The following is a 57,671-nucleotide window of genomic DNA, read 5'->3' on the forward strand; positions in this document are numbered from 1 at the left end:
TGCATCGGTGTTTCCCTGGCAATGATCGCTGCACGCGTGATGGCTGGTAAAACCCTGAAGGAAATCGGTTTCACCAAGGAAATCATTCCTAACTTCTACAGCGTGAAAGAGGCGGTGTTCCCGTTCGCCAAATTCCCTGGCGTTGACCCGATCCTCGGCCCAGAGATGAAGTCCACCGGTGAAGTGATGGGCGTGGGCGACACCTTCGGTGAAGCGTTCGCCAAGGCCCAGATGGGCGCCAGCGAAGTGCTGCCGACCGGCGGTACTGCGTTCATCAGCGTGCGTGACGACGACAAGCCGCTGGTTGCGGGCGTGGCCCGTGATCTGATCAACTTGGGCTTCGAAGTGGTCGCTACCGCCGGTACTGCCAAGCTGATCGAGGCTGCAGGCCTGAAAGTACGCCGCGTGAACAAGGTGACCGAGGGTCGTCCGCACGTGGTCGACATGATCAAGAATGACGAAGTCACCCTGATCATCAACACCACCGAAGGCCGTCAGTCGATCGCTGATTCCTATTCCATTCGTCGCAACGCCCTGCAGCACAAGATCTACTGCACCACCACCATTGCTGCTGGCGAAGCTATCTGCGAAGCGCTGAAGTTCGGTCCCGAGAAGACCGTGCGCCGCTTGCAGGATCTACACGCAGGATTGAAGGCATGAGCATAACGAAGTACCCAATGACCGTTCAGGGCGCTCGCGCCCTGGAAGAAGAGCACACTCACCTGACCAAGGTCGTACGTCCGAAGCTGAGCCAGGACATCGGTACGGCCCGCGAGTTGGGTGACTTGAAGGAAAACGCCGAATACCACGCTGCTCGCGAGCAGCAAGGTATGGTCGAGGCGCGGATCCGTGACATCGAAGGCCGGATTCAGAACCAGGTCATCATCGACGTCACGACCATTCCTCACACTGGCAAGGTTATCTTCGGCACCACCGTCGAAATCGCCAACGTCGAGACTGATGAAAGCGTCACTTACCACATCGTGGGTGAGGATGAGGCTGACTTCAAACTTGGCAAGATTTCGGTCGGCTCGCCCCTGGCTCGTGCCTTGATCGGCAAGGAAGAGGGCGATGTGGTTGCGGTGAAAACGCCAAGTGGCGTTATCGAGTACGAGATTGTCGAAGTTCGTCACATCTGAAAGCCGGCGCCCGCTTCGTGCGGGCGCCATGCTTTGGCAGCTGACCCAGATGTTGTGGGTCGGCGGCTTGTGGCTGTTGCAAATCGGTCTGTTGCCGATGCTCGGGCGAATAGGCCTGGCGCCGCTGCTGATCGATGAAGTCGCAGGCACGCTCAATGCGCTGGTAGTGGGATTCGCTACGGCGTGTGTGATTTTTCAGGCTTTGGTGCTGGTTAAGGCCGAGGGCCTTGTCAGTCTATGGCGAGATAATCGCGGACAACTGCTGTTGATGGCGCTGTATGCGTGCGCGATGTACTTCGTGGTGCGTTTCGGCTGGCCGGATGCGTTGCGTTGGCAGGCGTTCAGCTATCTTGTCCTGGGGTTTTCCGGGCTGGTGCTGGTGTTGCAGCCGGTGCCGGGATGGAGTGGCAGGGTGCGCGAAGCACACCCCTGACCCTTGCCATCACTTGAAACGATGGACGTTCGACAGCTGCTTGTTGACGCTGAAGTTCTTGCGGTAGATCAGTGCCATCTTGCCGATGACCTGGACCAGATCCGCTTTGCCGACCTTGCAGAGCTCTGCAATGGACGCCAGGCGCGATTCGCGATCAAGGATGTTGAGCTTGATCTTGATCAGTTCGTGATCCGCCAATGCGCGTTCGAGTTCGGCTAACACACCTTCAGTCAAACCATTGTCTGCCACAATCAGAACCGGTTTCAGATGGTGGCCAATGGATTTGTACTGTTTCTTCTGCTCTTGAGTGAGCGGCATAATCTGACCCTTTCGTCTGGATTCTGTAAAATGGCGGCCATTTTACCCGAGGGTTCGTGACTCCGCCCAACTAATCACGACCCTTATCATCGAGGTGCCCAATGGCGCGTTCCAAGACAAGCCTTGAGTGGCTGAAAAGACATGTCAATGATCCCTATGTGAAGCAGGCGCAGAAGGACGGCTACCGCTCGCGGGCGAGTTACAAGCTTCTGGAAATCCAGGAGAAGTACAAACTGATTCGTCCGGGCATGAGCGTTGTCGACCTGGGTGCAGCGCCCGGTGGCTGGTCGCAGGTTACCAGTCGGCTGATCGGTGGTCAGGGGCGTCTGATCGCCTCGGACATCCTGGAAATGGACAGCATTCCGGACGTAACTTTCATTCAGGGTGACTTCACCCAGGACGAAGTGCTCGCTCGGATCCTTGAGGCCGTGGGTAATTCGCAGGTGGACCTTGTGATTTCCGATATGGCCCCCAATATGAGTGGTACGCCTGAAGTGGACATGCCCAAAGCCATGTTCCTGTGTGAGCTGGCGCTTGATCTGGCGGAGCGGATACTCAAGCCTGGTGGTAATTTCGTGATCAAGATTTTTCAGGGTGAAGGTTTCGATGTTTACCTGAAGGACGCCCGTAAGAAATTCGACAAGATCCAGATGATCAAGCCGGATTCTTCTCGTGGCAGCTCTCGCGAGCAATACATGCTGGCTTGGGGCTATCGCGGTCGCAGTGAATAAAACGAGCTTTTTTGGCCGGGGCGATAGGTTTTTCGTATTTCGCCTCGCGTGCATAAGCGAATATTGTGTAGAAAGTGTTTCACAAAGGGTTACAGACGGCGCCTGCCAAGTTGTAGGTAATGTAGTAAGTTAGGCCGGTGAATATCATGCGAAGCGCGCGCCAGTAGCGGAGCTTGCTTCAGAGGGTAGTTAATTGAACGATATGGCAAAGAATCTGATCCTGTGGTTGATCATCGCGGCTGTCCTGGTGACGGTGATGAACAACTTCTCCAGCCCTAACGAGCCGCAGACCCTCAACTATTCCGACTTCATCCAGCAGGTCAAGGATGGCAAGGTCGAGCGCGTGGCGGTTGATGGCTACGTGATTACCGGCAAACGCAACGATGGCGACAGCTTCAAGACCATTCGCCCGGCGATCCAGGACAACGGCCTGATCGGCGACCTGGTGGATAACCACGTCGTGGTCGAAGGCAAGCAGCCTGAGCAGCAAAGCATCTGGACTCAACTCCTGGTCGCCAGCTTCCCGATCCTGGTGATCATTGCCGTATTCATGTTCTTCATGCGGCAGATGCAGGGCGGTGCCGGTGGCAAGGGCGGGCCGATGAGCTTCGGCAAGAGCAAGGCGCGCCTGCTCTCCGAGGATCAGGTTAAGACTACCCTGGCTGACGTTGCCGGTTGCGACGAGGCCAAGGAAGAAGTGGGTGAACTGGTCGAGTTCCTGCGCGATCCGGGCAAGTTCCAGCGCCTGGGTGGTCGCATTCCACGCGGCGTACTGATGGTCGGTCCTCCGGGTACCGGTAAAACCTTGCTGGCCAAGGCTATCGCCGGCGAAGCCAAGGTACCGTTCTTCACCATTTCCGGCTCCGACTTCGTCGAGATGTTCGTCGGCGTGGGTGCCAGCCGTGTTCGCGACATGTTCGAACAGGCCAAGAAACACGCGCCATGCATCATCTTCATCGACGAAATCGATGCGGTCGGTCGCCATCGTGGTGCCGGCATGGGTGGTGGTCACGACGAGCGCGAACAGACTCTCAACCAGTTGCTGGTCGAGATGGACGGCTTCGAAATGAACGACGGCATCATCGTGATTGCCGCGACCAACCGTCCTGACGTACTGGACCCTGCGCTGCTGCGTCCGGGTCGTTTCGACCGTCAGGTGGTGGTCGGTCTGCCGGACATCCGTGGCCGCGAACAGATTCTCAAGGTTCACATGCGTAAAGTGCCAATGGGCGACGACGTTGCCCCGGCCGTGATCGCACGTGGTACTCCTGGCTTCTCCGGTGCCGACCTGGCCAACCTGGTCAACGAAGCGTCGCTGTTCGCTGCCCGTGCCGGCAAGCGCATCGTCGAAATGAAAGAATTCGAACTGGCCAAAGACAAGATCATGATGGGCGCCGAGCGCAAATCCATGGTCATGTCCGAGAAAGAAAAGCAGAACACGGCTTATCACGAGGCGGGCCACGCCATTGTGGGGCGTGTCGTGCCTGAGCATGATCCGGTGTACAAGGTGTCGATCATTCCGCGCGGTCGAGCGCTGGGTGTGACCATGTTCCTGCCGGAAGAAGATCGTTACAGCCTGTCCAAGCGTGCGTTGATCAGCCAGATCTGCTCGCTGTACGGCGGTCGTATCGCTGAAGAAATGACCCTGGGCTTCGATGGCGTGACCACCGGTGCCTCCAACGACATCATGCGCGCCAGCCAGATTGCGCGGAACATGGTGACCAAGTGGGGTCTTTCGGAAAAACTCGGCCCGTTGATGTATGCCGAAGAAGAGGGTGAAGTGTTCCTCGGTCGCGGCGGTGGCGGTCAGAGTGCAAGCTTCTCCGGTGAGACAGCCAAGCTGATCGACTCCGAAGTGCGCAGCATCATCGATCAGTGCTACGGCACGGCGAAACAGATCCTCACGGACAACCGTGACAAGCTCGACGCCATGGCCGATGCCTTGATGAAGTACGAAACTATCGATGCCGAGCAGATCGACGACATCATGGCGGGGCGTACGCCGCGCGAGCCGCGCGACTGGTCGGGTGGCACCGGTACCTCCGGCACCCCTCCGGTGGTGCAGGACGAGCGCCCGGAAACACCGATCGGCGGTCCTGCTGCTGACGTATAAGGTTTGAAATGACTTCTGTTCAGTCCTCGACCCGGTTGCCTTGCGGCAACCGGGTTCTTGATTTGGCCCAGACGCATGTCATGGGTATTCTCAATGTCACTCCTGATTCTTTCTCCGATGGTGGCCAATACAGCCAGCTCGACGCGGCCATGCGCCACGCCGAAGCCATGGTGGCGGCCGGCGCGACGCTGATCGATGTCGGTGGCGAATCCACCCGTCCCGGTGCCAGGGTCGTATCGCCGCTGGAAGAGCTGGAACGCGTGGCGCCCATTGTCGAGCGCATCAATCGCGAGCTGGATGTGATCATATCGGTCGATACCTCCACGCCAGCGGTCATGCGTGAAACTGCGCGCCTGGGCGCCGGGTTGATCAATGACGTGCGTTCATTGCGTCGCGATGGTGCGCTGGATGCCGCAGCGGCCACCGGTCTGCCGGTTTGCCTGATGCATATGCTGGGCGAACCCGGCGATATGCAGGACAATCCGCAGTATCAGGACGTTACAAGGGAAGTCGGTGAGTTTCTCGCCGAGCGCATGGTTCAGTGTTCATTGGCGGGTATCCCGGCCGAGCGGATCATTCTTGATCCCGGCTTTGGCTTCGCCAAGACCTTGCAGCACAATCTGAGCTTGTTCAAACATATGGAAGCCCTGCATGCCCTGGGGCGGCCCCTGTTGGTCGGGGTTTCGCGAAAGAGCATGATTGGTCAGGCATTGAATCGTCCGGTGGGAGACCGGCTGTATGGCGGTTTGGCGCTCGCGGCGCTGGCTTCGGCGAAAGGTGCGCGTATATTGCGCGTCCATGATGTAGCCGAAACAGTGGATGTGGTGCGCATGATCGCCGCAGTGGAATCAGCCGAATAAGAATGATGGAGCACTTATGAGCAAAAAATATTTTGGCACCGATGGTATTCGTGGGCGTGTCGGGCAATACCCGATCACTCCTGATTTCATGCTCAAGCTCGGCTGGGCTGCCGGTATGGCGTTTCGCAAGATGGGCGCCTGCAAGGTACTGGTAGGCAAGGACACCCGGATCTCCGGCTACATGTTCGAGTCTGCGCTTGAGGCGGGGCTTACCTCCGCGGGTGCCGATGTGATGCTCCTCGGTCCGATGCCGACTCCGGCGATTGCCTACCTGACGCGTACCTTTCATGCCGAAGCAGGCATCGTCATCAGCGCCTCGCACAATCCGCACGATGACAATGGCATCAAGTTTTTCTCCGGAAAGGGCACCAAGCTTCCGGATGAGGTCGAGCTGATGATTGAAGAGTTGCTCGACACGCCAATGACTGTGGTGGAGTCGAGCAAGATCGGCAAAGTGTCGCGTATCAACGACGCCTCGGGCCGCTATATCGAATTCTGCAAGAGCAGCGTACCGACCGGCACCAGCTTCTCGGGCCTGAAGATCGTGATCGACTGCGCTCACGGTGCGACCTACAAAGTGGCGCCGAGCGTGTTTCGTGAGTTGGGTGCTGAAGTTGTGGTGCTCTCGGCTCAGCCCAACGGTCTGAACATCAACGACAACTGCGGTTCGACCCATATGGGGCCGCTGCAGGCTGCCGTCATTGCCGAGCATGCCGACCTGGGTATCGCCTTCGATGGTGATGGTGACCGGGTTCAGATGGTCGATCACACAGGTGCGGTGGTCGATGGTGACGAATTGCTGTTCATCATTGCCCGCGATCTGCATTTGCGCGACAAGCTGCAGGGCGGCGTGGTCGGAACCCTCATGAGCAACCTGGGGCTGGAACTGGCCCTGGCTGACCTGGGTATTCCATTCGTGCGTGCCAACGTCGGTGACCGCTATGTGATTGCCGAGCTGTTGGAGCGCAGCTGGATCGTGGGTGGTGAAAACTCCGGGCACGTCGTGTGCTTCAGCCACACCACCACGGGTGATGCAATCATTGCCGCGCTGCAGGTGCTGATGGCACTGCGCACACGCGACGAAGGTCTGGCGCAATCGCGTCAGGCGCTGCGCAAATGCCCGCAGGTGCTGATCAATGTGCGTTTCGGTGGCGGTGCAAATCCCCTCGAGCATCCAGCGGTCAAAGAAGCCAGCGATCGCGTTACCAAGGCAATGGCAGGTCGTGGCCGGGTCCTGTTGCGCAAGTCCGGGACCGAGCCGCTGGTGCGTGTGATGGTCGAAGGCGAAGAGGAAACCCTGGTTCGCGGCTATGCCGAAGAGCTGGCAAAACTGGTTACTGAAGTTTCTGCCTGAATTCGGCTTGCCAGCCTTGATTGTGTTGGGTAACATCTGCGCCCACTTTGACCGACGAGGTACAGCATGCGTCGCCCTATGGTAGCTGGTAACTGGAAGATGCACGGTACCCGCGCCAGCGTCGCTGAGCTGATCAACGGCCTTCGTGACTTGGCCTTGCCGAGCGGTGTTGATGTCGCGGTATTCCCGCCTTTCCTGCATATCAATCAAGTGATTGATGGCCTGGAAGGAAAGTCGATTTCGGTCGGCGCGCAGAATTCTGCGGTGGAATCCGGACAAGGTGCGTTGACCGGTGAAGTTGCACCGAGTCAGTTGGTGGATGCAGGTTGTTCCCTGGTACTTGTCGGGCACTCCGAACGCCGCCAGATCATGGGCGAGCAGGACGCAGTGCTGATTCGCAAGTTCGCAGCGGCACAGGCATGTGGCTTGACTCCGGTGTTGTGCATAGGGGAAACCCTTGAGCAGCGCGAAGCCGGAAAAACTCTTGAGGTTGTCTCGCGTCAGCTTGGCAGTATCATTGAGGAGCTGGGTGTCGGTGCCTTTGCCAAGGCAGTGATCGCTTACGAGCCGGTCTGGGCCATTGGCACCGGGCTGACTGCAACGCCGCAACAGGCGCAGGATGTGCATGCAGCCATCCGCGCTCAGTTGGCGGCAGAGAATTCTGAAGTCGCACAAGGTGTGCGGCTTCTATACGGCGGCAGCGTGAAGGCGGCCAATGCGGTCGAACTGTTCGGCATGCCGGATATCGATGGGGGTCTCATTGGTGGGGCTTCCCTGAATGCAGATGAGTTCGGTGCGATTTGTCGCGCCGCGGGAAACTGAAAAAATGCTGGAAACAGTCGTAGTCGTTTTTCATCTGCTGGGTGCATTGGGCGTAGTTGCTCTGGTTTTGCTGCAGCAGGGTAAAGGTGCGGACGCTGGTGCGTCTTTCGGAGCAGGTGCTTCAAATACTGTGTTCGGAAGCCAAGGTTCCTCTACCTTTCTTAGTAAGTTTACTGCTATACTTGCCGCAGGTTTTTTCATAACCAGCTTGGGGTTAGGTTACTTTGCTAAAGAGAAGGCTCACCAGCTGACTCAAGTAGGTCTGCCAAACCCAGCGGTACTGGAAGTTCCAAAGCAACAACCGGCTTCTGATGATGTCCCGGTGCTTCAAGAGCAAAAGTCGGCTACTCCAGCGACTGACGTGCCTCCAGCTCAAGAGCAGAAGTAAGAAGGGTTTCAAACGTAGTATTGCCGAGGTGGTGGAATTGGTAGACACGCAACCTTGAGGTGGTTGTGCCCATAGGGTGTAGGGGTTCGAGTCCCCTTCTCGGTACCAATTAGTCAGGAGAGCCCGCTGTTGCGGGCTTTCTTGCAGGTGGAAGGTTACATTGACCCTGTAGGGGATCGGTCGTATACTTCCGCCCCAGCTTTGTCGCGGGGTGGAGCAGTCTGGTAGCTCGTCGGGCTCATAACCCGAAGGTCGTCGGTTCAAATCCGGCCCCCGCAACCAGTTTAAGGAGCCCCTTTTCAGGGGCTTTTTGTTAGCTGGACACTTTCTACGCCGCTGTTCGACGGCGTTTCAAGGATGGGCGTTTCGCCCATTTTTTTATTTTGCATAGCATGCACATACATGCACTAGGGGGTTCAGGTGTCGAGCAAGCTAGAAGAGTTGCAGGCCTTGCTGGCCCCGGTGGTCGTGGCCCTAGGCTATGAATGCTGGGGTATCGAGTTTTCGGCTCAGGGTCGTCACTCGATGTTGCGCGTTTATATCGATAAAGAGGGCGGCGTGCTGGTGGACGATTGTGCCATCGTCAGCCGTCAGATCAGCGGTGTGCTGGATGTTGAAGATCCAATCACCGTTGAGTACACCCTTGAAGTTTCCTCGCCTGGCATGGAACGCCCTCTGTTCACTCTTGAGCAGTTTGCAAAATTTGCCGGTGAACAAGTGAAGATCAAGCTGCGCTCGCCTTTTGAAGGACGACGCAACTTTCAGGGCCTTCTGCGCGGCGTAGAAGAGCAGGATGTCGTGGTGCAGGTAGAAGACCATGAGTTCCTGTTGCCGATCGATATGATCGACAAGGCCAACATTATTCCCAGTTTTGACTGAGGCGTGCCAGATACTGCGGATCCCGCGGATCCAATGGCTTGCGAAAGGCGAGGCGTACGATGAGCAAAGAAGTACTGCTGGTTGTTGAGTCGGTATCCAACGAAAAGGGTGTACCGGCAAACGTTATTTTTGAAGCGCTGGAGCTGGCCCTGGCCACTGCGACCAAAAAGCGTTTCGAAGACGAAGTTGATCTGCGTGTGGAAATCAATCGCCACACCGGTGCCTACGAGACTTTCCGTCGCTGGACGGTCGTCGAGGAAGCAGACCTGGACGATCCGGCCATCGAAACCTGGCCGAGCAAGGTTGCTGAAACGCATCCTGGCGCCAAGGTCGGTGACGTTGTCGAAGAGAAAATCGAGTCCATCGAATTCGGGCGCATTGCTGCACAGACTGCCAAGCAAGTCATCGTGCAGAAAGTTCGCGAAGCCGAGCGCGCTCAGGTTGTAGACGCTTATCGCGAGCGCCTGGGTGAAATCATCTCCGGCACCGTGAAAAAAGTAACCCGCGACAACGTGATCGTTGATCTGGGCAACAACGCTGAAGCGTTGCTGGCCCGTGAAGACATCATTTCTCGCGAAACTTTCCGGGTTGGCGTGCGTCTGCGTGCGCTGCTCAAGGAAATCCGCACCGAGAACCGCGGCCCGCAGTTGATCCTGTCGCGTACCGCGCCGGAAATGCTGATCGAGTTGTTCCGCATCGAAGTGCCGGAAATTGCCGAAGGCCTGATCGAAGTGATGGCTGCGTCCCGTGATCCGGGATCCCGCGCCAAGATCGCCGTCCGCTCCAAGGACAAACGCATCGACCCGCAGGGCGCTTGCATCGGTATGCGCGGTTCGCGCGTCCAGGCAGTGTCGGGCGAGTTGGGCGGTGAGCGTGTTGACATCGTTCTGTGGGACGACAACCCGGCTCAGTTCGTGATCAACGCCATGTCCCCGGCCGAGGTTGCGGCAATTATCGTTGACGAAGATGCCCATGCAATGGACATCGCCGTTGGCGCAGACAATCTGGCTCAGGCCATCGGTCGCGGTGGTCAGAACGTGCGTCTGGCCAGCCAGTTGACTGGCTGGACCCTGAACGTGATGACCGAATCGGACATCCAGGCTAAGCAGCAAGCAGAAACCGGCGACATCCTGCGCAACTTCATCGACGAGCTGGAAGTCGACGAAGACCTGGCGCAGGTGCTGGTAGATGAAGGCTTCACCAGCCTGGAAGAGATTGCCTACGTACCGTTGGAAGAAATGCTCAACATCGACGGCTTTGACGAGGAAACCGTCAACGAGCTTCGCGCTCGTGCCAAGGATCGTTTGTTGACCAAAGCCATCGCTACTGAGGAAAAGCTGGCAGACGCCCATCCGGCCGAAGACCTGCTCTCGCTTGAGGGTATGGACAAGGATTTGGCGATGGAACTGGCGGTGCGCGGCGTAATTACCCGCGAAGACCTGGCCGAGCAGTCTATTGACGACCTGCTCGACATCGACGGCATTGACGATGATCGTGCCGGCAAGTTGATCATGGCCGCCCGAGCCCACTGGTTCGAGTAATTAGGCGCGGCCTGAGGAGAGAAGTGCATGACGCAAGTCACGGTGAAACAACTGGCCGATGAGGTCAAAACACCGGTAGAGCGCCTGTTGCAGCAGATGCGTGAGGCAGGTCTGCCGCACACCGCCGCCGAAGAAAGTGTGACTGACAGTGAGAAGCAATCGTTGCTGACTCACTTGAAAAGCAGCCACAAGGCGAAAGTGGAAGAACCACGCAAGATTACGCTGCAGCGTAAAACCACCAGCACCCTGCGTGTTGCTGGCAGCAAAAGCATCAGCGTTGAAGTACGCAAGAAAAAAGTCTTCGTACAGCGCAGCCCGGAAGAAATCGAAGCCGAGCGCAAGCGTGAACTGGATGAACGTCGCGCAGTAGAAAATGCTGCACGTCAGAAGGCTGAAGAAGAAGCCAAGCGTCGCGCCGAAGAAGAAGCGCGTCGCCAGCCTGCTGCTGCGTCGACCGCTCCAGCCGAACCTGTTGCAGCGCCTGCTGCGGTAGCCGAGCCAGTGCGCGAAAGCGCACCGGTCGTGGCAGCCGCTCCGGCTCCAGCAGCAGACGCTCGCAAGCGCGATGAACAGCGTCGTCCGGACAAACCACGTGCCGATGACAACAATCGTCGCGGTAGCGGCGATGGCGAGCGCAAAAACGCTCCGCATCGTGCTTCGGTCAAGGAAAAGGCGCCTGCTCCACGCGTTGCCCCACGTACTACCGACGAAGAAAGCGATGGCTTCCGTCGTGGTGGTCGCGGCAAGGCCAAGCTGAAGAAGCGCAACGCCCACGGTTTCCAGAGCCCAACCGGCCCTGTCGTGCGCGAAGTGAAGATCGGCGAGACCATCACTGTGGGCGACCTCGCTCAACAGATGTCGGTCAAGGCTGCTGAAATCATCAAGTTCATGTTCAAACTGGGTACTCCAGCGACCATCAACCAGGTACTGGACCAGGAAACTGCCCAGTTGGTTGCTGAAGAACTGGGCCACAAAGTGACCCTGGTCAGCGACACCGCCCTGGAAGATTCCCTGGCCGAGTCCCTGAAGTTTGAAGGCGAGGCCGTTTCCCGTGCACCAGTCGTGACCGTAATGGGCCACGTTGACCACGGTAAGACTTCCCTGCTCGACTACATCCGTCGTGCCAAGGTTGCTGCTGGCGAAGCCGGTGGCATCACCCAGCACATCGGTGCGTACCACGTTGAAACCGACCGTGGCATGGTGACGTTCCTCGACACCCCTGGTCACGCTGCGTTTACCGCAATGCGTGCCCGTGGTGCCAAGGCGACCGACATCGTGATCCTGGTGGTTGCAGCGGACGACGGCGTAATGCCGCAGACCATTGAAGCTGTCCAGCACGCAGTAGCGGCCGGTGTTCCACTGGTTGTTGCAGTGAACAAGATCGACAAGCCGGGCGCTGATCTCGATCGCATCCGTAGCGAACTGTCGGTACACGGTGTGACCTCGGAAGAGTGGGGTGGCGACACTCCATTCGTACCGGTTTCGGCGAAGATGGGTACCGGCGTCGACGAACTGCTCGAAGCCGTACTGCTGCAAGCCGAAGTCCTGGAACTGACTGCAACGCCATCGGCTCCTGGCCGTGGTGTGGTGGTTGAGTCCCGTCTGGACAAGGGCCGTGGCCCGGTGGCTACCGTTCTGGTTCAAGACGGTACCCTGCGCCAGGGCGACATGGTCCTGGTCGGTTCGAACTATGGCCGTGTACGTGCCATGCTCGACGAGAACGGCAAGCCAATCAAGGAAGCCGGTCCGGCCATCCCTGTCGAGATCCTCGGCCTGGACGGTACCCCGGACGCTGGCGACGAGATGAGCGTGGTTGCCGACGAGAAGAAAGCCCGTGAAGTGGCTCTGTTCCGTCAAGGCAAGTTCCGCGAAGTCAAACTGGCTCGTGCTCACGCCGGCAAGCTGGAAAACATCTTCGAAAACATGGGCCAGGAAGAGAAGAAGACGCTTAACATCGTCCTCAAATCCGACGTTCGTGGTTCGTTGGAAGCGTTGAACGGTGCCTTGAACGGCCTGGGTAACGACGAAGTGCAAGTGCGTGTAGTGGGTGGCGGTGTCGGTGGTATCACCGAGTCCGACGCCAACCTGGCACTGGCCTCCAACGCTGTACTGTTCGGCTTCAACGTGCGTGCCGATGCCGGCGCGCGCAAGATCGTCGAGCAGGAAGGTCTGGATATGCGTTACTACAACGTGATCTACGACATCATCGAAGACGTCAAGAAAGCCCTGACCGGTATGCTCGGCAGCGATGTTCGCGAGAACATCCTGGGTATCGCCGAAGTGCGTGACGTGTTCCGTTCGCCGAAGTTTGGCGCGATCGCCGGTTGCATGGTTGTCGAAGGTGTCGTTCACCGTAACCGTCCGATCCGTGTACTGCGTGAAGACATCGTTATCTTCGAAGGCGAGCTGGAATCCCTGCGCCGCTTCAAGGATGACGCTTCCGAAGTACGTGCCGGCATGGAATGCGGTATCGGCGTGAAGAGCTACAACGACGTTAAAGTCGGTGACAAGATCGAAGTCTTCGAGAAGGTGCAGGTTGCTCGCAGCCTCTAATTCGCGCACTTCAAGAGCCGTGACGGCTAGCCGCATGCAAGTGCGCAACTCGTCACCAGGACTCTAAACGCAACGCCCGGTCTGGCTTTTGTCAGGCCGGGCGTTTGCCGCTTTCAGACCTTGCGGGTTTCACCGTGGGGCAGTAACAGGTAACAAGACATGGCAAAAGAATATAGCCGTACCCAACGTATCGGCGATCAGATGCAGCGCGAGCTGGCACAACTGATCCGTCGTGAAGTCAAAGACCCGCGCGTCGGCCTGGTCACCATTACCGCTGTGGAAGTCAGCCGTGACGTCGGTCACGCGAAGATCTTCATCACCGTGATGGGGCAGGACAGCGCCGAAGAAATTGCACAAAGCATCAAGGTGCTCAACTCTGCCGCCGGTTTCCTGCGCATGCAGCTGGCTCGCGAGATGAAGTTGCGCAGCGTTCCACAGCTGCACTTCCACTACGACGAAAGCGTCGTGCGTGGTGCGCATCTGTCGGCATTGATCGAGCGCGCAGTGGCTGAAGACAATCAGCATCCGGTTGCGGCAGAAGCCGAAGACACCAAGGAGTAATCGGTGGCTCAGGTCAAACGTATCCGTCGTAACGTCAGCGGCATTATCCTTCTCGACAAGCCGCTGGGGTTCACCTCCAACGCGGCCTTGCAGAAGGTTCGCTGGTTGCTGAACGCCGAGAAGGCCGGTCATACCGGCAGTCTCGACCCGCTGGCCTCCGGCGTGTTGCCGCTGTGCTTCGGCGAGGCCACCAAGTTCTCGCAATACCTGCTCGATTCCGACAAGGGTTATGAAACCCTGGCGCAACTGGGCAAGACCACCACCACGGCGGACGCCGAAGGTGAAGTTTTGCAGGAGCGTCCGGTGACCGTTGGTCGCACCGATATCGAAGCTGTGCTGCCGAAATTTCGTGGGCAAATCAGTCAGATACCGCCGATGTACTCGGCGCTCAAGCGCGATGGCCAGCCGCTGTACAAGCTGGCGCGTGCAGGCGAAGTAGTGGAGCGCGAACCGCGTTCTGTTACTATTACGCGCTTGGAATTGCTGGCCTTCGAAGGCGATACTGCGCGGCTGTCGGTGGATTGCACTAAAGGCACCTATATCCGTACCCTGGTGGAGGATATCGGTGAGCAACTCGGTTGTGGCGCTTACGTTGCAGAACTGCGACGTACCCAGGCCGGGCCATTCACCCTGGCGCAGACGGTAACCCTGGAAGAGCTGGAAGCGGTACATGCCGAAGGCGGCAACGAAGCGGTCGATCGCTTCCTGATGCCATCGGACAGCGGCCTGCTGGATTGGCCACTGTTGCAGTTCTCCGAAGCGAGCGCGTTCTACTGGCTCAACGGCCAGCCGGTACGTGCCCCGGATGCTCCGAAGTTCGGCATGGTGCGGGTACAGGATCACAATGGTCGCTTCATCGGTATCGGTGAAGTGAGCGAAGACGGGCGCATCGCGCCGCGTCGTTTGATTCGGTCAGAATGACCGGAACCGGCCTGTGTAACAGCAGGTCGGCGAGTGTGGCTGTTAACAGGCACGGTCACGACTCATTTATAGATACAGGGATTTGTCCCTGGCCTGTTGAAACTGTTTTTCTGAAACAGTTTCCTGATAAAAGGATTGCCTCATGGCTCTCGACGTTCAAGAAAAAGCTCAAATCGTTGCTGACTACCAGCAAGCCGTTGGTGACACTGGTTCGCCAGAAGTGCAAGTTGCACTGCTGACCCACAACATCAACAAGCTGCAAGGTCACTTCAAGGCCAACGGTAAAGATCACCACTCCCGTCGTGGTCTGATCCGCATGGTAAACCAGCGTCGTAAGCTGCTGGACTACCTGAAAGGCAAGGACGTGAGCCGTTACAGCGCTCTGATCGCTCGCCTGGGTCTGCGTCGCTAATAAGCGATTGCGCTAGAGGTTGGTTGTCTGTCGTGCATCAGCGGGTTTCCCGCTGGTGCATGGCAGGCTCCCAGCCTCAAGTTTTATCTGGATACCTGCTTTACCTGAGTAGCACCTGGACAATTGTGTCGGGCCGATTCCCGGCGTTGCCCAAGAATTTCGCAAGAAACCAGTTCCCCAAGAGCCACAAAGAAGGTAGGACACCGTGAACCCGGTAATCAAAAAATTCCAGTTCGGTCAGTCGACCGTTACCCTCGAGACTGGCCGTATCGCCCGTCAGGCCTCCGGCGCAGTATTGGTCACCGTTGACGACGACGTCAGCGTATTGGTGACCGTAGTCGGTGCCAAGCAAGCCGATCCAGGCAAGGGCTTCTTCCCTCTGTCTGTTCACTACCAGGAAAAGACTTACGCTGCCGGCAAGATCCCTGGTGGTTTCTTCAAGCGTGAAGGCCGTCCTTCCGAGAAAGAAACCCTGACTTCCCGACTGATCGACCGTCCGATCCGTCCGCTGTTCCCTGAAGGTTTCATGAACGAAGTGCAGGTTGTCTGCACCGTCGTTTCCACCAGCAAGAAGACCGATCCGGACATCGCTGCGATGATCGGTACCTCGGCTGCGCTGGCCATCTCCGGCATTCCTTTCGATGGCCCGATCGGTGCCGCTCGCGTTGCTTTCCACGAAAGCACCGGCTACCTGCTGAACCCGACTTACGAGCAGCAAGCTGCTTCGAGCCTGGACATGGTCGTTGCCGGTACTTCGGACGCCGTGCTGATGGTTGAATCGGAAGCCAAAGAGCTGACCGAAGACCAGATGCTGGGCGCGGTACTGTTTGCTCACGACGAGTTCCAGGTTGTGATCAACGCCGTTAAAGAACTGGCCGCTGAAGCTGCCAAGCCAACCTGGACCTGGGCTCCTGCGCCAGAAGCCACCGAACTGCTGGGCGCTATCCGTGCCGAGTTCGGCGAAGCGATCTCCCAGGCCTACACCATCACCGTCAAGGCCGACCGTTACGCTCGCCTGGGCGAGTTGAAGGATCAGGTCGTTGCCAAGCTGTCCGGTGAAGAAGGCCAGCCTTCCTCCAGCGAAGTCAAAGCAGCTTTCGGCGAAATCGAATACCGCACCGTTCGCGAAAACATCGTTAACGGCAAGCCACGTATCGACGGCCGCGACACCAAGACCGTACGTCCGTTGAACATCGAAGTCGGCGTTCTGCCAAAGACCCACGGTTCGGCTCTGTTCACCCGTGGTGAAACCCAGGCTCTGGTAGTCGCGACACTGGGCACCGCCCGTGACGCACAACTGCTGGACACCCTGGAAGGCGAGAAAAAAGACCCGTTCATGCTGCACTACAACTTCCCTCCGTTCTCGGTGGGCGAGTGTGGTCGCATGGGTGGTGCTGGTCGTCGTGAAATCGGTCACGGCCGTCTGGCCCGTCGTTCGGTTTCGGCCATGCTGCCTGCCGCCGACGTGTTCCCGTACACCATCCGCGTGGTTTCGGAAATCACCGAATCCAACGGTTCGAGCTCCATGGCTTCCGTTTGCGGCGCTTCCCTGGCCCTGATGGACGCTGGTGTGCCGATGAAGGCGCCGGTTGCCGGTATCGCCATGGGTCTGGTTAAAGAAGGCGAGAAATTCGCCGTCCTGACCGACATCCTGGGTGACGAAGACCACCTGGGCGACATGGACTTCAAGGTAGCCGGTACCGCCAAGGGCGTCACCGCGCTGCAGATGGACATCAAGATCAAGGGCATCACCGAAGAGATCATGGAAATCGCTCTGGGCCAAGCCCTGGAAGCGCGCCTGAACATCCTCGGCCAGATGAACCAGATCATCGGCCAGTCGCGTACCGAACTGTCGGCCAACGCTCCGACCATGATCGCGATGAAAATCGACACCGACAAAATCCGTGATGTCATCGGTAAAGGCGGCGCGACCATTCGTGCGATCTGTGAAGAAACCAAGGCTTCGATCGACATCGAAGACGACGGTTCGATCAAGATCTTCGGCGAAACCAAGGAAGCTGCTGAAGCTGCTCGTCAGCGCGTTCTGGGCATCACCGCTGAAGCCGAGATCGGCAAGATCTACGTCGGCAAGGTTGAGCGCATCGTCGACTTCGGCGCATTCGTCAACATCCTGCCGGGCAAGGACGGTCTGGTTCACATCTCCATGCTGAGCGACGCTCGCGTAGAGAAAGTGACCGACATCCTGAAAGAAGGCCAGGAAGTGGAAGTGCTGGTACTGGACGTGGACAACCGCGGCCGTATCAAGCTGTCCATCAAAGACGTGGCAGCAGCCAAGGCTTCGGGCGTTTAATCACGCCTCACGCCTGACCGCTTCAGCGTTGTAAAAAATGCCCTGCAGTGAAAGCTGTGGGGCATTTTTTTGTCTGCAGGAAATTGAGACGTTCCGGAAGTTGCCTGCCCCTGAAGTCAGTGCTAGGTTTAGCCCACCGCCCGTGTAGCTCAGCCGGTAGAGCAGCGCACTCGTAACGCGAAGGTCGCAGGTTCGATTCCTGTCTCGGGCACCAGCAAGACTTGTTTTCAGATGATCCCGAATGGTTCTGAAGGCCAGATAAACCGTGCTTCATACGGTTTTTTTGCGTCAGAGAGATCCTTGATGATCCAGATCCATCTTCCATTCCCCAGATCAACGAGAACGCCATGACCGTAAAAGAATTGAGCCAGCAAGCCAGACACGAAGAAGCCCTCAAGAAGTACGCGCTGGACGCGTCCGGATTGATGGACGAGATCAAGGACTTGAGTCCGGATGATCAGAAGGACCAGATTCAATGGGCCTTCGAGGATGAAGCCGAAGCCCAGGGCTTGCAGCCGTGGGAGTTGACCCTCAAGTACACGAGCACTCCAGAAGAGTACGAGGCCAAGCGCCTGGAGCTGCACCGGGAGGCCGCCGAGGTGTTGGGCGTCGAGTGGGAAGAGTACTGCGAGATGAACAATCTGGTGGTTTGACCCGAACTGTAGGAGCGAGCCTGCTCGCGATGGTCGTTAACGATTACGCGGGTTTATTGGTTAAACGTGGCGCTCTCGGGTACATCGCGAGCAGGCTCGCTCCTACAATTTGTACGTGTACTCAGATGCTCAAACGCATCGACAGATCGACCGCCTTCACATCCTTGGTCATCGCACCAATCGAAATGTAATCCACCCCGGTCTGTGCGATCGGCAGCAACGTGCTTTCGTTGATCCCGCCGCTGGCCTCCAGCTTGGCCTTGCCGGCGTTCAGGCGCACGGCTTCGCGCATGTCGTCCAGGCTCAGTTCATCGAGCATGATGATGTCGGCACCGGCCGCCAGCGCTTCCTTGAGCTCATCCAGGCTTTCCACTTCAATCTCGACCGGTTTGCCCGGCGCGATCTTGTGCGCGGCCGTGATGGCCTGCGCGATACCGCCGCTGGCCGCGATGTGGTTTTCCTTGATCAGGAAGGCGTCATACAGGCCGATGCGGTGGTTGTGGCAACCACCGCAGGTCACCGCATACTTTTGCGCCAGGCGCAGCCCCGGCAAGGTTTTACGGGTGTCGAGCAGCTTGACCTGAGTCTCGGCCACGAAGTCCGCCAGGTATTGCGCGCGGGTCGCCACGCCCGAGAGCATTTGCAGGAAGTTCAGGGCGCTGCGTTCACCGGTCAACAGTGAGCGCGCCGGGCCTTCGAGGTGGAACAGCACCTGGTTGGGCGTCACCCGCTCACCGTCGGCAACCTGCCAGTGCACCGCCACCCGTGGGTCCAGTTGCCGAAACACGTTATCCACCCAGGCGGTACCGCTGATGACGGCCGCATCGCGGGTAATGATGGTGGCTTTGGCCAGGCGTTCGGCCGGGATCAATTGCGCGGTGATGTCGCCGCTGCCGATGTCTTCACGCAACGCACGGCGCACGTTGGCTTCGATTTCGGCGGTCAGATCGGCGAGACGTAGGTTCGGCATAACGGACTCCACAAACAAAGTGGCTCGATTATAGGGCCATGGCGCGGGCCAACCCAAGGCATCAGCGTGTCCGGTTGGCGCTGGCGCCTGTATTTGATCGGATCCCGGTGTTGTCGGCGCTGATCGCGGATGCCGAGCAAACGCCTGTTTGAGAGCAAGTGCAGAGTTTTCTGGCACAGAGGTGAGCTTTTACCAGATAATTCGCCTTGTATTTGACGTCATCACTTTGACGATTCAAAGCATCACCGTTCCAGGGAGGCCGAATGCACAACGACGGGAATGTAGTGCCTCTGCACAAGGCCACTACCGACCAGGTGGCTCACTCGCCACTCGCCCGACTGCCGGCGATTCTTCTCCAGGTTCGCGACAAGGCTGCGCAACAGTTGCGACATGGCTTGCAGGCGCTGTTCGATAACGCCGATGACACTCTCTTCGAAATGGCTGACCGCGCCCGCTGTGACGTCGAGCAGTACATCTTCTTTCAAGCGATGCGCGATTTGCGCCTCAAGCACAAAAGCATCGAGCGGGTGTTTCTCGAGCATCTTTTCGGTGCCTTCATCCGTCTTGGCCAATACGACCCGGCGCTCGCGGCGTTGCCTCAGGTCCTGGCGGCCGATCCTGCGATGGCGCAAGCCGATGACGAGCGCGAGCGTACGGTCGCGGTGCAAGCGATGGTCAGCCGGGTGCTGGACCGCGACGGTTTCGCCCTGGATCAACTGACGACGCGACTGCGCGCCTTGTTGGGCAAGGAGTCGGGTGACCTGAACAACCCGCTGAGTCCGGCGATGCTCTGCGAGTACTTCTTGCAGTCTGCACGCCAGCTGGGGCTGGCGATCAAGGTCAAGCTGATTATCCTCGAGTTGTTCGAGCGTTATGTCCTCAGCGAGGCCGATCAGCTTTACGCCGAAGCCAATCAACTGCTGCTCGCCACCGGAGTGTTGCCCGACCTTGTATCGGCCCCGGTGCGCCGTACCGCCGACCGGCCTGACATCAGCGTCGCCGACGAATCGGCCGATGAGGGCGGCACCCCGGTCTGCTTGCCGATCGATGACAATGTCCAGGAGGCATTCGCCGCGTTGCAGGCGCTGCTGTTCAACGTACGCGGCAGTCTTTCGTCAACGCTGGCAGTCAGTGCCACGGCACAGCCGATTTCCACGCGCGATCTGTTGCGCTTGCTGTCGCATTTGCAGCAATACGTGCCCGCCCCGGCAGCCGTCGACGATTTCGACCTGCGCAACCAGCTCGAACAGTTACTGACCCGGGTCAGCGTCAAAAGCGGCCGGTCGCGGATTTTCGCGGAGGCCGATGAAGATGTGATCAATCTGGTCGCCATGCTTTTCGAATGCATGCTCGATGATCGCAACCTGCCGGATTCCCTCAAGGCGCTGATCGGCCGATTGCAGATCCCGTTGGTCAAGGTGGCGGTGCTCGACAAGAGTTTCTTCAGTCGCAGCAGTCATCCGGCGCGACGCCTGCTCAACGAAATCGCCAGTGCGGCCATGGGTTGGGGTGCGTGTGACGATCATCAGCGTGACAGCCTGTACGTGCGTATCGATCAGGTCGTGCAGCGTTTGTTGAATGAGTTTGTCGATGATCCGGCGATATTTTCCGAGTTGCTCGCCGACTTTCTCGCGTTTACCCAGGACGAACGCCGTCGCAGCGAACTGCTCGAGCAACGCATTCGCGACGCCGAGGAAGGCCGGGCCAGGACCGGATTGGCCCGCCAGCAGGTCGAGCAGGCGCTGAATCAGGCGTTGCTTGGCAAAGTCCTGCCGCAAGGCGTGGTGACGTTTGTCCAGCAGGCCTGGAGCAAAGTGCTGCTGCTGACGTGCCTCAAGCATGGCGCCCGATCGGCCGAGTGGCATGCCGATGTGCGTACCCTGGAGCAATTGGTCTGGAGCGTTCAGCAGCACCGCGAGCCCGACGCGGCCAGGATGCTGGCCTTGGTCCCGGGTTTGCTCAAGTCGTTGCGCGACGGACTGAACGCGTCGGCGTTCGATCCATTTGCCACCAGCGAGTTTTTCAGCGAGCTGGAAGGCTTGCACCAGCAGGCATTGCAGGGAATCGGAGGCTCACCCGCCAGCGCGTCGACGATGGTCGAGGTGCTGGCACCTGTCGTCCTTCAGATTGCCGACGAAAGCCAGGTGCACAGCGAGCCGGTACGTTTGCTGGCGGACGATGCGAGCTTGCGTCAGGTCGATAAAATGCTTGTGGGCTGCTGGGTCGAATTTCAGGAAGACGCGGAAAACAGCCTTCGCTGCAAGCTGGTTGCCGTCATTGAAAATACCGGCCAATACATCTTCGTCAATCGCACCGGCATGAAAGTGCTCGAGCGCAATCGCCTCGACCTGGCACTGGAGCTGCGCAATGGCGTGGTGCGAGTGCTGGACGACACCCTGCTGTTCGAGCGGGCACTGGAGTCGGTGATCGGCAACCTCAAGGGCCTCAAGCGTGGCAAGTGATCGCGCCTTGGGGGATTATCGCGGCATACTGTGCCAACACAGTCGACGTTGAAGGAATCGGTATGCAGTTGGACTCCGCGAGCGGTTGGATTCAGGGAGTGCATGTCTGCCCCTCACCCAACTTCAATGCGCGCCCCACAGACGAAATTTCCCTGTTGGTGATCCATAACATCAGCCTGCCACCGGCGCAGTTCGCCACCGGCAAGGTGCAGGAATTTTTCCAGAATCGTCTGGATGTCACCGAACATCCCTATTTTGAAGGGATAGCGGACTTGCGGGTGTCCGCGCACTTTCTGATCGAGCGTGACGGCACTGTCACCCAGTTTGTCTCATGCCTTGAGCGTGCGTGGCATGCGGGGGTCTCGAGCTTCGAGGGGCGGGAAACCTGTAACGATTTTTCCGTGGGCATCGAGCTCGAAGGCACGGATGATCAGCCGTTCACCGACGCGCAATATGGCGCGTTGACAGCCCTGACCCGCCAGTTGCAGCAGGCGTTCACGGCGATCACCACAGAGCGTATCTGCGGACACAGTGATATTGCACCCGGGCGCAAAACCGATCCGGGGCCGGCGTTTGACTGGGCACGTTATCGCGCCGCTCTGGCACAAGAGGAAGGGCAATGAGTTTTCTGGTGTTGCTGTTGACGGTGTGGATCGAGAAATTTTCGGCCCTGCGCCATCGGGTTCAGCGTGACAGTGGCTGGACACACGAGCTGAACAAGCTTGAGGCCAGCCCGCGCCTTTCGGGGCGGCCATGGCTGGTGTTGGCGGTCGTTGTCTTGTTGCCGGTGGCGTTGCTGGGATTGCTGCTGGTCGTCATCGAACCGGTGGCCTATGGGTTGCTGGCGTTGCCGATCCATTTGCTGGTGGTGATCTACAGTCTTGGGCGTGGTGACCTGCTGGGCGACCTCGGGCCGTTCCGCGATGCATGGCGGCGGGAAGACCTGCAAGCAGCGGCCCATGTCGCCGAACGCGATCTGGATATCTGCGCAGACAGTGGCGAGCAACTCCTGGAGCGGGTTGAAGGGCATCTATTGTGGGAGGCCTATCAGAGTTTTTTTGCGGTGATTTTCTGGTACTTCCTGTTGGGGCCGGTCGCGGCGCTGAGCTATCGGTTGCTGGCGCTGGCCGAAGAACACGGAAAAAACCCGGCACTGGTCGAGCGCGCCGGGCAGCTGCGTCACGCCTTCGACTGGGTGCCTGTGCGTTTGCTGGCGGCAAGCCTGGCGTTGGTCGGCAACTTTGTCGCGGTCAGCCGGGTCATGCTGCATGAGTTGCTGAACTGGAACATCAGCGCTGCGCAACTGATCGAGAAAGTCGGGTTGGTGGCCGGTGAAATTCCGGCACCTGTGGCCGGCGTGGAAGGTATCAACAACCTGGACCGCATCTGGGCTCTGCTGCTGCGTGCCGCAGTGCTCTGGTATGCCGGGTTTGCGTTGTGGACGGTCCTGCATTAGTTCCTTCAACAGGGCGATCACTTGTCCGGAGTGTTTCGCCCTGGCGTTAACCTTAAGTTACAAAACTTCCTGCCGATTTACGTTATACAGAGATAGCGCCGAATAGTGGCTATCTGCTGTCTGTCTGCGCCTGCCAATAAAAAAAATAAGAAACTGAAGGGAGACATCCAGTGAAGAGCTTGCTCTATCCCGCTGTCGCACTGATGAACCGCCTGAGCTTCGGCATGAAGTTCAGCCTGATCAGCGTACTGTTCCTGGTGCCGATGCTGGTGACCAACTTCTATCTGGTGCGTGACTCCTACCGCGAATTCCAGGCCACGCGCATTGAACTGCAAAGCCTCGACCTGTTGGGCAGCAGCCTGTCGCTGCGCCGCGATCTGGAAACCCTGAACAACCTGGTGCAGATCAATGTCAGCCTCGGCCAGTCCGGCAAGGCCGGCAATGTCGAATCGAAAATCAGCGCCCTTGAGCAGAATATTCTGACTCGCTTGCAAGGGCTTGCGGCGATGACCAGCGACCCGGAGCAAGTCGCGGTGTTCGATGGCAAACGCGATGAAATGATCGCCGCGTTCAAGGCCCAGCAAACGGAAAACTCCCTGCAAAGCAAAAGTGCCCTGATCGGCAAACTGGTGGGCAGTGCGCAGATTTTCAGCCAGCTCATCACCAGCCAGGCCGGCCTCAGTCGCGACAACCAGAGCGACATGCGTCAGTTGAGCGAACTCGTCACCCTCGTCACGCCACGGGTCACCCAGATTCTGGGCGAGGGGCGTGCAATGGGTTCTTATTCGTTGGGGCAGGGGTTCATCAACTCGGCTTCGAGTACCCGTTTCGATGAATTGTTGGCGCAGATTGAAAAGCTCCAGGCCGAATATGGCCTGAAGTTGCAGGATGCCCTGGGGTCCAGCAAAGCCGCGCGCGATACCCTGACCGCCCAGGCCGACAGCAGCCGGGCATCGTTGAAGAAAGCCAGCGAGCTGTTCGAAGAACAAGTGGTCATGGCCGATACCCTCGATGCGCCGTGGCAGGGCTTTTACGATCAGGTCAGCGCCCTGATGGACCAGACTTACCAACTCAACGAGGCGACCCTCAAGTATCTGGGCCCGCAGTTGCAAGAGCGCCTGGACCAGAACCGTACGCACATGGTCTTGCAGGCCGTGGCGTTATCGGTCGTGTTCGTGCTGATCTTTTATCTCTACGGCGCGTTCTATGCCTCGACCCGCACCACGCTCAAGCGCCTGGGGGCGGTGATGGACAAGGTGGCGGCCGGCGACATGACCGTGACTTTCAGCGCTCATAGCCGTGACGAACTGGGCGAATTGGGCGAGGTGTTCAACGGCACCGTGAAGAAAATCCATGACCTGATCGAGCGGGTAGGGCAGACCGTCAGCGAAGTCGAGCGTCAGGCCGGGCAAGTGGAAAACGTCTCCGCGCAAAGCAACCAGGCCGTTGCCGGGCAGCGCACGCAGATAGAGCAGGTGGCCACGGCGATGAACCAGATGTCGGCCACTTCCCAGGAAGTGGCGCGCAGTGCCGCAGCAGCAGTGAGCAGTGCCCACAGTGTCAACGACGAGACCATCAGCGGTCGCGGTCTGGTGGAGTCGCAACAAGGCAGCATTGTCGCGCTGGCCAACGAAATCGATCAGTCGGTGCTGGTGATCAATCAACTGGCCAGCGACAGCCAGTCCATCAGCCGCGTGCTCGAAGTGATCAAGAGCATCGCCGAGCAGACCAACCTGCTGGCGCTCAATGCCGCTATCGAGGCCGCACGCGCCGGTGAGCAGGGCCGTGGTTTCGCCGTGGTCGCCGATGAAGTCCGGACCCTGGCCAAACGCACCCAGCAATCGACCGAAGAGATCGAGCAGATGATCACCAGGCTCCATGGTGGCGTCGGCGCGGCGGTCAAGGCCATGGGCACCAGCCATGAAATGGCCAACGGCACGGTAGGGCAGTCGGAGAAGGTCCAGCGGGCGCTGGAAAACATCCTGGGCGCGGTGGGCATGATCGTCGACCAGAACCAGCAGATTGCCGCCGCGGTGGAGCAGCAAACGGCGGTGGCCCACGACATCGACCAGAACATCGTCGAGATCAACCGCGCCGGCGAGCGTACCGCAGAAGGTGCGCATCAGACCGAAGATGCCAGCCGGGCGTTGTCGGCCCAGGTCGTGGAGTTGAAGCAGTTGATCAGTGCATTCCGGGTTTGAAATTCTTCTCGGGACTCTGTGGGAGCGAGCTTGCTCCCACAGGTTTGGCGTACTGTCGGAAAGCTTCGTAGTACTTTTTCCTTTTTCGGGTAGGAGTCCTCCTGATTCTCGCCGTGCTCTGGATTCTGAAATTCAACCAAGGAAGATTCAGGCGACTTACCGCATCGAGGAAACCCGGTTATGTCTGCAACAGTTGGAGTCCAGGGGCGCTGTGCGCATTGTCAGCGCACGTTGCGGCTTCAACCCTGGCAACTCAATGCCATTGCGATCAATGAAGCGTTTGCCTGTGCCCACTGCCAGAAACAGGTTCAGTTGCGTTGCCCGGCACAGATCAGGCGCTTCAAGTCGCTCGACTCTTTTACACCGTTGCGTGCCAGCCTGCGGGTGATGGTCTGCACCGCACTGCTGGTGGCGTTGGTGATGGAGTGGGTGGGAATGCTCAGTGTCATCGAACAGCTGAATGCTTCGCTGATCGCCGTACTCGTTTACTTCGCAGTGGTCCGTTATTTCCGCCAGCGCCAGCATTTGACGCTGATCCTCGAAGCCGCCAAGGCTCACGTCGACTGATTACCAACCGAACACTTCGCAGCTGTTGGTGGTGCTGGCCGCCGCCAGTTGTTCCGGGCTGATCGCCATCCATTGCGCCAGTGCCGCGCAGATCGCCGGCAAGTGTGCCGGGCTGTTGCGCTGGCCGGGGAACATGGCGGGCGCCATGTCCGGCGAGTCGGTTTCCAGTACCACCGAATCCAGCGGCAGCTCACCGAGTACGCGGTGCATGCGCAGCGCCTGCGGCCAGGTCGGGGCACCGCCAAGGCCGAGCTTGAAACCGAGCTTGATGTATTCGCGGGCCTCTTCCTTGCTGCCGGCGAAGGCGTGGATGATGCCGGCCCGTTTCAGGCGAAACCGCTTGAGTGTGGCAATCACCGCCGCATGGCTGCGCCGCACGTGGATCAACGCCGGAAGACTGAAGTCCGCCGCCAGTTGCAATTGCGCCTCGAACAACGCCTGTTGGCGGTCGCGGTCGAGGGATTCGATGAAGTAATCCAGGCCGATCTCGCCTACCGCACACAACTGCCGATGGCCGGCCAGTCGAGTCAGCCAGTCACCGAGTTCGCTCAGGTGTTGCGGTCGATGATCGTCCAGATACACCGGGTGCAGCCCGAAGGCGGCGTGCAGGTCGGGATCACTCTGCACCAGCTCCCAGACCCGCTGCCAATTGGCCTGATAAACCCCCAGCACGACGATCCGCCGCACCCCCAGGGCACGGCTCTCGGCCAGCAACGCCTGGCGGTCGGCGTCGAAGTCCGGAAAATCCAGGTGGGTGTGGGTGTCGATCAGCTCCACGGCTCAGTCCTGAAGAATACGCTGCTTGAACGTCCGCGGGATGGCCTGCACGCCGGGCCGGTAATCCGACTGCTCGATGGCTGCCAGGGCCAGCTCGAGGGCCTTGTCGGCGATCAACTGATGTTGCTGGGCCATGGCGTTGACCGGCAGCGGCAGGAAGTCCAGCAACTGAGTGTCGCCGAACGTGCCAAGGCGCAGCGGACGGTTTTTCAGCGGGAAGTCGTGCAGCGCATCGAACACCCCCTGAAGCAGCACATAGGAGGTGGTCACCAACGCATCGGGCAAGTGGCCCAGGCGCTGCAGCAACTCTTCCATGAGTTGTTTGCCGCACTCGCGGCTGAAGGATTCGCCTTCTTCGATCAGCACCTCACCCTTGAACCCGGCGAGCGCCTCTTTGAAGCCGGCGCAACGTTCCTGGCTGATGCTCAGTTCCGGGCGGGCGCCGATCAGCGCGATCTGTTTGGGCTGCGGCTCCAAGAGGCTGCGGGTCAGTTGCAGGCTGGCCTCGCGGTCATCACTGATCACCGAACAGAAATGCTCGGGTTCCATGACCCGGTCGATGGCGATGATCGGAATACCCTTGGCCTGCAATTGCAGATAGCTGTCGTCGCCGGCCGGCAGGCAGCTGGCAACGATCAGGGCGTCGCAACGTCGGGCGCGGAACAGTTGCAGCAACTGCCGTTCGCTGTCCGGGGCATCGTCGGAACTGGCGATCAGCAGCTGATAGCCCCGGGCCCGCGCGCCTTGTTCCAGCAATTTGGCGATTCGCGCATAACTGGGGTTTTCCAGATCCGGCAGAATGAAGCCCAATGTACGGGTGTGCCGGCTGCGCAAACCGGCGGCCTGAGGATTGGGCGTGAAGCCATGTTGTTCGACGACCGCGCGCACGCGTTCGACGGTGGCGCTGCTGATGCGCTGTTGTTCGGCCTTGCCATTGATGACATAGCTGGCGGTGGTGACGGACACACCGGCAAGCTGGGCGATATCACTGAGTTTCAACCCGCTGTTTCCTTGTTTTTTCGAGATTGCCTCGACATTTTCGTCAATCCTAACCGATTAAGGCAGGCGACCATTGTCGCAACGCATCCGACAAGTTGAGCTTCAAGGATGGGACATTATCGAGTAACGTGCCATTCATTCTAGATTAAACGTTTCAGCAAGCGTATTTTCTACGTTAAAGGCGCCTTTGGCCGGTTCTGCCGTGAAACCGCCAAAAGTGACGACCATGCGCCTGGCTGACTCATTCAAAACAATACCTGGTGCCCCAAGGCGCCAAAAAGGAGAAAGCATGCTCGAGCTCACTGTAGAGCAGATTTCCATGGGCCAGTCGGCCGTGGACAAATCCGCAGCGCTGCAATTGCTGGCCCGGCATCTGGTCGCCGACGGCCTGGTTGCCGAGGGCTATCTCGCCGGATTGCAGGCGCGGGAGGCCCAGGGCTCGACCTTTCTCGGCCAAGGTATTGCCATCCCCCACGGTACGCCCGAAACCCGCGACCTGGTGTTCACCACCGGTGTGCGCCTGATGCAGTTCCCCGAAGGCGTGGATTGGGGCGACGGCCAGATCGTTTACCTGGCGATCGGCATCGCCGCCAAATCCGATGAGCATCTTCGTCTGTTGCAATTGCTCACCCGCGCGCTCGGCGAGACGGACCTGGGCCAGGCCCTGCGTCGTGCCGGTTCCGCCGAAGCGCTGCTGAAATTGCTGCAAGGCGCGCCGCAGGAGCTGGCGCTGGATGCGCAGATGATCGGCCTGGGTGTGGCGGCCGAAGATTTCGAAGAGCTGGTCTGGCGCGGCGCACGCTTGTTGCGTCAGGCCGACTGTGTGAGCAACGGTTTCTCTGCCGTGCTGCAGCAGGTTGAAGCGCTGCCCCTGGGTGATGGCCTGTGGTGGTTGCACAGCGAGCAAACGGTGAAGCGTCCTGGCCTGGCTTTTGTCACCCCGGACAAACCACTGCGCTATCTCGGCCAGCCACTCAATGGACTGTTCTGCCTGGCCAGCCTCGGTGAGGCCCATCAAGCCCTGCTCGAACGCCTGTGCGCGTTGTTGATCGAAGGGCGTGGCCATGAGTTGGGGCGCGCCACCAGCAGTCGCAAAGTCCTCGAAGTGCTCGGTGGCGAGGTGCCCGCCGACTGGCCCAGCGCGCGCATTGCCTTGGCCAACGCCCACGGGTTGCATGCGCGGCCGGCGAAGATCCTCGCGCAACTGGCGAAGAGCTTCGAAGGTGAAATCCGCGTGCGCATTGTCGATGGTCACGACAGCGCGGTGTCGGTCAAGAGCCTGAGCAAGTTGCTCAGCCTCGGCGCCCGTCGTGGGCAGGTCCTGGAGTTCATCGCCGAACCGGTGATCGCGGCTGATGCGTTGCCGGCCTTGTTGACGGCCATCGAAGAAGGCCTTGGTGAAGATGTCGAGCCGCTGCCGCCGGTCAGCCAGGCACGCGAAGTCGTTGTCGAGATGGCCGAAGTGGTCCTCGCTCCGGTGTCGGGCAGTGTGGTTCAGGCGATTGCAGCCGCGCCGGGGATCGCCATCGGCCCGGCGCATATTCAAGTGCTGCAAACCATCGATTACCCGTTGCGCGGCGAGTCTGCCGGCATCGAGCGTGAGCGTCTCCAGCAAGCCCTGGTGCAGGTACGCCGTGACATCCAGGGGCTGATCGAGCGCAGCAAGAGCAAAGCCATCCGCGAAATCTTCATCACCCACCAGGAGATGCTCGACGACCCGGAGCTGACCGATGAGGTCGATACGCGCCTCAAGCAGGGCGAAAGCGCCGAGGCGGCGTGGATGCTCGTGATAGAAGCGGCGGCCCGGCAGCAGGAAGCGTTGCAGGATGCCTTGCTCGCCGAGCGCGCTGCCGACTTGCGCGACATCGGGCGTCGGGTACTGCTGCAACTCAGTGGCATCGAAACCCCGAGCGAACCGGATCAGCCGTACATTCTGGTGATGGACGAGGTCGGTCCATCCGACGTCGCGCGTCTCGACCCGGCTCGCGTGGCCGGGATTCTCACCGCCCGGGGTGGCGCGACGGCACACAGCGCGATTGTTGCCCGGGCCCTGGGCATCCCGGCCCTGGTCGGTGCCGGCCCCGGCGTGTTGTTGCTGGCGCCGGGTACGCCGCTGCTGCTCGATGGCCAGCGTGGGCGTCTGCACGTGGACGCTGACGCGGCGACCTTGCAGCGCGCCACGGTCGAACGCGATACCCGCGAACAACGCTTGAAGGCCGCGGCCGAGCAGCGCCACCAGCCGGCACTGACGACCGACGGCCATGCCGTCGAAGTGTTTGCCAATATCGGTGAAAGTGCCGGCGTCATCAGTGCGGTGGAGCAGGGCGCCGAAGGCATCGGCCTGTTGCGCACCGAACTGATTTTCATGGCTCACCCGCAAGCGCCCGACGAGGCGACCCAGGAAGCCGAGTACCGCCGCGTCCTCGACGGCCTGGCCGGACGGCCGCTGGTGGTGCGCACCCTCGATGTCGGGGGCGACAAACCACTGCCGTACTGGCCGATCGCGAAGGAAGAGAACCCCTTCCTCGGCGTACGCGGCATTCGCCTGACCTTGCAGCGTCCGCAGATCATGGAAGCGCAATTGCGCGCCTTGCTGCGGGCGGCCGACAACCGCCCGCTGCGGATCATGTTCCCGATGGTGGGCAGCGTCGACGAGTGGCGCCAGGCCCGTGACATGACCGAACGCCTGCGCCAGGAAATCCCCGTTACCGACCTGCAACTGGGGATCATGATCGAAGTACCGTCGGCGGCATTGCTGGCGCCGGTGCTGGCCAAAGAGGTGGACTTTTTCAGCGTCGGCACCAACGACCTGACCCAATACACGCTCGCCATCGACCGTGGCCATCCGACGCTGTCGGCCCAGGCTGACGGCTTGCACCCGGCGGTGCTGCAACTGATCGACATCACCGTGCGCGCGGCCCATGCCCATGGCAAATGGGTCGGTGTGTGCGGCGAGCTGGCGGCGGACCCGCTGGCGGTGCCGGTGCTGGTCGGCCTCGGGGTGGATGAGCTCAGTGTCGGCGCGCGCAGCATTGCCGAGGTCAAGGCGCGAATACGCGAACTGGGCTTCACTCAGACTCAAACCCTTGCCCGCCAGGCCCTGGCCGTGGGCAGCGCCGATGAAGTGCGTGCACTAGTGGAGGCCCTGTAATGGCCCGGATTCTCACCCTGACCCTCAACCCGGCGCTGGACCTGACCGTCCAGTTGCCGCGCCTTGAAGTCGGCCAGGTCAACCGCAGCGATGTCATGCACACCCACGCCGCCGGCAAGGGCGTGAACGTGGCGCAAGTGCTGGCGGACCTCGGGCATCAATTGACCGTCAGTGGTTTTCTTGGCGAAGACAACCTGCAAGCGTTCGAAACGCTGTTCGCCAGGCGCGGTTTTGTCGATGCCTTCATCCGCGTTCCGGGAGAAACCCGCAGCAACATCAAACTGGCCGAAAGCGACGGCCGCATCACCGACATCAACGGGCCGGGACCGCAGGTCAGCGAAGCGGCGCAGCAGGCGTTGATCGATCGACTGGAGCAGATCGCCCCGGGTCACGATGCGGTGGTGGTCGCCGGAAGCTTGCCGTTGGGCGTCAGTGCGCATTGGTTGCAGGCGTTGATCTTGCGCTTGAAGCAACTGGGCCTGAACGTCGCCCTCGACACCAGCGGCGAGGCGTTGCGCGAGGCGCTCAAGGCCGCTCCGTGGCTGATCAAACCCAACACCGAAGAGCTGGCCGAGGTACTGGACTGCGAGGTCGTGTCGGTCACTGCCCAGGCCGAGGCGGCAGAGCGCTTGCACGCCCAGGGCATCGAGCATGTGGTGATTTCCCACGGCGCCGAAGGCGTGAACTGGTTCAGCGTCGGCTCGGCGCTGCATGCCACGCCACCCAGGGTCAGCGTCGCCAGCACGGTGGGCGCGGGTGATTCATTGCTGGCGGGAATGCTCCACGGTTTGCTCAGTGCCGATACGCCGGAGCAGACCTTGCGCACCGCCACGGCGATTGCCGCGATGGCGGTGACCCAGATCGGTTTCGGCATTGGCGATGCGGCGCAATTGGCGCAGCTCGAACAGGGTGTACGCGTGCGTCCCCTGACAGAACAATAAGAGGGTTTGTCATGAAGTTAGCCATCATTACGGCCTGCCCGAACGGCATGGTCACCAGTGTGCTGTGTGCCCGACTGCTCGATGCCGCGGCCCAGCGTCAGGGCTGGAGCACCAGTGTCGAAATCACCGACGCCGCGCACCCTGAAAAGCAACTGTCGGCGGCCACCCTCGACGCGGCCGAGTGGGTGCTGCTGGTGACCAGCGCACCGGTGGACATGTCGCGGTTTGTTGGCAAGCGGGTGTTCCAGAGCACCCCGGCCCAGGCCCTGCAAGACGTCGAAGCCGTACTGCGGCGTGGTGCGCAGGACGCTCAGGTTTACGCTGCTGTAGAAGCCGTCTTAGAACCCGTGGCGATTGCCCAGAACTCGCCGCGACTGGTGGCCGTCACCGCCTGCCCGACCGGCGTGGCGCACACGTTCATGGCCGCCGAAGCCTTGCAGCAAGCGGCCAAGCGCCTGGGCTATGACCTGCAGGTGGAAACCCAGGGCTCGGTCGGCGCGCGCAATCCATTGAGCGCACAAGCGATTGCCGAGGCCGATGTGGTGCTGCTGGCGGCCGATATCGAAGTCGCCACCGAGCGTTTCGCCGGCAAGAAAATCTATCGCTGTGGCACCGGCATCGCCCTCAAGCAAGCCGAAGTGACCCTGCAAAAGGCCTTGGCCGAAGGCCGGCAGGAAAGCACATCGAGCGCTGCCAATGCAGCGGTCAAACAAGAGAAAACCGGCGTCTATAAACACCTGCTGACCGGTGTGTCGTTCATGTTGCCGATGGTGGTTGCCGGCGGCTTGATGATCGCCCTGTCGTTCGTGTTCGGCATCACTGCATTCAAGGAAGAAGGCACGCTGGCGGCGGCGTTGATGCAGATCGGTGGCGACACCGCGTTCAAGTTGATGGTGCCGCTGCTGGCAGGCTATATCGCCTACTCGATTGCCGACCGCCCGGGCCTCGCGCCGGGGATGATCGGCGGACTGCTGGCGAGCACCCTGGGCGCCGGTTTCATCGGCGGGATCATTGCCGGTTTTCTTGCCGGGTATGCGGCCAGGGCGATCAATAAATATGCGCGTCTGCCGCAGAGTCTCGAGGCGCTCAAACCCATCCTGATCATTCCGTTGCTGGCCAGTCTGTTCACCGGTCTGGTGATGATCTACGTGGTCGGCAAACCGGTGGCCGGGATGCTCGCCGGTCTCACGCATTTTCTCGACAGCATGGGCACCACCAACGCGATCCTGCTGGGTGTGCTGTTGGGCGGGATGATGTGCGTCGACCTCGGCGGGCCGATCAACAAGGCGGCCTATGCGTTCTCGGTGGGCCTGCTGGCATCGCAGAGTTATGCGCCGATGGCGGCGACCATGGCCGCTGGTATGGTGCCGCCAATTGGCCTGGGCATCGCCACGTTCATCGCCCGACGCAAGTTTGCCCAGACCGAGCGCGAAGCCGGCAAGGCAGCGCTGGTGCTGGGGCTATGCTTCATCTCCGAAGGGGCGATTCCGTTTGCCGCGAAAGACCCGTTGCGGGTGATTCCGGCGAGCATCGCCGGCGGTGCGCTGACCGGTGCGCTGTCGATGTATTTCGGCTGCAAACTGATGGCGCCCCACGGTGGGTTGTTCGTGCTGGCGATTCCGAATGCGATCAATCATGCGCTGTTGTATCTGCTGGCGATTGTCGCGGGGAGTCTGTTGACGGCGGTGGTGTATGCGCTGGTCAAGCGGCCGGAGGCAGTTGAATTAGCGTTGGAGCCGGTCAAGGCCTGACACAAAAAACTGTAGGAGCGAGCCTGCTCGCGAAGGTCGTCAACGATAACGCGCGCATCCTGAATGAACGTGATGTCCTTGAGTTCTTCGCGAGCAGGCTCGCTCCTACAGGGGATCGATGGTGTTGGCGAGATTCGTGTCATGCCAGGGTCATGGGGCCATGCTTTGGTTTTTCCACTCCAGGGAGAACGCCATGAGCGATTTCAACCCCGGGCGCCGTCGTGTCGTTCAAGCGGTCGGCGCCGGATTGTTGCTGCCAGGGCTGGCGCCGGCGGTGATCGCTTCGCTCAAGGATCGGCCGCAACTGACCGACGGTGTGCAGTCCGGCGACCTGCTGGGCGATCGGGCGATCATCTGGAGCCGCTGCGACCGCCCTGCGCGGATGGTGGTGGAGTGGGACACCCGCAACCTGTTTCCCAACCCTCGGCGATTCGTCTCGCCCCTGGTCGATGCGCGCACTGATTTCACCGCCCGGATCGAACTCACCGGGCTGCCCGCCGACCAGGCGATTTTCTATCGTGTGCAGTTTGAAGACGCCCTGAGCGGCGTTGCCAGTGAGCCCTGGTTCGGTCACTTGCGCAGCGTGCCGCAAACCCTGCGCGACATCCGTTTCGTGTGGAGCGGCGACACGGCCGGCCAGGGCTTCGGGATCAACCCGGACATTGGCGGCATGCGCATCTACGAGGCGATGCGCCGGCGTCTGCCGGACTTTTTTATCCACAGCGGCGACACCATTTACGCCGACAACCCGATCCCGGCGCAGCTCAATGCGGAAGGCGGGCGGGTGTGGCGCAACATCACCACCGAGGCCAAGAGCAAAGTCGCCGAGACCCTCGATGAGTACCGCGGTAATTACCGCTACAACCTGATGGACGAGAACATCCGGCGCTTCAATGCCGAGGTCCCGCAGATCTGGCAGTGGGACGACCACGAGGTGCTGAACAACTGGTCGCCCGGCAAGCAGCCGGATGCGCGCTACCAGAGCAAAGATATCCACAGCCTGGTGGACCGCGCCCGCCAGGCCTGGCTCGAGTACGCGCCGATGCGCCTGCAGCGTGCCGATGGCGGCGGGCGGATCTATCGCAAGCTCGGTTACGGACCGCTGCTGGATGTGTTCGTGCTGGACATGCGCAGTTATCGCGGGGCCAACGACGACAATCTGGGCGAGGCCAGGCCGTTTCTCGGGCGTGAGCAACTGGACTGGCTCAAGCGCGAAATGCAGGCCTCGAACGCGCAATGGAAAGTGATCGCCGCCGACATGTCCATTGGCCTTGGCGCACCTGACGGTGAAGTCAGCCCCGGTGTCACGCGGTGGGAAGCGGTGGCCAACGGTGATCCCGGCCCGGCCCAGGGGCGCGAGCTGGAAATTGCCGAATTGCTCGGCTTCCTGCGGGCCCGGCAGGTGCGTAATTTCCTGTTCCTGACCGCGGAAGTGCATTACTGCGCCGCGCATCATTACCACCCGGATCGGGCGTCGTTCCAGGACTTTGAACCGTTCTGGGAGTTCATTGCCGGGCCGTTGAATGCGGGCAGTTTCGGGCCAGACTTGTTGGATAAAACCTTTGGCCCAGAAGTGATATTCGAGAAGGCATCCCCAACGCAGAACGCCTCGCCGTTTGCCGGGTTTCAGTTTTTTGGCGAGGTGAACATCGAAGGGCAGAGCGGGGAATTGAGCGTGGTGTTGCGGGATCTGGATGGGGTGTCTGTATTCGAGCAGAAGTTGCAGCCGGTTTGACTCACACCCGAGCCCCTGTGGGAGCGAGCCTGCTCCGGGCGGCGTTCCGACGATGAACCTGAGGATAACGCGCTCATCCTGTATGAACGCGTCATCGTTAACGACCATCGCGAGCAGGCTCGCTCCTACCGGGATCTCAGTGAGTCAGTAAACGTCGCGGCGGTAGCGGCCCTGTTCGATCAGGCGCTCCACTTCGGCGGCACCCAGCACCTCGTTCAGCACCTGGTCCACGCCTGAAGCCATGCCTTGAAGGCTGCCGCAGATGTAGATCACCGCACCGTCCGCCAGCCACTGCTTCAGTTGGTCCGCCGATTCACGCAGGCGATCCTGTACGTAGATCTTTTGTGCCTGGTCTCGGGAAAACGCCAGGTCGAGGCGCGCCAGGTCACCATTGATCAGCCACTCCTCCAGCTCATTTCGGCACAGGTAGTCGTGCTCGCGATTGCGCTCGCCAAACAGCAGCCAGTGGCGTTGCTGACCATCGGCAATCCGTGCCTTGAGCAGGCTGCGCAACCCGGCCAGCCCCGTGCCATTGCCCAGCAGGATCATCGGCGCCGGTTGGGCCGGCAGATGGAAACCGCTGTTGCGCCGCACGCGCAGGCTGATGGAACTGCCCACAGGCGCGTGCTCGGTCAACCAGCCAGAACCGACGCCGAGGTTGCCGTCGGCATGCACTTCCTGGCGTACGATCAGTTCCAGCATGCCATCGGCCGGAATCGACGCGATGGAGTACTCGCGCATGGCCAGCGGTACGAGGGCTTCGGCCAGCGCCTGCGCGTGCAGGCCGACCAGATGGGCGCGGTTCTCCGGCAACTGGCGGCTGGCCAGGGCCTGTTCAAGGGTTTCCTCCAGGCCGTTGAGCTGCACCTTGGTCTCACCGTGAATCCCCAGGCCGTCGAGGAAATGCTCGATGGCCCACGGGCAATTGCGCGGCAACGCTTCCACCAGATCACCGGCCAGCCAACTGCTGGTGGTCGGGGCGCTGAGGCCCAGCAAGTACACCGGGGAGCCGCTGCTGTCCGGGTTCAGCAGTTCACGGCGGGCCAGGGTCCAGTTGTCATAGCTGGGCGCTTGCCAGGTGTCGACGGGGGCATGGCCGGTCAGCAGGCCCAATTGCTGTTGCCAGTGGCGCAGCGCGTAAGGATCGCCGCTGTCGACTTCCACCGGAGCGAACAAAGTCTTGCCGCCGTGCTCGCCGAGCCAGCTGTGCAGGCGTTTGGCGAATCCGCAGAAGTGCTGGTACTGCCGGTCGCCGAGGCCGAGGACCGCATAGTTCAGGCGCTCCAGGCTCGGCGAGCGGCCCAGAACCTTGCGTTCGAACCCCCTGGCGCTGTCCGGCGCTTCGCCGTCGCCGAAGGTGCTGACGACGAACAGTGCGTTGCTCGAATCCTGCAAATCCTGCTCGCTGACGTCCGCCAGCGGCTGCACCTTCACCGGTAGCCCTGCGGCCTGCAATTGCCCGGCGGTCTGCCAGGCCAACTGCTCGGCGAACCCGCTCTGGCTGGCGAACCCGATCAGCCACGCCGGTGCGTCATTCGCTGGTGTTACAAGACCCTGGCGAGCGTCCTTGATCTGACGTTTTTTGCGGCGACGATCCAGGTACAGCAACCAGCCGGTGATGAAAAACAACGGCATGCTCAGCGAGGTGACGGTCAGGATGATGCGTCCGACGATGCCGAAGTAACTGCCGACGTGCAGCGCATAGATGCTGGTCAGCAGTTGCGCCTTGAGGGGCTTGTCGCTGTAGCGATCGACCCGTTTGACCACGCCGGTGGTCGGGTCGAGGGTGATCTGGTTCAGGGCGCGGTCATGCGGCGAGGTTTTCAGCAGGAAGTAAACGGTCGCTGGCTGGCCGGCCACTGGCGGCATGCGCACGTTATAGGAACTGAGTTGCGGGCCGGCCGCGCTGTAGATGCTGCTCCACATGGCCGCGTAATCGGCTGTCGGTGCCGGACCTTGTGGCACGGGGCCACGTCCGCCGCGAACGCGTTCGTTTTGCGGTGAATCAGAGAGCAACCGGGTCAGGCCCTTGTTGTACCACTCGTACGACCAGGACAAGCCGGTCAAGGCTGCCAGGAGGTAAAACACCAGGCACCAGGTGCCAGCCACCGAGTGCAGGTCCCAGTTGAAGCTGCGGCCCTTTTTCTTCCAGTCCAGGGTCAGCCAGGCGCGCCAGCTTTTCCATTGGCGCGGCCAGCGCAGGTACAGGCCGGACAGGCAGAAGAACACCAGGATCAGGGTGCAGGCGCCAGTGATCTGCCGACCCGTATCGCCCATGGCGAGGAAGCGGTGCAGTTGCAGCATCAGGCCGAAGAAGCCCTGGCCGGAGGCATCACCGAGGAACTCGGCGGTGTAGGGATCGAAGTAGCGCATCTCGCCACGGCGCTCACCCGGTGGCGGGGTGAACCACACCTTGGCGGCATTGCCGCTGTCGGTTTCCACGGTGAGCATCGAGACTTTCTTACCCGATGCGGCTTCGATGTGCTCCACCAGTTCGACAGGTGGCAGCACGCCGGCGACCTGTTTTTCGACCTGCAACACAGAAGGGTTGAGCGCGCTCAGGATTTCATCCTGGAACGATACCATCGCCCCGGTGATGCCCATCAGGGCCAGAACCAGCCCGGCGCTGATGCCGAAAAACCAGTGCAACTGGAACAGGGTTTTCTTCAACACGTCGCTCGCCTTGTTCGTTCAATTTGATTCATCACGGCGCGCATTATGCCGTGGGGTTGTCGAGAAGCATTCTTTTTTACGCACAAAGGCCCCGTTCACGGTATGAACGGGGCCTGCGCCAACACCGACCTCTGTAGGAGCGAGCTTGCTCGCGATGAACTCAAGAACGACCTGGGGTTTCAGGCTAACCGCGTCATCGTTGAAGACCATCGCGAGCGAGCTCGCTCCAACAGAAGAGGTTGCGTAGTCAAATTTCCATCAGAAGTGGAAGTTGGTGCTCAGCAAAGCGGTACGGCCGGCCGCCTGGTTGGCGAAGTGAGTCGAGAACGCCTTGTCGTAGTAGGTTTCGTCGGTCAGGTTCTGCACGTTCAGTTGCAGGTCGACGTTCTTGGTCAGCTTGTAGGCCGCCATCGCGTCGTAACGAACGTAGGAATCGACCATGGTGGTGTTGGCGGCACTGCCGAACACGTCATCGACATAGAACGCACCGCCACCGATGGTCAGCCTTGGCGTGACCTGATAGGTCGTCCACAGGCTGGCGCTGTTTTTCGGCGTGTTAGGCAGTTCGTTGCCATCGTTGGCTTTGTTTGCCGGCATGTCGCCGCCATCGACTTGCTCGCTGTCCATGTAGGCGTAGCCGGCGAAGACCTGCCATTTGTCGGTGAGCTTGCCGGTGGCCGACAGTTCGACACCTTGAACGCGGGTTTTGCCGACGTTTTCGTACGTCGTGGTGTTGGTCTGCACACGAGCGTTTTCTTTCTCGGTGCGGAAGATGTCGGCGGTCACGGACAGACGATCGTTCAGCAGGTCCCACTTGGTACCGATTTCGTAGTTCTTGGTGGTTTCCGGTTCCATGTCGCTTTTCAGCAGGTTGCCGTTGCGATCCGGTGTGCCGCCCAACGGGTTGCCTTCCGAACCTTCGCCAAGGGTGTTGCCCGGCGGAGTGGCGGACGTTGCGTAGGACGCATAGATGCTGCCGTTTTCCGCTGGCTTGTACACCACACCAAACTGACCGGTGACGAATTCGCTGGTGTCATCGCCCTTGGACGTGGTCACGCTGGAACTGTTGTAGGTTTTGTAGTCGGTGTCGAAGTGGTCGTAACGCAGGCCCATGTTCACCAGCCATTGCTCGGACAGCGTCAGGGTGTCGAACACATACAGCGCGTAGGTGTTGGCCTTGGTGTCGGTGCCGGCATAGTTGCGCGAGATGGCGCCGTTCCACGGATCGTTCGGAGTCGGGTTGGACAGCGAGGTGCAGTTGTAACCGCTAGGCGCGCCGATCAGTGCCGGCGAGCAGTTGGTGGTCACCGCTGGCGTTCCCGGCGTGGTGTCGGTATTGACGTTGTACGAGGATTTTTCGCTTTCCTCGTGGGTGTATTCGACGCCGGTGGAGAAGCTGTTCTTGAAACCGGCGATGTAGACATCACCAAACAGGTCGGTCTGGTTGGTGGTGGTCTCGGTGTTGCTCACGCGGGTATTCGCGCGGCGCCAGACGCTGCCGTTGTTGACGTTGCCTTTGCTGTCATCGGGCTGGGTCAGGATGTAGTCCTGCATGCTGGAGCCGTGACGCAGGGTGTTCTTGACGGTCAGGGCGTCGCTCAGGTCGTGCTCGATGGCGAAGGTTGCCGTGTCGGTGCGACCCTTGCGGAAGTCGCGGTCGGTCAGGCCATAGAAGTTGCTGCTGTCGCCGCCGTCGTTCGGCTTGTCCGGGTTGGCCTTGGTGCGCGCGGCCGAACCTGCGGCCGGAATGGAGTACGGAATGCCCGAATCCGGCGTGTCGTTGCTTTCGAGGTGGTAGTAGTCGAGGTTGACGCGAGTGTCCGTGCCCAGGCCGAAGGCCAGGGACGGTGCAACACCCCAGCGGTCGTAGTCGACGCTGTCACGCCCGGCGACGTTGCTCTCGTGGCTCATCAGGTTCAGACGGCCGGCGGCGGTGTCGGTGAACTGGTAGTTGCCGTCGAAGGTGTAGCGCTGGGTCTGGTCGGAACCCCAGGTGAAACCGCCGTCGAGCGAGTCGCCCAGGTGCGCTTTCTTGCTGACCAGGTTGATGCTGCCACCGGCTGCGCCACGGCCGCCGATTGCGGAGTTCGGGCCTTTGCTGACTTCGATCGATTCAACGGCGAAGATCTCGCGGCTCTGGGAGCCGGTATCGCGTACGCCGTCCAGGTAGGTGTCGCCCTGGGCGTCGAAGCCGCGGATGAACGGTCGGTCGCCTTGCGGGTTGCCGCCTTCACCGGCACCGAAGGTGATGCCTGGAACGGTGCGCAGCGCGTCCTGCAGGTTCATCGAACCGGTGTCTTTCAAGACTTGTTGCGGAACCACGGTCACCGAGCGCGGCGTGTCGATCAGTGGCGCGGTGTACTTGGGCGAGGAGGCTTTCTCGACGTTGTAGGTTGTCTCGTCCTGGGCTTCGCCGGTGATGGCGGTGGCGCCCAGCGAAATCACATTGTCCGGTGCTTTCCCGTCGGTTTTTTCCGCCGCGAAAACCATGTGGCCCGCAGAGCCGGCAGTAATCGCCATGCCGATGGCCGATGCGAGCAAACGTGGTGAACTGACCGGTACTTGTGGTTGTTGACGCGACATTTGAATTCCCCTCCCCAAGGATTTGAGGCGGCGGAATATAGGGTAAATACGTATTCGTAACAATTGCGAAACATTACTATTCGCACTGAATTTACATTCTTTACAATTTACCCTTACGGTTTTTGCTGACTCATTCGTCTGCCGGGTTTTACATAGGCAATAAGAATCAATACCATTGGCGTCCCTTTGTTTTCAGGTGTCTTGTCATGCTGCTGCACATTCCCGGCCTGTTCGCAAAAGACGAGGTGCAGCGCATTCGCGAGGCTCTGCAGCAGGCAGACTGGGCCGATGGCAAGATCACCGCGGGCTACCAGTCGGCCAAGGCCAAACACAATCTGCAGTTGCCTGAAGGGCATCCGCTGGCCAAGGAGATTGGCGCGGCGATGCTGGAGCGGCTGTGGAAAAATCCGCTGTTCATGTCGGCTGCGCTGCCGCACAAGGTTTTTCCGCCGCTGGTGAACTGTTACACCGCCGGGGGTAGCTTCGATTTCCATATCGACAACGCGGTGCGTCAGCCCCAAGGCAGCATCGAGCGGGTGCGTACGGATCTGTCCGCGACGCTGTTCTTCAGCGAGCCCGAGGATTACGACGGCGGCGAGCTCGAAATCCAGGACACCTTCGGCACCCAGCGGGTGAAACTACCTGCCGGTGACATGGTGCTGTACCCCGGCACCAGCCTGCACAAGGTCAACGCGGTGACACGCGGAACGCGATTCGCCTCGTTTTTCTGGACCCAAAGCCTGGTGCGCGAAGACAGCCAGCGTGCCCTGTTGTTCGAGATGGATGGGGCCATCCAGCAACTGACCCGTGATGTGCCTGATCATCCATCGCTGATTCGCCTGACCGGTACGTATCACAACCTGTTGCGTCGCTGGGTCGAGGTGTAAGTGGCGGATTTTCGTTTACGCCGCGAGGAAATGCTCGACGGCGAGCGCCTGCGCGCGATGCTCGACGAAAGCCCGGCGCGAGCGGCCCAGGCCATCCTGATCGCTGCACGTGAAGGGGAGGTCGAAGCCCAGGCCTTGCTCGGGCAGATTTTGCTCGACGGCCAGGGCATCGCCCGGGACCAGCCGCTGGCGCTGCGCTGGTTCGGCATCGCCGCGAACCAGGGGCACCTGATGGCGCGCAACATGCTCGGGCGTTGTCATGAACACGGTTGGGGTTGTGTTGCCGATGCATCGCTTGCCGCACGGTATTATCGAGTTGCTGCGCAGGCCGGGCTGGATTGGGCGATGTACAACTATGCCAATCTGCTGGCGACCGGGCGTGGGGTGGTTGAGGATCAGCTTCAAGCGCTGAATCTCTATCGCCGTGCAGCTGAGTTGGGTCATGCGAAATCGATGAATCTGTTGGGACGGTATCTGGAAGAAGGGCGGGTCTGTCCGGCGGATCCGGCGGCGGCTCGTAACTGGTATCGACGTTCGGCCGAGGGCGGGGATTTTCGCGGGCAGTTCAGCTTTGCGGCGGTGTTGACCGGCGAAGGGAATATCGAGGATGCATTGGTCTGGCTGCGCAAGGCGTTGGCCGGTGGCAACCTGAATTTTTTGCGGGTGGCGAGTCAGGCGTTGATGGGCGCGACCGATCCGAGGATTCAGGCGCTGGCCCACGAATTCCATCATCGAGTCGTCGAATTAACCCGAGTCTCTTGAGCCTTTGTGGGAGCGAGCTTGCTCGCGATGACGTCATGACATTCAACATCAATGCTGACTGACCTATCGCCATCGCGAGCAAGCTCGCTCCCACAGGGATGTGCGTAGAAAACAAAAAAGCCCATGACGCGTCATGGGCTTTTTGTTTTCAGCGTGGTGTATTTACACGTAGAACGACTTCAGCGGCGGGAAGCCATTGAACTCGACGGCGCTGTAGCTGGTGGTGTACGCACCGGTCGACAGCCAGTACAGGCGATCACCGATGGCCAGGTTCAGCGGCAGGCCGTACTTGTAGTTTTCGTACATGATGTCGGCGCTGTCACAGGTCGGGCCGGCGATGACCACTTCTTCCATCTCGCCTTTTTTCTCGGTCCAGATCGGGAACTTGATGGCTTCGTCCATGGTTTCGATCAGACCGGAGAATTTACCCACATCCGTGTACACCCAACGCTCGACGGCGGTGCGGGATTTACGCGCAACCAGTACCACTTCGCTGACCAGGATGCCGGCGTTGGCGATCAACGAACGGCCAGGTTCCAGGATGATTTCCGGCAGATCGTCACCGAAGTCTTCCTTGAGGAAACGGATGATTTCTTCAGCGTAGGTTTCCAGGCTGTTGGTGCGGGTGATGTAGTTGGCCGGGAAGCCGCCGCCCATGTTGATCAGCTTCAGGTGGATGCCGTCTTCTTCCTTCAGGCGTTCGAAGATCACTTTGACCTTGGCGATCGCTGCGTCCCAGACGCTGATGTCGCGCTGCTGCGAGCCGACGTGGAAGGAGATGCCGTAAGGCACCAGGCCCAGGTCGCGAGCGAGGATCAGCAGGTCCATGGCCATGTCGGTCTGGCAGCCGAATTTGCGCGACAGTGGCCAGTCGGCAGTGGTCGAGCCTTCGGTCAGGATACGTACGTAGACTTTCGAGCCCGGAGCGGCCTTGGCGATGTTGCGCAGGTCGGCTTCGGAGTCGGTGGAGAACAGGCGCACGCCCTTCTCGTAGAAGTAACGGATGTCCTTGGATTTCTTGATGGTGTTGCCGTAGCTGATTCGGTCGGCGCTGACGCCGCGGTCCATGACCTTGTCCAGCTCGTAGATCGAGGCGATGTCGAAGCTCGAACCCTTGTCTTTCAACAGGTCGATGATCTCGACGGCAGGGTTGGCCTTGACCGCGTAATAAACTTTGGCGAATTCGAAACCGGCGCGCAGGTCATCGTAGGCCTGGCTGATCATCGCGGTGTCGATCACCACGAACGGGGTTTCTTGCTTGTCGGCGAACGCCTTCATTTTGTCAAAAGTGGCGCGCGCGAAATAATCTTCGACGTTGATCGACATGCTGGGAACTCCTACCTAAGGGCAAACTAATTTGATCAATGGGTGCAAATGAACGTCCTCCGTATCCCCACTTTGGTTCGCCTACTTCCCAAGGCATGTCGCCGAAAGCAAAAAGGCCATGGGAAGTGCAGCTTTCCCTTGGCCTTGCTGTCTCGTCGTCAGTACTTGAGCCGGATGGATCGTTTCCAGCATGGACGTTCGGCGCGAACTTTAGGGCGTGAGGGGCTTGAGATCAACAAAAAATGTCGCGTTTTTGCACGCTTCTGACGTGCGTTACGTTCTTCACTCGTTGTAACCGACTGAGATGACAGTCGGATGTTCCCGAAGAATTCTGAAGTGTTAAAAATACCTGCACGTTCGATGCTTTTGTGCGCTGAGTCGCTAGGAAGTACGATGGCGACAATATGGGCGAAGTTTGCCTCGAGAAGGTCGTTTCGGGGCGTATTTTGGCTTTTGTGACAGGTGTTTATGTGTGGTTTGTGTCGCAGGGCGTGTTGATATTTTTTTCCGGTCTGTTCATCACAAAAAAAATGGCCAACAACGACATTTGTAGGAGCCGGCTTGCTGGCGAAAGCGATTTTGCAGATGAAATCCCTATCGTCTGGCCTACCGCTATCGCCAGCAAGCCGGCTCCTACAGGTCTACGGTCTTAACTGATGACCGCTTCGGCCGGTGACACGATGCTGGTCTTCATCCCCCGCGACCGGCCTGAGCTCAAATAAGCTGCAATCGACTCCTGTGTCACCTCTCCCAAAAACACCCGCTCGGCATCCATCACCGGCAACCACGCCCTGTTGAACTCGTACATGCGCGACAGCAGGATGCGCAAATGCTCGTCGTAGGCTGCCGTGGCGTTGAACTCGCGTTGGTACTGCGCACAGGTACCGGTCTGACGGTGCAGGTCGCGACGTCTTACATAACCCAGGGCTTTGTTCTCGGTGCAGGTGACCACCACGTAACGGCGGTCGTGTTCATCCATCAACTCCAGCGCTTCGGCCACCGGGGTTTGCGGGCTGACGGAGGGCGCGTTGTCCGCCGCGTCTTCGGCCTTCACCAGCAACAGGCGTTTGAGCGTGCTGTCCTGGCCGACGAAGTTGCTGACAAAGTCATCCGCCGGGTGCGCGAGCAGCGTGTCCGGGTGATCGATCTGCAACAGCTTGCCGGCGCGGAAGATCGCGATCTTGTCGCCAAGCTTGATCGCCTCGTCGATGTCATGGCTGACCATGATCACGGTCTTGTTCAGCGCCCGCTGCATTTCGAAGAACTCGTTCTGGATCATCTCGCGGTTGATCGGGTCGACCGCGCCGAACGGTTCGTCCATCAGCAGCAGCGGCGCATCGGCCGCCAGTGCGCGAATCACGCCGATCCGCTGCTGCTGGCCACCGGACAACTCCCGTGGATAGCGATGCAGATATTGCTTGGGTTCGAGCTTGATCATGCTCATCAATTCGCGGGCGCGGTCGTGGCACTTCTGCTTGTCCCAGCCGAGCAGCTTCGGCACGACCACGATGTTCTCCTCGATGGTCATGTTCGGGAACAGGCCGATCTGCTGGATCACGTAGCCGATGTTGCGGCGCAGCGTCACTTCGTCGAGGCCGGTGGTGTCTTCGCCATTGATCAGGATCTTGCCCGAGGTCGGCTTGATCAGGCGGTTGATCATTTTCAGCGTGGTGCTCTTGCCGCAACCCGATGGCCCGAGGAACACACAGATTTCGCCTTCATTGACGGTCAGGCTCACCGAGTCCACGGCTTTCACGTCTTTGCCGTTGCTTTGGAAGGTCTTGCCGAGGTTTTGAAGTTCGATCATTTCAGGAGTCCTTTTGGAGTCAACGAGCGTTGCAGCACTTGCAGCATGAGGTCGGCGATGATCGCCAGCACACTGACCAGCACGGCGCCGACAATCAGCATCGACATGTCGCTGCGGCTGATGGAAGCGAGGATGAGCACGCCCAGGCCGCCGGCGCCGATGGTGGCGGCGATGGTCATGACGCCGATGTTCATGACCACGGCGGTGCGCACGCCGGCGAGGATCACCGGCACGGCGATGGGCAGCTCGACCATGCGCAGGCGTTGGCCGAAGGTCATGCCGATGCCGCGCGCGGCTTCGCGGATGCCCGGTTCGACACTGGTCAGCGCGAGGTAGGTGTTACGCATGATCGGCAGCAGCGAGTAGAGGAACACGGCGGTGATCGCCGGCATCGGACCGAGGCCCTGACCGAACTTGGAGTAGAACGGCAGCAGCAGGCCGAACAGGGCAATCGACGGCACGGTCAGCAGCACCGTGGCGCTGGCCTGCAAGGGGCCAGCGAGGCTCGGGAAGCGCGTCATCAAAATGCCCAGCGGCACACCGACCAGAATCGCCAGAGTCACGGCAATACCGACGAGGGTGATGTGTTGCCCCGTCAGATGCAGGACCAGTGGCCAGTCGAGATGGGAAAAGGCGTTCAGGAATTCCATGACTTTTCCTCCTTAATTGATCGGGTGTTGGCGCAGGAAATCGGCGGCAACGGTTGAAGGGCTCTGGTGATCGACATCGACCCGCGCGTTGAGCTCGCGCATGGTGTTGTCGTCGAACAGTTCGGCCAGCGGCTTGAGTTGTTCGGCCAGTTGCGGATGCGCATCGAGGTAGGCCTGGCGCACCACGGGCGCTGCGGTGTAGTCGGGGAAGTAATGCTTGTCGTCTTCCAGCAGTTTCAACTTGAAAGCGTTGAGCCGACCGTCGGTGGTGTAGACCAGGCCGGCAAACACCTGGCCGTTGCGCAGCGCGGTATAGACCAGCCCGGCGTCCATCTGGCGGATGTTCTTGCGGGTCAGGTTCATGTCGTAGAGCTTGACCATGCCATCCAGTCCGTCCGAACGGTTGGCGAACTCGGTATCCAGCGCCACCAGATTGTTGGTCTTGGCCTCTTCCCGCAGTACCGTGTTCAGCTCGCTGATGGTGTTGATCTGCGGGTATTGGTCCGCGACGTTCTTCGGCAGGGCGAGGGCGTAGGTATTGCTGAATTTCGACGGAGTGAGCCAGACCAGGCCTTTTTTCGCGTCGAGTTCTTTCACCCGGGCGTAGGACTGTTCGCTGTCGAGTTTTTCAGTGACATGGTTGTAGGCCACCAGCGAAACGCCGGTGTATTCCCAGAGCATGTCCAACTGGCCACTTTCGTGGGCGCTGCGGGCCAGATTGCTGCCCAGGCCGCCGGTCACTTGTACGTCGTAACCCTTGGTGCGCAGGTACTGCGAAGTGATCTCCGCCAGTAGGGTCTGTTCGGTGAACACCCGGGCGCCGATGCGGATCAACGGTTTTTCCGCGGCCTGGGCAAATCCTGCGCACAGCAGGATGCAGCCTAGTAAAAAGCTTGATGTTTTCATGACGATTCCTTTGCCGGGGCTTAAGACGGGCGCAAGCCGCGTTCGAGCCAGAGGCGGCTGGCGAGTGTCACCAGGCCGTCGAGCAACAAGGCCAGCAACGCGGTGCACGCGGCACCGAGCAGCAATTGCGGCTGATTGTTCAGGGCAATGCCGGGGAATATCAGGCTGCCAAGGCTGTTGGCGCCAATAAGGAACGCCAGCGGAGCGGTCCCGACATTGATCGCCAACGCCACGCGCACGCCACCGATGATGATCGGCACTGCGTTGGGCAATTCGACTTTCCACAGCACCTGGCGCGGGGTCATGCCGATGCCGACGGCGGCTTCCTTGAGCGAGCCTTGAACGTTTTTCAGGCCTTCGTAGGTGTTGCGCACGATGGGCAGTAGCGAGGCGAGGAACAGGGCGAAGATGGCGGGACCGCTGCCGATGCCGAGGATGCCCAGGGCGATGGCCAGGACGGCCAGGGGCGGAACGGTGTTGCCGATATTGAAGAACTGCATGAAGCGCTCGGCGCGACCGACCATGGACGGGCGGCTGAGGAGGATGCCGGCAGGAATGCCCACGACAAGGGCGGCCAGCATGGACGCGAGGACGAGAATCAGATGAGCTTGCAGGTAAAACAACAAATCGTCGCGGTAGTGTTCGATCGTGTTGATGCCGATCCATTGGATCAGCAGGGCCAGAAGGGCGATTACCAGCGCGCCTCCCATCAGCCCTTTGCCATAGCGGATAGCCACAGGCGGACTCCTTTTTTCAGTCGGCGAACAGATTTTCGTGTGGCAACGCCATTCCTGGCTGCCGAAAAAATGATCGCGATAAGCAGCTCTTGCCGAGCGCGCTTCACTGTAGGAGCGAGCCTGCTCGCGAAAAACGTCCAGACAACGCGTACCTTCAGATACCCAGCGTTATCGTTGACGTCCATCGCGAGCAGGCTCGCTCCTACAGGGGTGCGCGTACGGCATATCGAGCCATGAGCACAGCCTCGTCAGGCTGAATTGCAGGTGTTTCAGGCCCCCGACGAGTGGTCGTTACGGGGGAGTGGACGTCTCCGTGCCTTAAAAGGTTCCCATCTGAAGCAGCATTTGGCCACCCCTAATGTGCTCAACGGTTCGGTTCTTCGATCAACTTGGGCTATAATCTGCGCCCTTTTTTGAATCACCTGCCAGGCGATTTCCCATGACCAAACAGGCCGCCGAAGTCGCGAAACGCCGCACTTTCGCCATTATTTCCCACCCCGATGCCGGTAAGACCACCATCACCGAGAAACTCTTGCTGATGGGCAAGGCGATTGCGGTAGCCGGTACGGTGAAATCTCGTAAATCCGACCGCCATGCCACCTCCGACTGGATGGAAATGGAAAAGCAGCGGGGTATTTCCATTACCACGTCGGTCATGCAGTTCCCGTATCGCGAGCACATGATCAACCTGCTCGACACCCCGGGCCACGAAGACTTCTCCGAAGATACCTACCGCACCCTGACGGCGGTGGACTCGGCCTTGATGGTTCTCGACGGCGGTAAAGGTGTAGAGCCACGGACCATCGCCCTGATGGACGTCTGCCGTCTGCGTGACACGCCGATCGTCAGCTTCATCAACAAACTCGACCGTGACATCCGCGACCCGATCGAACTGCTCGACGAAATCGAAGCGGTCCTGAAGATCAAGGCGGCGCCGATCACCTGGCCGATTGGTTGCTACCGCGACTTCAAGGGTGTTTACCACCTCGCCGATGACTACATCATCGTGTACACCGCCGGTCACGGCCACGAGCGTACCGAAACCAAGATCATCGAGAAGCTCGACTCCGATGAAGCCCGGGCGCACCTGGGTGACGAGTACGAGCGCTTCATCGAGCAGCTGGAACTGGTGCAGGGCGCCTGCCACGAGTTCAACCAGCAGGAGTTCCTCGACGGCCAGTTGACCCCGGTGTTCTTCGGTACCGCACTGGGCAACTTCGGTGTCGACCACGTACTCGACGCCGTCGTTGATTGGGCGCCGCGCCCACTGGCGCGCGTGGCCAACGAGCGTACCGTGGAGCCGGTGGAAGAGAAGTTCTCGGGCTTCATCTTCAAGATCCAGGCGAACATGGACCCGAAACACCGCGACCGCATCGCCTTCATGCGTATCTGCTCCGGCAAGTACGAAAAAGGCATGAAGATGCGCCACGTGCGCACCGGCAAGGACGTGCGGATCGGCGACGCGCTGACCTTCTTCTCCTCCGAGCGTGAGCAATTGGAAGAAGCGTTTGCCGGCGACATCATCGGCCTGCACAACCACGGCACCATCCAGATCGGCGACACCTTCAGCGAAGGCGAAGTCCTGGGCTTCACCGGCATCCCGCACTTCGCTCCGGAACTGTTCCGCCGCGTACGCCTGAAAGATCCGCTGAAATCCAAGCAACTGCGTCAAGGTCTGCAGCAGCTGGCCGAAGAAGGCGCGACCCAGGTGTTCTTCCCGGAGCGCAGCAACGACATCATCCTCGGCGCCGTCGGCGTGCTGCAGTTCGATGTGGTCGCCAGCCGCTTGAAAGAGGAATACAAGGTCGAGTGCTCCTACGAGCCGATCACCGTTTATTCCGCGCGCTGGATCGAATGCAGCGACAAGAAGAAGCTTGAGGAATTCTCCAACAAGGCCGTGGAAAACCTGGCACTGGACGGCGGTGGTCACCTGACCTACCTCGCGCCTACGCGGGTCAACCTGGCGTTGATGGAAGAGCGCTGGCCGGACGTGAAATTCCGTGCGACGCGCGAGCATCATTAAGCGTTGAGTTGAAAATCAAAAACCCCGTTCGCGAAAGCAGCGGGGTTTTTTATTGCCTGGCGCAATTCCCTGTAGGAGCGAGCCTGCTCGCGATGGAGGCTAACGATGACGCGCCCTTTCTGGATAAACGCAGCGCGGCCGAGATCATCGCGAGCAGGCTCGCTCCTACAGGAGTCGTTGGGAATAGCCCCTATTCCAAACCGGTCTCCAAACCCGCTGCATTTTCCTTCGTGCCAGAGCGTCCAATCTTGAGAACCCGGCTGATCGGAACTAGATTTGACTCAGCGCCAGACAGGCACTCTACGAAAAAGGAAGGAATCGGCTATGAACAGGTTGTTTCGCGTTTTACTGCTGTTGAAGGTGATGGTGATGCTCTCGCTCGGAACTTCGCTGGCGTGGGCCGAGTGCGTCGATCACGGGGAACAGGCTTCAAGCGGGCAGGCGGGTTACGCGGGGTTGATGCTCGCCAAATCCGAATCGGAGCCGGGAGATCAGGGGCAGGGTGGTGCTGACAACGACGACGACTCGACCACAGACGAGCCGGACTCTGATGATGCCGATGAAGGCGACAGCCAGACGTAAATTTCAGACAAAACAAACCCCTTCTTCCGGACCCTTGTAGGATTTCCATCACACTGCAGACAACCGTCGATCAACTCCACTTGGGAATAATCATGCTGTGCGACAGGAATGACGACACTGCCGAAGACCAGGTCTGTCCTTTTAGTTTGAACACTTCTGGATATAGACCGTGTGTCGTGTGACAAGCCTGTCAGCACAGCCCATGACTCACCGACAGGATTCAAACAAAACAGCCGGGTGTTCGAAACTCTAAGCAATGACAGTTACATTTCTGCGAAAAAAGCGATATTGCGGTGTTCAAGGGCATATGCAGATGCTCAATCGCAATTGTGTAAAGCAAAAGCGCGCAGTGACTCTTTTGTTACCCTTCATTCCGTTCACGATAAATGAACTGCCAGTCTGCTATTGCTTTCCTTGGACGCAGGTATTGCGCCTGTTTGCTCACATTCCATGGAAGGAATCCCGGAAATGCCTAAAAACACTCCTGATACAAAAAATCGTTACTCGCCCTTTGGGCTGGTGCACGCAATCAACCAGCAGTTTGCGGCACGGCCTACATTACGCACCGTAGCCAAACAAACTCTTCAGCGCTTGCTCAGCGAGCGCTGTCCTGAACTTGACGTTGACGTTGACGTTGACGTTGACCTCCTCCTGATTATTGACCTTTCGCAGAAATCGCCAGACGAAAACAGTCGACGTATACCTTTGCTTGATGAACTGCTGGAGGTATTTGCCCAAGGTCGCCTCGCAACTTACCCGCAAACTCGATATCTACTGGCACAGATGCCCAGTGCCCGTTCAACAGTTGTGCCCAACATACCGACAGATACCATTGCAGACATCATCAACAGTGCCTGCGAAACAATGATTGGCGACTTGCAACAAGCACTGATGAGTTTTTGGCAAGAGCCCGCAAGCACGGGCAAAAGCCGATGGTTGTGGCTTGCAGACGTGCTCAAGGACAATCTGTCATCCAACGCCCTGAACTCCAGCAACCCCTGGCGACTGGACGAGGAACTGCGCGCGACCCTGCTACAAGTCGTGGCCTGCCCCGACAGGACACAGCGACAGGCACGTTACGGGCAAGACCATGCCCGGGCTGGCATCATCGAAGTCACTCTGGATGCCGCACACCATCAACTTTCAATGCCCTACCCAGCTTTATTGATCACCCGGACAATGATCGACCATGAGCTGATTCTGCTTTATGAGCCCTCTGGCAAGATACTGATCTTTCAAACTCTGGAAGGACTCGCGACAGAGATAGGGCAAAAACTGAACCGCCGCTGGGTGCTTGATGGGCTCCAGTGGCAGCGTCTGGAGCCTGATGGAAATATTTTTGACTGCCTGACCCAGGTATTATTCGAAGATTGCTTGAATCAGCTGAACAATGTGCAGTTACCCGTCGACCAGATGTTCGACACAGTGGAGCAGCAGTTCGCCCACTTGACCGATCTGAGCGTAGATTTCGACTTGGGTTTGGCGCAAGACAACAGCGCGCTTGGTCGTATACAGGAGACGATGCCCGACTGGTTGCAAGACGCCTCAGACAGCGATCGCTTCACCTATCGGCAATACCTCACCACGCTAGCTGCAACTCATCAAGAAAACAAAGGGCAATCCTTCTTTCAAGATATCGAACCGATACGCCAGTTTACCGAACGGGTCCTGCAAGAACGGATCCGACACGACCACCATGACACTGCTGCGTCGTACATTGCCCCGGCTGACATTGAACTGAAGATCGCCGTCGCTCATGGTGTGCCGGGGGGTGGGGGTGGATCGAGCCGGTGTATTTGAACCTGATCGACTTTGCCCTGGAAAACCTCATAGGCCTGCCAGGCGGAAAAATCACGGTCCGCAGCCAGACTGGGCGGGCTTTGCCCGATTGGCTGGATGGGGACTATCTCAAAGAGCTGGTCCAAAACGTCGATATCGGTAAAACCTATCCTGAAACACTCAGGCGGCATCTGATCGATAACAAGATGGAAGTTCAGGCAAGAACGAAAATATATGCCTGTCAACTGCGCACTCAATTGCCGATGTTAGCTCTGGAAAACAAAATCAGGCGCACCTGCGGTTTCACTGAGTCGGGCTTTCGTTATGTCGCCGCCGTAATGAGCAACCACCCCGATGATCCAGTGGCAGGACAGGTGATCGTTATCAAATCACTCACGCTATATGGAGGAGTAGTACCGAACATGTTTGTCATCGGCTCGCGTGACAGCGAAGCCGGCCCGCATATTCTCTACCGCCCGCTCTACCCTGAGTCGTTGATTGAATACCCCTCATTGGCAGCGTTGCAGGAAGCGATAACGCAATCAGGTGAAGTCAGGGATAGCATCGACACTTGGTATGAATCGATTTTTGTCAGTGGTCCCATTGAGAGCTATTTAACGAATGTACCGATCTTTGCCGGTTCTGGTCTCATTACTGGCTATATGAAGTACAAAAGTCTGGATTTGGTACCCTCTGAGGAACTGCGCGGTGATATTTTCCAGGCTTTGTTCGCTGCCAACAGCCAGGCACTGGTCGAGCTCGCGACAGTAACAGCGGTTTCCAACGCCGATAGTCGTTGGGCATTGTTCAAAAAGGGTGGATGGCTGATCTTCGAATCTATCCTGCCGCTCTTGACCGGCCCGGCAGCGGTCGCCGGCTGGCTGATACAATTCACCGTCAGCCTCAATGATGATCTGCGGGCGCTGCAAGATAAACGTGTGACAGATAAATCAGTCGCCGTCATCGATCTTTTGCTGAATATCGGCATGGTGCTTCTGCACTCTCCCCGCCTATCGAAGCTCTCGGTAAAGGGTGAAGAGCCCGCCGAAATACCTGTGCAAGATGTGCAAGAGAAGTTGGCAGCGGAACAGCTGGTCATCGAAGAAACAGACGCTGCGCCGCCAGGTACTCCCGTTCATTTCGATTCGGCACTGACCGATTTTTCATGGTCGACGCCCCGGCAGAAGCTGTCTCCAGGTCAGATTCGGTGGCTCGATAATTTCAAAGTCGAAATGCCGAAAGAGCTCGAAACTCCGGTTATCCAAGGACGCTATAGAGGGCTTTACCGCTATCAGAACAGATGGCATGCGTTGATCGATGGACGTCTGTTCCGGGCATCCATCGAGGAAGGGGTGGAAATGGTCATTCACCCGATCGATACCGGAGTTCCCGGTCCGTTTATCAGACGTGACGGTACGGGACAATGGTCGATCGATACCCGGTTACGGTTGCGTGCAGGCGTAAGGCAGGGGAAGCGAGCTGCAGGCACTCCCGACGATGGCGCATCACCACCGGCAAAAAAAACTGCAGGGCCGTTAAGACACTACGACCCATTTCCCGCTGTGACGGAAAAGGAGCTGGCACCCTCTGACTGGCCTGAACACATGTATCACTATGTCAATAAAGAGAAACTCGGACGCTTTCGCGCGGAAGGTGGCGCATTGCTGGATAACTCGACAAACAATGCCTTTGGCAAGCCCCAGCGCGGGTATGCCGGCTTATACGTCACCGATCTCGCGCCGGACGCCATGCCGCTCCAGAAACTCTCCGAGACCATCTATGGAAAAAACCCCTATAACGTCACTTCGCGAGCGACCAAGATTCAGGCCTGCTTGAAACTGAGCCCTGGAAAGAACGCTGGTGCCCTTAAGCTCTACAAACTTGAAAGCTCCAAATTGTCGGATCATATCTATGTACTGAGGGGTAATCCCGGCGACATGTCTCTAAGAATAAAAGCTTCCCTTTTCGGAACTGGCATCACTATTCTGGACGATCTGATCGAGTTTTGAGTCCGTTGCAATATCTCGACAGGCAAAAGAAAACCCCTCCTCCGTCGATTGATACGCAATCGAAAGAGAAGGGGTTTGCCTGATTCAAGTGCGCCTCGGTGACCGAGGCGTTTTTATGCCGCGCCGTCGAGGAATTGCTCGGCATAGTGGCAAGCCACCTGGCGCCCGTCGAGCAGGCGCAGGGCCGGCTCTTCGGTGCTGCAACGCTCGGTGGCGTACGGGCAGCGCTTGTGGAACGCGCAGCCGGGTGGCGGGTTCAGCGGGTTGGGCAGTTCGCCGACGATCTTGATTTTCGGTTTGTTCGGGTCCGGGTGAATGGTCGGTGTCGCCGACAACAGGGCCTGGGTGTACGGGTGCAGGGGGCGTTCGTAGATGGCGTTCTTCGGACCCATTTCCACCGGGCGACCGAGGTACATGACCATCACGTCATCGGCCACGTGTTGCACCACCGCCAGGTTGTGGGAAATGAACACGTAGGCGGTGTTGAATTCCTGCTGCAGGTCCATGAACAGGTTCAGCACCTGGGCCTGGATCGACACGTCCAGCGCCGAGGTCGGTTCGTCCGCGACCAGCACTTTCGGTTGCAGCATCATCGCGCGGGCGAGGGCGATCCGCTGGCGTTGACCGCCGGAGAACATGTGCGGATAACGCTGGTAGTGCTCGGGACGCAAGCCCACCTGCTTCATCATCGCCTGGACTTTCTCGCGACGTTGCGCGGCGCTCAGGTTGGTGTTGATCAGCAGCGGTTCGGCCAGCTGGTCGCCGACCTTCTGCCGCGGGTTCAACGAGGCGTACGGGCTCTGGAACACCATCTGCACGTCTTTGCGCAGTTGTTTGCGCTGGGCCTTGTCGGCGCCGGCGACTTCCTGGCCGGCGATTTTCAAGGAGCCGGACGACGGTTCTTCGATCAGCGTCAGGGCACGGGCCAGGGTGGATTTGCCGCAGCCCGATTCACCGACGACGGCGAGGGTCTTGCCGGCTTCGAGTTCGAACGACACGCCGTTGAGCGCGCGCACGGTGGCGTGCCCCTTGAACAGGCCACGGGACACTTCGTAGTGACGGGTCAGGTCGCGGGCGGTAAGAACGACGGCCATTACGCCACCTCCTGGTTCAGCGGGTAGAAGCAGCGAGCGAGGCTGTTGCTTTTCGGGTCAAGGGCCGGACGTTGTTGACGGCAGTTGTCTTTCACATACGGGCAGCGCGGCGACAGCAGGCAGCCCTGCGGACGGTCGTAGCGACCGGGCACGATGCCCGGCAGGGTCGACAGGCGCGCGGCGCCCTGGCTGTGTTCCGGAATCGCCTTGAGCAGCGCTTCGCTGTACGGGTGCGCCGGAATGTCGAACAGTTGCGGCACCTGACCGACTTCGACCGCTTGCCCGGCGTACATCACGCACACGCGCTGGGCGGTTTCGGCGACGACGGCGAGGTCGTGGGTGATCAGCACCAGGCCCATGTTCTGCTCTTTCTGCAACGCCAGCAGCAGGTCCATGATCTGCGCCTGGATGGTGACGTCCAATGCCGTGGTCGGTTCGTCGGCGATCAGCAGTTTCGGTTCGCCGGCAATCGCCATGGCAATCGCGACACGCTGGCTCATGCCGCCGGACAGTTGATGCGGGTAGGCGTCCATGCGGCTGGCGGCGCCCGGGATTTCAACTTTCTCCAGCAGTTCGATGGCGCGCTTGCGTGCTTGTTTGCCGGACATTTTCAGGTGCAGGCGCAGCACTTCTTCGATCTGGAAACCGACGGTGTAGCTCGGGTTCAGCGCGGTCATCGGGTCCTGGAAGACCATCGACAGGTCTTTGCCGACGATCTGCCGACGCTGACGGTTGCTGAGCTTGAGCATGTCCTTGCCGTCGAAACTGAGCGAGTCGGCGGTGACGATGCCGGGGTGCTCGATCAGCCCCATCAACGCCATCATGGTCACGGACTTGCCGGAACCGGACTCGCCAACGATGGCCAACACTTCGCCCTTGTCGACTTTCAGGTCGAGGCCGTCGACCACCGGCGTGGCGGTCTTGTCGCCGAAACGCACGTTGAGATTCTTGATTTCTAACAGTGACATGGGAATCTCCTCAGGCGGCGTTCTTGAGTTTCGGGTCCAGCGCGTCGCGCAGGCCGTCACCCATCAAGTTGATTGCCAGCACGCTGAGCAAAATGGTCAAACCCGGCAGGCTCACCACCCACCAGGCGCGTTCGATGTAGTCGCGGGCCGAGGCCAGCATGGTGCCCCACTCAGGGGTTGGCGGTTGTACGCCAAGGCCGAGGAAGCCCAGTGCGGCGGCATCGAGGATCGCCGAAGAGAAGCTCAGGGTGGCCTGCACGATCAGCGGCGCCATGCAGTTGGGCAGCACGGTGACGAACATCAGGCGCGGCAGGCCGGCACCGGCCAGGCGCGCGGCGGTCACGTAGTCGCGGTTCAGCTCGCCCATCACCGCGGCGCGGGTCAGACGCACGTAGGACGGCAGGGACACCACGGCGATGGCGATCACGGTGTTGATCAGGCCAGGGCCGAGGATGGCGACGATCGCCACGGCCAGCAGCAGGGACGGCAGGGCCAGCATGATGTCCATCAGGCGCATGATGGTCGGGCCGAGCACGCGCGGGAAGAACCCGGCGAACAGGCCCAGCAGGATGCCCGGAATCAGCGACATCACCACCGACGACAAGCCGATCAGCAAGGACAGGCGCGAACCCTGGATCAGGCGCGACAGCAGGTCGCGGCCCAGTTCATCGGTGCCGAGCAGGAACTGGATCTGCCCACCTTCCAGCCAGGCCGGCGGGGTCAGCAGGAAGTCACGGTATTGCTCGCTCGGATCGTGGGGGGCCACCCACGGGGCGAAGATGGCGCAGAAAATCACCAGCAGCATGAACATCAGGCCGGCGACGGCGCCTTTGTTCTTGGCGAACGCTTGCCAGAACTCTTTGTACGGGGACGGGTACAGCAGGCTTTGATCGACTGCTACCGATGGAATTGGAGTGGTCATGGTCATGATCTCAGCGCTGATGACGGATGCGTGGGTTGGCAAAGCCGTAGAGGATGTCCACTACGAAGTTGACCAGAATCACCAGGCAGGCGATTAACAGGATGCCGTTCTGCACGACGGGATAGTCCCGGGCGCCAATGGCTTCGATCAGCCATTTGCCGATGCCGGGCCAGGAGAAGATGGTTTCGGTCAGGACCGCACCGGCCAGCAGGGTGCCGACTTGCAGGCCGACCACGGTCAGCACCGGAATCAGCGCGTTGCGCAGGCCGTGCACGAACACCACGCGCGACGGCGACAGGCCCTTGGCCTTGGCGGTGCGGATGTAGTCTTCGCGCAGCACTTCGAGCATCGAGGAGCGGGTCATCCGCGCGATCACCGCCAGCGGAATGGTGCCGAGCACGATGGCCGGCAGGATCAGGTGGTGCAGGGCATCGAAGAAGGCCTCCGGCTCGTCGGCCAGCAGCGTGTCGATCAGCATGAAGCCGGTGCGCGGCTCGATGTCGTAGAGCAGGTCGATCCGCCCGGACACCGGGGTCCAGCCCAGGCTCACCGAGAAGAACATGATCAGGATCAGGCCCCACCAGAAGATCGGCATCGAGTATCCCGCCAGGGAGATGCCCATCACCCCGTGGTCGAACAGCGATCCTCGCTTGAGTGCCGCGATCACCCCGGCCAGAAGACCGAGGATGCCGGCGAACAACAGGGCGGCCATGGACAGTTCCAGGGTCGCGGGGAACAGGGAGGTGAACTCGGTCCAGACGCTTTCACGGGTGCGCAGGGACTCACCGAGATCGCCGTGGGCCAGTTTGCCGATGTAATCCAGGTACTGGGCATACAGGGGTTTGTTCAGACCTAGGCGTTCCATTGCCTGAGCGTGCATTTCGGGGTCGACTCTGCGTTCGCCCATCATGACTTCCACGGGGTCGCCAGGGATCATGCGAATCAACGCGAATGTCAGCAAGGT

Annotated in this window: 49 protein-coding genes and 3 tRNA genes (2 of these 52 cut by a window edge); 36 read left to right on the forward strand and 16 right to left on the reverse strand. The window is 59.7% G+C overall.

Annotated features, from left to right (window positions below; genetic code table 11):
* The 3 genes in view from carB to AB4O16_RS20325 are tightly spaced (at most 28 nt apart) and all read left to right on the forward strand, a layout consistent with a single transcriptional unit that may run on beyond the window.
* On the forward strand, positions 1 to 660 hold the final stretch of the coding sequence (carB, locus tag AB4O16_RS20315) for a carbamoyl-phosphate synthase large subunit (RefSeq protein ID WP_150714923.1). It extends 2,562 nt beyond the left edge of the window; the window shows 660 of its 3,222 coding nt (coding positions 2,563–3,222); its start codon lies beyond the left edge, outside the window; it ends in the stop codon at positions 658 to 660.
* Positions 661 to 662: 2 nt separating this feature from the next.
* Positions 663 to 1,139, forward strand: coding sequence for a transcription elongation factor GreA (gene greA / locus AB4O16_RS20320; RefSeq protein ID WP_056728592.1), 477 nt, complete (start codon positions 663 to 665; stop codon positions 1,137 to 1,139).
* 28 nt (positions 1,140 to 1,167) lie between these two features.
* Complete coding sequence (locus AB4O16_RS20325; RefSeq protein WP_460155665.1) at positions 1,168 to 1,572, forward strand: MFS transporter; 405 nt, start codon at positions 1,168 to 1,170, stop codon at positions 1,570 to 1,572.
* A 9-nt stretch (positions 1,573 to 1,581) separates the two neighbouring features.
* Here AB4O16_RS20325 and AB4O16_RS20330 read toward each other — a convergent pair whose 3' ends face one another.
* The gene (locus AB4O16_RS20330; RefSeq protein ID WP_007942889.1) at positions 1,582 to 1,890 is read right to left on the reverse strand and encodes a YhbY family RNA-binding protein; all 309 of its coding nucleotides are present in this window, start codon (positions 1,888 to 1,890) and stop codon (positions 1,582 to 1,584) included.
* A 101-nt stretch (positions 1,891 to 1,991) separates the two neighbouring features.
* Here AB4O16_RS20330 and rlmE point away from each other — a divergent pair, with 101 nt between their 5' ends.
* The 17 genes from rlmE (at position 1,992) to AB4O16_RS20415 (ending at position 17,989) form a co-directional block, all read left to right on the forward strand.
* A complete protein-coding gene (gene rlmE, locus AB4O16_RS20335) occupies positions 1,992 to 2,621 on the forward strand; it encodes a 23S rRNA (uridine(2552)-2'-O)-methyltransferase RlmE (protein WP_110657828.1) in 630 nt (209 codons plus the stop codon).
* Between the two features lie 202 nt (positions 2,622 to 2,823).
* Positions 2,824 to 4,734, forward strand: a complete 1,911-nt coding sequence (gene ftsH / locus AB4O16_RS20340; protein ID WP_015093436.1) for an ATP-dependent zinc metalloprotease FtsH — start codon at positions 2,824 to 2,826, stop codon at positions 4,732 to 4,734.
* 8 nt (positions 4,735 to 4,742) lie between these two features.
* A complete protein-coding gene (gene folP, locus AB4O16_RS20345; protein ID WP_160389473.1) occupies positions 4,743 to 5,594 on the forward strand; it encodes a dihydropteroate synthase in 852 nt (283 codons plus the stop codon).
* Positions 5,595 to 5,610: 16 nt separating this feature from the next.
* Positions 5,611 to 6,948 (forward strand): phosphoglucosamine mutase, encoded by a 1,338-nt coding sequence (glmM, locus tag AB4O16_RS20350; RefSeq protein ID WP_460155666.1) that lies wholly within the window; start codon positions 5,611 to 5,613, stop codon positions 6,946 to 6,948.
* A 66-nt stretch (positions 6,949 to 7,014) separates the two neighbouring features.
* Positions 7,015 to 7,770 carry a triose-phosphate isomerase gene (gene tpiA / locus AB4O16_RS20355; protein WP_160389471.1) on the forward strand — a complete coding sequence of 252 codons (756 nt, stop codon included), beginning with the start codon at positions 7,015 to 7,017 and terminating at the stop codon, positions 7,768 to 7,770.
* Positions 7,771 to 7,774: 4 nt separating this feature from the next.
* Positions 7,775 to 8,158, forward strand: coding sequence for a preprotein translocase subunit SecG (gene secG, locus AB4O16_RS20360; RefSeq protein WP_017336473.1), 384 nt, complete (start codon positions 7,775 to 7,777; stop codon positions 8,156 to 8,158).
* A 22-nt stretch (positions 8,159 to 8,180) separates the two neighbouring features.
* Positions 8,181 to 8,266 (forward strand) — tRNA-Leu (locus AB4O16_RS20365).
* 97 nt (positions 8,267 to 8,363) lie between these two features.
* Positions 8,364 to 8,440 (forward strand) — tRNA-Met (locus AB4O16_RS20370).
* A gap of 138 nt (positions 8,441 to 8,578) precedes the next feature.
* On the forward strand, positions 8,579 to 9,037 hold the full coding sequence (rimP, locus tag AB4O16_RS20375) for a ribosome maturation factor RimP (RefSeq protein ID WP_064387885.1): 459 nt from the start codon (positions 8,579 to 8,581) through the stop codon (positions 9,035 to 9,037).
* A 59-nt stretch (positions 9,038 to 9,096) separates the two neighbouring features.
* Positions 9,097 to 10,578: a transcription termination factor NusA gene (gene nusA, locus AB4O16_RS20380; protein WP_007900474.1), complete on the forward strand. Its 1,482-nt coding sequence runs from the start codon at positions 9,097 to 9,099 to the stop codon at positions 10,576 to 10,578.
* Positions 10,579 to 10,605: 27 nt separating this feature from the next.
* Positions 10,606 to 13,131 (forward strand): translation initiation factor IF-2, encoded by a 2,526-nt coding sequence (gene infB / locus AB4O16_RS20385; RefSeq protein WP_160389470.1) that lies wholly within the window; start codon positions 10,606 to 10,608, stop codon positions 13,129 to 13,131.
* A gap of 159 nt (positions 13,132 to 13,290) precedes the next feature.
* Positions 13,291 to 13,692, forward strand: a complete 402-nt coding sequence (rbfA, locus tag AB4O16_RS20390; RefSeq protein ID WP_007973108.1) for a 30S ribosome-binding factor RbfA — start codon at positions 13,291 to 13,293, stop codon at positions 13,690 to 13,692.
* A gap of 3 nt (positions 13,693 to 13,695) precedes the next feature.
* Positions 13,696 to 14,613 (forward strand): tRNA pseudouridine(55) synthase TruB, encoded by a 918-nt coding sequence (truB, locus tag AB4O16_RS20395; protein ID WP_160389469.1) that lies wholly within the window; start codon positions 13,696 to 13,698, stop codon positions 14,611 to 14,613.
* A gap of 142 nt (positions 14,614 to 14,755) precedes the next feature.
* Positions 14,756 to 15,025, forward strand: a complete 270-nt coding sequence (gene rpsO / locus AB4O16_RS20400; protein ID WP_003197723.1) for a 30S ribosomal protein S15 — start codon at positions 14,756 to 14,758, stop codon at positions 15,023 to 15,025.
* Between the two features lie 205 nt (positions 15,026 to 15,230).
* Positions 15,231 to 17,336 carry a polyribonucleotide nucleotidyltransferase gene (gene pnp, locus AB4O16_RS20405; protein ID WP_007915263.1) on the forward strand — a complete coding sequence of 702 codons (2,106 nt, stop codon included), beginning with the start codon at positions 15,231 to 15,233 and terminating at the stop codon, positions 17,334 to 17,336.
* A gap of 138 nt (positions 17,337 to 17,474) precedes the next feature.
* A tRNA-Thr gene (locus AB4O16_RS20410) sits at positions 17,475 to 17,550 on the forward strand.
* A 133-nt stretch (positions 17,551 to 17,683) separates the two neighbouring features.
* A complete protein-coding gene (locus AB4O16_RS20415) occupies positions 17,684 to 17,989 on the forward strand; it encodes a DUF6388 family protein (RefSeq protein WP_160389468.1) in 306 nt (101 codons plus the stop codon).
* A 121-nt stretch (positions 17,990 to 18,110) separates the two neighbouring features.
* Here the strand turns inward: AB4O16_RS20415 and nadC are convergent, their stop codons facing one another.
* Complete coding sequence (nadC, locus tag AB4O16_RS20420) at positions 18,111 to 18,959, reverse strand: carboxylating nicotinate-nucleotide diphosphorylase (protein ID WP_160390281.1); 849 nt, start codon at positions 18,957 to 18,959, stop codon at positions 18,111 to 18,113.
* Between the two features lie 263 nt (positions 18,960 to 19,222).
* Here nadC and AB4O16_RS20425 point away from each other — a divergent pair, with 263 nt between their 5' ends.
* From AB4O16_RS20425 to AB4O16_RS20445, 5 genes are all read left to right on the forward strand, one after another.
* The gene (locus AB4O16_RS20425; RefSeq protein ID WP_460155667.1) at positions 19,223 to 21,421 is read left to right on the forward strand and encodes a DUF1631 domain-containing protein; all 2,199 of its coding nucleotides are present in this window, start codon (positions 19,223 to 19,225) and stop codon (positions 21,419 to 21,421) included.
* A 62-nt stretch (positions 21,422 to 21,483) separates the two neighbouring features.
* Positions 21,484 to 22,044: a 1,6-anhydro-N-acetylmuramyl-L-alanine amidase AmpD gene (gene ampD, locus AB4O16_RS20430; RefSeq protein WP_160390279.1), complete on the forward strand. Its 561-nt coding sequence runs from the start codon at positions 21,484 to 21,486 to the stop codon at positions 22,042 to 22,044.
* Positions 22,041 to 22,877 carry a regulatory signaling modulator protein AmpE gene (gene ampE / locus AB4O16_RS20435; protein ID WP_460155668.1) on the forward strand — a complete coding sequence of 279 codons (837 nt, stop codon included), beginning with the start codon at positions 22,041 to 22,043 and terminating at the stop codon, positions 22,875 to 22,877. Before ampD ends, ampE begins: the two co-directional genes overlap by 4 nt.
* Positions 22,878 to 24,373: 1,496 nt before the next feature.
* Entirely contained in the window at positions 24,374 to 25,078 is a 705-nt protein-coding gene (locus AB4O16_RS20440; protein ID WP_460158079.1) for a methyl-accepting chemotaxis protein, read from the forward strand.
* Positions 25,079 to 25,258: 180 nt separating this feature from the next.
* The gene (locus AB4O16_RS20445) at positions 25,259 to 25,645 is read left to right on the forward strand and encodes a hypothetical protein (protein ID WP_460155669.1); all 387 of its coding nucleotides are present in this window, start codon (positions 25,259 to 25,261) and stop codon (positions 25,643 to 25,645) included.
* Here AB4O16_RS20445 and AB4O16_RS20450 read toward each other — a convergent pair whose 3' ends face one another.
* The 3 genes from AB4O16_RS20450 to AB4O16_RS20460 all read right to left on the reverse strand — a co-directional run bounded on the left by AB4O16_RS20450 (position 25,646) and on the right by AB4O16_RS20460 (position 27,712).
* The gene (locus AB4O16_RS20450) at positions 25,646 to 26,422 is read right to left on the reverse strand and encodes a TatD family hydrolase (protein ID WP_160390275.1); all 777 of its coding nucleotides are present in this window, start codon (positions 26,420 to 26,422) and stop codon (positions 25,646 to 25,648) included.
* Positions 26,423 to 26,425: 3 nt separating this feature from the next.
* The gene (cra, locus tag AB4O16_RS20455) at positions 26,426 to 27,421 is read right to left on the reverse strand and encodes a catabolite repressor/activator (protein ID WP_160390274.1); all 996 of its coding nucleotides are present in this window, start codon (positions 27,419 to 27,421) and stop codon (positions 26,426 to 26,428) included.
* Between the two features lie 135 nt (positions 27,422 to 27,556).
* On the reverse strand, positions 27,557 to 27,712 hold the full coding sequence (locus tag AB4O16_RS20460) for a hypothetical protein (protein ID WP_160390273.1): 156 nt from the start codon (positions 27,710 to 27,712) through the stop codon (positions 27,557 to 27,559).
* Here AB4O16_RS20460 and ptsP point away from each other — a divergent pair.
* From ptsP to AB4O16_RS20480, 4 genes are all read left to right on the forward strand, one after another.
* Complete coding sequence (gene ptsP, locus AB4O16_RS20465) at positions 27,711 to 30,572, forward strand: phosphoenolpyruvate--protein phosphotransferase (protein WP_460155670.1); 2,862 nt, start codon at positions 27,711 to 27,713, stop codon at positions 30,570 to 30,572. The two genes, AB4O16_RS20460 and ptsP, sit on opposite strands and share 2 nt — an antisense overlap.
* Positions 30,572 to 31,513, forward strand: coding sequence for a 1-phosphofructokinase (pfkB, locus tag AB4O16_RS20470; RefSeq protein ID WP_160390271.1), 942 nt, complete (start codon positions 30,572 to 30,574; stop codon positions 31,511 to 31,513). The genes ptsP and pfkB overlap by 1 nt, the downstream gene beginning before the upstream one ends.
* Before the next feature lie 11 nt (positions 31,514 to 31,524).
* Entirely contained in the window at positions 31,525 to 33,264 is a 1,740-nt protein-coding gene (locus AB4O16_RS20475) for a PTS fructose-like transporter subunit IIB (protein ID WP_460155671.1), read from the forward strand.
* A 193-nt stretch (positions 33,265 to 33,457) separates the two neighbouring features.
* Entirely contained in the window at positions 33,458 to 34,999 is a 1,542-nt protein-coding gene (locus AB4O16_RS20480; RefSeq protein ID WP_460155672.1) for an alkaline phosphatase D family protein, read from the forward strand.
* A 144-nt stretch (positions 35,000 to 35,143) separates the two neighbouring features.
* Here AB4O16_RS20480 and AB4O16_RS20485 read toward each other — a convergent pair whose 3' ends face one another.
* Positions 35,144 to 37,672: a PepSY domain-containing protein gene (locus AB4O16_RS20485; protein ID WP_460155673.1), complete on the reverse strand. Its 2,529-nt coding sequence runs from the start codon at positions 37,670 to 37,672 to the stop codon at positions 35,144 to 35,146.
* 258 nt (positions 37,673 to 37,930) lie between these two features.
* Positions 37,931 to 40,255: a TonB-dependent receptor gene (locus AB4O16_RS20490; RefSeq protein ID WP_460155674.1), complete on the reverse strand. Its 2,325-nt coding sequence runs from the start codon at positions 40,253 to 40,255 to the stop codon at positions 37,931 to 37,933.
* A gap of 206 nt (positions 40,256 to 40,461) precedes the next feature.
* Here AB4O16_RS20490 and AB4O16_RS20495 point away from each other — a divergent pair, with 206 nt between their 5' ends.
* Together AB4O16_RS20495 and AB4O16_RS20500 are read left to right on the forward strand one after the other, a co-directional pair.
* Complete coding sequence (locus AB4O16_RS20495) at positions 40,462 to 41,142, forward strand: Fe2+-dependent dioxygenase (RefSeq protein ID WP_460155675.1); 681 nt, start codon at positions 40,462 to 40,464, stop codon at positions 41,140 to 41,142.
* A 30-nt stretch (positions 41,143 to 41,172) separates the two neighbouring features.
* The gene (locus AB4O16_RS20500) at positions 41,173 to 41,904 is read left to right on the forward strand and encodes a tetratricopeptide repeat protein (protein ID WP_460158080.1); all 732 of its coding nucleotides are present in this window, start codon (positions 41,173 to 41,175) and stop codon (positions 41,902 to 41,904) included.
* A gap of 162 nt (positions 41,905 to 42,066) precedes the next feature.
* On the opposite strand, the gene AB4O16_RS20505 is transcribed toward AB4O16_RS20500, so the two are convergent.
* Positions 42,067 to 43,230 (reverse strand): type III PLP-dependent enzyme, encoded by a 1,164-nt coding sequence (locus tag AB4O16_RS20505; RefSeq protein ID WP_014716890.1) that lies wholly within the window; start codon positions 43,228 to 43,230, stop codon positions 42,067 to 42,069.
* A 404-nt stretch (positions 43,231 to 43,634) separates the two neighbouring features.
* Here AB4O16_RS20505 and AB4O16_RS20510 point away from each other — a divergent pair, with 404 nt between their 5' ends.
* Positions 43,635 to 43,883 carry a hypothetical protein gene (locus AB4O16_RS20510; RefSeq protein ID WP_460155676.1) on the forward strand — a complete coding sequence of 83 codons (249 nt, stop codon included), beginning with the start codon at positions 43,635 to 43,637 and terminating at the stop codon, positions 43,881 to 43,883.
* Here the strand turns inward: AB4O16_RS20510 and AB4O16_RS20515 are convergent.
* The 4 genes from AB4O16_RS20515 to AB4O16_RS20530 are packed head-to-tail and all read right to left on the reverse strand — an operon-like array spanning position 43,880 to position 47,303.
* Positions 43,880 to 45,037 (reverse strand): osmoprotectant ABC transporter ATP-binding protein OsmV, encoded by a 1,158-nt coding sequence (locus AB4O16_RS20515; RefSeq protein ID WP_460155677.1) that lies wholly within the window; start codon positions 45,035 to 45,037, stop codon positions 43,880 to 43,882. The genes AB4O16_RS20510 and AB4O16_RS20515 overlap by 4 nt on opposite strands.
* Positions 45,034 to 45,687 carry an ABC transporter permease gene (locus tag AB4O16_RS20520; protein WP_460155678.1) on the reverse strand — a complete coding sequence of 218 codons (654 nt, stop codon included), beginning with the start codon at positions 45,685 to 45,687 and terminating at the stop codon, positions 45,034 to 45,036. Before AB4O16_RS20520 ends, AB4O16_RS20515 begins: the two co-directional genes overlap by 4 nt.
* 12 nt (positions 45,688 to 45,699) lie before the next feature.
* Positions 45,700 to 46,593, reverse strand: a complete 894-nt coding sequence (locus AB4O16_RS20525) for a glycine betaine ABC transporter substrate-binding protein (protein ID WP_460155679.1) — start codon at positions 46,591 to 46,593, stop codon at positions 45,700 to 45,702.
* A gap of 20 nt (positions 46,594 to 46,613) precedes the next feature.
* A complete protein-coding gene (locus tag AB4O16_RS20530) occupies positions 46,614 to 47,303 on the reverse strand; it encodes an ABC transporter permease (protein WP_460158081.1) in 690 nt (229 codons plus the stop codon).
* Positions 47,304 to 47,769: 466 nt separating this feature from the next.
* On the opposite strand from AB4O16_RS20530, the gene AB4O16_RS20535 reads away from it, so the two are divergent.
* From AB4O16_RS20535 to AB4O16_RS20550, 4 genes are all read left to right on the forward strand, one after another.
* Complete coding sequence (locus tag AB4O16_RS20535; RefSeq protein WP_060541686.1) at positions 47,770 to 49,353, forward strand: peptide chain release factor 3; 1,584 nt, start codon at positions 47,770 to 47,772, stop codon at positions 49,351 to 49,353.
* Between the two features lie 324 nt (positions 49,354 to 49,677).
* Complete coding sequence (locus AB4O16_RS20540; protein ID WP_160390261.1) at positions 49,678 to 49,935, forward strand: hypothetical protein; 258 nt, start codon at positions 49,678 to 49,680, stop codon at positions 49,933 to 49,935.
* Positions 49,936 to 50,403: 468 nt separating this feature from the next.
* Positions 50,404 to 51,735 (forward strand): hypothetical protein, encoded by a 1,332-nt coding sequence (locus AB4O16_RS20545; protein WP_460155680.1) that lies wholly within the window; start codon positions 50,404 to 50,406, stop codon positions 51,733 to 51,735.
* Positions 51,732 to 53,723 (forward strand): dermonecrotic toxin domain-containing protein, encoded by a 1,992-nt coding sequence (locus AB4O16_RS20550; protein WP_460155681.1) that lies wholly within the window; start codon positions 51,732 to 51,734, stop codon positions 53,721 to 53,723. Before AB4O16_RS20545 ends, AB4O16_RS20550 begins: the two co-directional genes overlap by 4 nt.
* 113 nt (positions 53,724 to 53,836) lie before the next feature.
* Here the strand turns inward: AB4O16_RS20550 and AB4O16_RS20555 are convergent, their stop codons facing one another.
* The 4 genes in view from AB4O16_RS20555 to AB4O16_RS20570 are tightly spaced (at most 10 nt apart) and all read right to left on the reverse strand, a layout consistent with a single transcriptional unit that may run on beyond the window.
* A complete protein-coding gene (locus AB4O16_RS20555; protein WP_460155682.1) occupies positions 53,837 to 54,817 on the reverse strand; it encodes a peptide ABC transporter ATP-binding protein in 981 nt (326 codons plus the stop codon).
* Positions 54,817 to 55,785 (reverse strand): ABC transporter ATP-binding protein, encoded by a 969-nt coding sequence (locus AB4O16_RS20560; protein WP_460155683.1) that lies wholly within the window; start codon positions 55,783 to 55,785, stop codon positions 54,817 to 54,819. Before AB4O16_RS20560 ends, AB4O16_RS20555 begins: the two co-directional genes overlap by 1 nt.
* A gap of 10 nt (positions 55,786 to 55,795) precedes the next feature.
* Positions 55,796 to 56,707, reverse strand: coding sequence for an ABC transporter permease subunit (locus AB4O16_RS20565; protein WP_460155684.1), 912 nt, complete (start codon positions 56,705 to 56,707; stop codon positions 55,796 to 55,798).
* Between the two features lie 10 nt (positions 56,708 to 56,717).
* A protein-coding gene (locus AB4O16_RS20570; RefSeq protein ID WP_253562820.1) for an ABC transporter permease subunit crosses the window boundary here: on the reverse strand, positions 56,718 to 57,671 show its 3' portion. 57 nt of this gene lie beyond the right edge of the window; only the last 954 of its 1,011 coding nucleotides appear in the window; its start codon lies beyond the right edge, outside the window; the stop codon is at positions 56,718 to 56,720.

The organism is Pseudomonas sp. S2_H10 (assembly GCF_054668285.1).

Bases quoted from the DNA above. Each gene is read 5' to 3' on its own strand.
- AB4O16_RS20325 (WP_460155665.1), top strand. From the start codon at position 1,168: ATGCTTTGGCAGCTGACCCAGATGTTGTGGGTCGGCGGCTTGTGGCTG.
- AB4O16_RS20330 (WP_007942889.1), bottom strand. From the start codon at position 1,890: ATGCCGCTCACTCAAGAGCAGAAGAAACAGTACAAATCCATTGGCCAC.
- rlmE (WP_110657828.1), top strand. From the start codon at position 1,992: ATGGCGCGTTCCAAGACAAGCCTTGAGTGGCTGAAAAGACATGTCAAT.
- ftsH (WP_015093436.1), top strand. From the start codon at position 2,824: ATGGCAAAGAATCTGATCCTGTGGTTGATCATCGCGGCTGTCCTGGTG.
- folP (WP_160389473.1), top strand. From the start codon at position 4,743: ATGACTTCTGTTCAGTCCTCGACCCGGTTGCCTTGCGGCAACCGGGTT.
- glmM (WP_460155666.1), top strand. From the start codon at position 5,611: ATGAGCAAAAAATATTTTGGCACCGATGGTATTCGTGGGCGTGTCGGG.
- tpiA (WP_160389471.1), top strand. From the start codon at position 7,015: ATGCGTCGCCCTATGGTAGCTGGTAACTGGAAGATGCACGGTACCCGC.
- secG (WP_017336473.1), top strand. From the start codon at position 7,775: ATGCTGGAAACAGTCGTAGTCGTTTTTCATCTGCTGGGTGCATTGGGC.
- nusA (WP_007900474.1), top strand. From the start codon at position 9,097: ATGAGCAAAGAAGTACTGCTGGTTGTTGAGTCGGTATCCAACGAAAAG.
- infB (WP_160389470.1), top strand. From the start codon at position 10,606: ATGACGCAAGTCACGGTGAAACAACTGGCCGATGAGGTCAAAACACCG.
- rbfA (WP_007973108.1), top strand. From the start codon at position 13,291: ATGGCAAAAGAATATAGCCGTACCCAACGTATCGGCGATCAGATGCAG.
- rpsO (WP_003197723.1), top strand. From the start codon at position 14,756: ATGGCTCTCGACGTTCAAGAAAAAGCTCAAATCGTTGCTGACTACCAG.
- AB4O16_RS20415 (WP_160389468.1), top strand. From the start codon at position 17,684: ATGACCGTAAAAGAATTGAGCCAGCAAGCCAGACACGAAGAAGCCCTC.
- nadC (WP_160390281.1), bottom strand. From the start codon at position 18,959: ATGCCGAACCTACGTCTCGCCGATCTGACCGCCGAAATCGAAGCCAAC.
- AB4O16_RS20425 (WP_460155667.1), top strand. From the start codon at position 19,223: ATGCACAACGACGGGAATGTAGTGCCTCTGCACAAGGCCACTACCGAC.
- ampD (WP_160390279.1), top strand. From the start codon at position 21,484: ATGCAGTTGGACTCCGCGAGCGGTTGGATTCAGGGAGTGCATGTCTGC.
- ampE (WP_460155668.1), top strand. From the start codon at position 22,041: ATGAGTTTTCTGGTGTTGCTGTTGACGGTGTGGATCGAGAAATTTTCG.
- AB4O16_RS20440 (WP_460158079.1), top strand. From the start codon at position 24,374: ATGTCGGCCACTTCCCAGGAAGTGGCGCGCAGTGCCGCAGCAGCAGTG.
- AB4O16_RS20445 (WP_460155669.1), top strand. From the start codon at position 25,259: ATGTCTGCAACAGTTGGAGTCCAGGGGCGCTGTGCGCATTGTCAGCGC.
- ptsP (WP_460155670.1), top strand. From the start codon at position 27,711: ATGCTCGAGCTCACTGTAGAGCAGATTTCCATGGGCCAGTCGGCCGTG.
- AB4O16_RS20460 (WP_160390273.1), bottom strand. From the start codon at position 27,712: ATGCTTTCTCCTTTTTGGCGCCTTGGGGCACCAGGTATTGTTTTGAAT.
- pfkB (WP_160390271.1), top strand. From the start codon at position 30,572: ATGGCCCGGATTCTCACCCTGACCCTCAACCCGGCGCTGGACCTGACC.
- AB4O16_RS20475 (WP_460155671.1), top strand. From the start codon at position 31,525: ATGAAGTTAGCCATCATTACGGCCTGCCCGAACGGCATGGTCACCAGT.
- AB4O16_RS20480 (WP_460155672.1), top strand. From the start codon at position 33,458: ATGAGCGATTTCAACCCCGGGCGCCGTCGTGTCGTTCAAGCGGTCGGC.
- AB4O16_RS20490 (WP_460155674.1), bottom strand. From the start codon at position 40,255: ATGTCGCGTCAACAACCACAAGTACCGGTCAGTTCACCACGTTTGCTC.
- AB4O16_RS20495 (WP_460155675.1), top strand. From the start codon at position 40,462: ATGCTGCTGCACATTCCCGGCCTGTTCGCAAAAGACGAGGTGCAGCGC.
- AB4O16_RS20500 (WP_460158080.1), top strand. From the start codon at position 41,173: ATGCTCGACGGCGAGCGCCTGCGCGCGATGCTCGACGAAAGCCCGGCG.
- AB4O16_RS20505 (WP_014716890.1), bottom strand. From the start codon at position 43,230: ATGTCGATCAACGTCGAAGATTATTTCGCGCGCGCCACTTTTGACAAA.
- AB4O16_RS20510 (WP_460155676.1), top strand. From the start codon at position 43,635: ATGGGCGAAGTTTGCCTCGAGAAGGTCGTTTCGGGGCGTATTTTGGCT.
- AB4O16_RS20515 (WP_460155677.1), bottom strand. From the start codon at position 45,037: ATGATCGAACTTCAAAACCTCGGCAAGACCTTCCAAAGCAACGGCAAA.
- AB4O16_RS20520 (WP_460155678.1), bottom strand. From the start codon at position 45,687: ATGGAATTCCTGAACGCCTTTTCCCATCTCGACTGGCCACTGGTCCTG.
- AB4O16_RS20525 (WP_460155679.1), bottom strand. From the start codon at position 46,593: ATGAAAACATCAAGCTTTTTACTAGGCTGCATCCTGCTGTGCGCAGGA.
- AB4O16_RS20530 (WP_460158081.1), bottom strand. From the start codon at position 47,303: ATGGGAGGCGCGCTGGTAATCGCCCTTCTGGCCCTGCTGATCCAATGG.
- AB4O16_RS20535 (WP_060541686.1), top strand. From the start codon at position 47,770: ATGACCAAACAGGCCGCCGAAGTCGCGAAACGCCGCACTTTCGCCATT.
- AB4O16_RS20540 (WP_160390261.1), top strand. From the start codon at position 49,678: ATGAACAGGTTGTTTCGCGTTTTACTGCTGTTGAAGGTGATGGTGATG.
- AB4O16_RS20545 (WP_460155680.1), top strand. From the start codon at position 50,404: ATGCCTAAAAACACTCCTGATACAAAAAATCGTTACTCGCCCTTTGGG.
- AB4O16_RS20555 (WP_460155682.1), bottom strand. From the start codon at position 54,817: ATGGCCGTCGTTCTTACCGCCCGCGACCTGACCCGTCACTACGAAGTG.
- AB4O16_RS20560 (WP_460155683.1), bottom strand. From the start codon at position 55,785: ATGTCACTGTTAGAAATCAAGAATCTCAACGTGCGTTTCGGCGACAAG.
- AB4O16_RS20565 (WP_460155684.1), bottom strand. From the start codon at position 56,707: ATGACCACTCCAATTCCATCGGTAGCAGTCGATCAAAGCCTGCTGTAC.